General features: G+C 49.2%; 50 protein-coding genes (1 of these 50 running past the window's edge). 3 read left to right on the top strand and 47 right to left on the bottom strand.

What is annotated here, in order from left to right; translation table 11 throughout:
• Positions 1 to 117 precede the first annotated feature (117 nt).
• From LK536_RS42760 to LK536_RS42715, 10 genes are all read right to left on the bottom strand, one after another.
• Positions 118 to 1,209 carry a protein kinase family protein gene (locus LK536_RS42760; protein ID WP_227794391.1) on the bottom strand — a complete coding sequence of 364 codons (1,092 nt, stop codon included), beginning with the start codon at positions 1,207 to 1,209 and terminating at the stop codon, positions 118 to 120.
• A 172-nt stretch (positions 1,210 to 1,381) separates the two neighbouring features.
• On the bottom strand, positions 1,382 to 2,167 hold the full coding sequence (locus LK536_RS42755) for an RraA family protein (RefSeq protein WP_227794393.1): 786 nt from the start codon (positions 2,165 to 2,167) through the stop codon (positions 1,382 to 1,384).
• Between the two features lie 24 nt (positions 2,168 to 2,191).
• The gene (locus LK536_RS42750; RefSeq protein WP_506092146.1) at positions 2,192 to 2,875 is read right to left on the bottom strand and encodes a VOC family protein; all 684 of its coding nucleotides are present in this window, start codon (positions 2,873 to 2,875) and stop codon (positions 2,192 to 2,194) included.
• On the bottom strand, positions 2,875 to 4,047 hold the full coding sequence (locus LK536_RS42745; RefSeq protein WP_506092145.1) for an AGE family epimerase/isomerase: 1,173 nt from the start codon (positions 4,045 to 4,047) through the stop codon (positions 2,875 to 2,877). Before LK536_RS42745 ends, LK536_RS42750 begins: the two co-directional genes overlap by 1 nt.
• Before the next feature lie 79 nt (positions 4,048 to 4,126).
• Positions 4,127 to 5,134: a mannonate dehydratase gene (locus tag LK536_RS42740; RefSeq protein WP_227794399.1), complete on the bottom strand. Its 1,008-nt coding sequence runs from the start codon at positions 5,132 to 5,134 to the stop codon at positions 4,127 to 4,129.
• Position 5,135: 1 nt separating this feature from the next.
• The gene (locus tag LK536_RS42735; RefSeq protein ID WP_227794400.1) at positions 5,136 to 5,996 is read right to left on the bottom strand and encodes an MBL fold metallo-hydrolase; all 861 of its coding nucleotides are present in this window, start codon (positions 5,994 to 5,996) and stop codon (positions 5,136 to 5,138) included.
• 11 nt (positions 5,997 to 6,007) lie between these two features.
• Complete coding sequence (locus LK536_RS42730; protein ID WP_227794402.1) at positions 6,008 to 6,787, bottom strand: SDR family NAD(P)-dependent oxidoreductase; 780 nt, start codon at positions 6,785 to 6,787, stop codon at positions 6,008 to 6,010.
• An 11-nt stretch (positions 6,788 to 6,798) separates the two neighbouring features.
• Positions 6,799 to 7,602, bottom strand: coding sequence for an ABC transporter permease (locus LK536_RS42725; RefSeq protein WP_235712032.1), 804 nt, complete (start codon positions 7,600 to 7,602; stop codon positions 6,799 to 6,801).
• Positions 7,603 to 7,820: 218 nt separating this feature from the next.
• Positions 7,821 to 9,302: a sugar ABC transporter ATP-binding protein gene (locus LK536_RS42720; protein WP_227794404.1), complete on the bottom strand. Its 1,482-nt coding sequence runs from the start codon at positions 9,300 to 9,302 to the stop codon at positions 7,821 to 7,823.
• 17 nt (positions 9,303 to 9,319) lie between these two features.
• A complete protein-coding gene (locus LK536_RS42715; RefSeq protein ID WP_227794406.1) occupies positions 9,320 to 10,222 on the bottom strand; it encodes a substrate-binding domain-containing protein in 903 nt (300 codons plus the stop codon).
• A gap of 595 nt (positions 10,223 to 10,817) precedes the next feature.
• Between LK536_RS42715 and LK536_RS42710 the strand changes: the two genes are divergently transcribed.
• Positions 10,818 to 12,461, top strand: coding sequence for a sensor histidine kinase (locus LK536_RS42710; protein ID WP_227794407.1), 1,644 nt, complete (start codon positions 10,818 to 10,820; stop codon positions 12,459 to 12,461).
• Positions 12,462 to 12,475: 14 nt separating this feature from the next.
• Positions 12,476 to 14,083, top strand: coding sequence for a response regulator transcription factor (locus LK536_RS42705; RefSeq protein WP_227794408.1), 1,608 nt, complete (start codon positions 12,476 to 12,478; stop codon positions 14,081 to 14,083).
• A 6-nt stretch (positions 14,084 to 14,089) separates the two neighbouring features.
• On the opposite strand, the gene LK536_RS42700 is transcribed toward LK536_RS42705, so the two are convergent.
• From LK536_RS42700 to LK536_RS42570, 27 genes are all read right to left on the bottom strand, one after another.
• Positions 14,090 to 14,596, bottom strand: coding sequence for a tRNA (cytidine(34)-2'-O)-methyltransferase (locus LK536_RS42700; RefSeq protein ID WP_474911821.1), 507 nt, complete (start codon positions 14,594 to 14,596; stop codon positions 14,090 to 14,092).
• Positions 14,597 to 14,606: 10 nt separating this feature from the next.
• The gene (locus tag LK536_RS42695; protein WP_008726189.1) at positions 14,607 to 15,779 is read right to left on the bottom strand and encodes an aminotransferase class I/II-fold pyridoxal phosphate-dependent enzyme; all 1,173 of its coding nucleotides are present in this window, start codon (positions 15,777 to 15,779) and stop codon (positions 14,607 to 14,609) included.
• Positions 15,776 to 16,258 carry an Lrp/AsnC family transcriptional regulator gene (locus LK536_RS42690; protein WP_008726188.1) on the bottom strand — a complete coding sequence of 161 codons (483 nt, stop codon included), beginning with the start codon at positions 16,256 to 16,258 and terminating at the stop codon, positions 15,776 to 15,778. The genes LK536_RS42695 and LK536_RS42690 overlap by 4 nt, the downstream gene beginning before the upstream one ends.
• A 24-nt stretch (positions 16,259 to 16,282) precedes the next feature.
• Entirely contained in the window at positions 16,283 to 16,885 is a 603-nt protein-coding gene (locus tag LK536_RS42685; protein ID WP_227794410.1) for an AIR synthase family protein, read from the bottom strand.
• Entirely contained in the window at positions 16,882 to 18,468 is a 1,587-nt protein-coding gene (locus LK536_RS42680; protein WP_227794411.1) for a VanW family protein, read from the bottom strand. The genes LK536_RS42685 and LK536_RS42680 overlap by 4 nt, the downstream gene beginning before the upstream one ends.
• Positions 18,469 to 18,709: 241 nt before the next feature.
• Positions 18,710 to 19,432 (bottom strand): 3'-5' exonuclease, encoded by a 723-nt coding sequence (locus LK536_RS42675; RefSeq protein WP_008726182.1) that lies wholly within the window; start codon positions 19,430 to 19,432, stop codon positions 18,710 to 18,712.
• 16 nt (positions 19,433 to 19,448) lie between these two features.
• On the bottom strand, positions 19,449 to 20,264 hold the full coding sequence (gene nth, locus LK536_RS42670; protein WP_227794759.1) for an endonuclease III: 816 nt from the start codon (positions 20,262 to 20,264) through the stop codon (positions 19,449 to 19,451).
• A gap of 57 nt (positions 20,265 to 20,321) precedes the next feature.
• Positions 20,322 to 22,541 carry a DUF4080 domain-containing protein gene (locus tag LK536_RS42665; RefSeq protein ID WP_227794412.1) on the bottom strand — a complete coding sequence of 740 codons (2,220 nt, stop codon included), beginning with the start codon at positions 22,539 to 22,541 and terminating at the stop codon, positions 20,322 to 20,324.
• A gap of 5 nt (positions 22,542 to 22,546) precedes the next feature.
• Positions 22,547 to 23,041 carry a deoxycytidylate deaminase gene (locus LK536_RS42660; protein ID WP_008726177.1) on the bottom strand — a complete coding sequence of 165 codons (495 nt, stop codon included), beginning with the start codon at positions 23,039 to 23,041 and terminating at the stop codon, positions 22,547 to 22,549.
• Between the two features lie 219 nt (positions 23,042 to 23,260).
• Positions 23,261 to 24,277, bottom strand: a complete 1,017-nt coding sequence (locus LK536_RS42655) for a zinc-binding alcohol dehydrogenase family protein (protein ID WP_227794413.1) — start codon at positions 24,275 to 24,277, stop codon at positions 23,261 to 23,263.
• A gap of 44 nt (positions 24,278 to 24,321) precedes the next feature.
• The gene (yiaK, locus tag LK536_RS42650; RefSeq protein ID WP_227794414.1) at positions 24,322 to 25,323 is read right to left on the bottom strand and encodes a 3-dehydro-L-gulonate 2-dehydrogenase; all 1,002 of its coding nucleotides are present in this window, start codon (positions 25,321 to 25,323) and stop codon (positions 24,322 to 24,324) included.
• A 45-nt stretch (positions 25,324 to 25,368) separates the two neighbouring features.
• Positions 25,369 to 25,851, bottom strand: coding sequence for a threonine/serine exporter family protein (locus LK536_RS42645; RefSeq protein WP_227794415.1), 483 nt, complete (start codon positions 25,849 to 25,851; stop codon positions 25,369 to 25,371).
• A gap of 4 nt (positions 25,852 to 25,855) precedes the next feature.
• Positions 25,856 to 26,614 carry a threonine/serine exporter family protein gene (locus LK536_RS42640; protein ID WP_227794416.1) on the bottom strand — a complete coding sequence of 253 codons (759 nt, stop codon included), beginning with the start codon at positions 26,612 to 26,614 and terminating at the stop codon, positions 25,856 to 25,858.
• Positions 26,614 to 27,513 carry a shikimate dehydrogenase family protein gene (locus LK536_RS42635; protein WP_025483993.1) on the bottom strand — a complete coding sequence of 300 codons (900 nt, stop codon included), beginning with the start codon at positions 27,511 to 27,513 and terminating at the stop codon, positions 26,614 to 26,616. Before LK536_RS42635 ends, LK536_RS42640 begins: the two co-directional genes overlap by 1 nt.
• A gap of 17 nt (positions 27,514 to 27,530) precedes the next feature.
• Positions 27,531 to 28,265 carry an ABC transporter ATP-binding protein gene (locus LK536_RS42630; RefSeq protein WP_227794417.1) on the bottom strand — a complete coding sequence of 245 codons (735 nt, stop codon included), beginning with the start codon at positions 28,263 to 28,265 and terminating at the stop codon, positions 27,531 to 27,533.
• Complete coding sequence (locus LK536_RS42625) at positions 28,265 to 29,032, bottom strand: ABC transporter ATP-binding protein (protein ID WP_025483995.1); 768 nt, start codon at positions 29,030 to 29,032, stop codon at positions 28,265 to 28,267. Before LK536_RS42625 ends, LK536_RS42630 begins: the two co-directional genes overlap by 1 nt.
• A 5-nt stretch (positions 29,033 to 29,037) precedes the next feature.
• A complete protein-coding gene (locus LK536_RS42620) occupies positions 29,038 to 30,000 on the bottom strand; it encodes a branched-chain amino acid ABC transporter permease (RefSeq protein WP_025483996.1) in 963 nt (320 codons plus the stop codon).
• A 12-nt stretch (positions 30,001 to 30,012) separates the two neighbouring features.
• Positions 30,013 to 30,879 (bottom strand): branched-chain amino acid ABC transporter permease, encoded by an 867-nt coding sequence (locus tag LK536_RS42615; RefSeq protein ID WP_227794418.1) that lies wholly within the window; start codon positions 30,877 to 30,879, stop codon positions 30,013 to 30,015.
• Between the two features lie 97 nt (positions 30,880 to 30,976).
• Entirely contained in the window at positions 30,977 to 32,128 is a 1,152-nt protein-coding gene (locus tag LK536_RS42610) for an ABC transporter substrate-binding protein (RefSeq protein WP_227794419.1), read from the bottom strand.
• 481 nt (positions 32,129 to 32,609) lie between these two features.
• Positions 32,610 to 33,896, bottom strand: a complete 1,287-nt coding sequence (locus LK536_RS42605; RefSeq protein ID WP_227794420.1) for an aminotransferase class V-fold PLP-dependent enzyme — start codon at positions 33,894 to 33,896, stop codon at positions 32,610 to 32,612.
• A 38-nt stretch (positions 33,897 to 33,934) separates the two neighbouring features.
• Positions 33,935 to 34,900 carry an aminopeptidase gene (locus LK536_RS42600; RefSeq protein ID WP_120056632.1) on the bottom strand — a complete coding sequence of 322 codons (966 nt, stop codon included), beginning with the start codon at positions 34,898 to 34,900 and terminating at the stop codon, positions 33,935 to 33,937.
• A gap of 160 nt (positions 34,901 to 35,060) precedes the next feature.
• Entirely contained in the window at positions 35,061 to 36,059 is a 999-nt protein-coding gene (locus tag LK536_RS42595) for a LacI family DNA-binding transcriptional regulator (RefSeq protein ID WP_120056631.1), read from the bottom strand.
• 682 nt (positions 36,060 to 36,741) lie between these two features.
• Entirely contained in the window at positions 36,742 to 38,019 is a 1,278-nt protein-coding gene (locus LK536_RS42590; RefSeq protein WP_227794421.1) for an SH3 domain-containing protein, read from the bottom strand.
• 23 nt (positions 38,020 to 38,042) lie between these two features.
• Positions 38,043 to 38,609, bottom strand: coding sequence for a hypothetical protein (locus LK536_RS42585; protein WP_120056629.1), 567 nt, complete (start codon positions 38,607 to 38,609; stop codon positions 38,043 to 38,045).
• A 14-nt stretch (positions 38,610 to 38,623) separates the two neighbouring features.
• The gene (locus LK536_RS42580) at positions 38,624 to 39,541 is read right to left on the bottom strand and encodes a VWA domain-containing protein (protein WP_227794422.1); all 918 of its coding nucleotides are present in this window, start codon (positions 39,539 to 39,541) and stop codon (positions 38,624 to 38,626) included.
• Positions 39,531 to 40,820, bottom strand: coding sequence for a protein kinase domain-containing protein (locus tag LK536_RS42575; RefSeq protein WP_227794423.1), 1,290 nt, complete (start codon positions 40,818 to 40,820; stop codon positions 39,531 to 39,533). The genes LK536_RS42580 and LK536_RS42575 overlap by 11 nt, the downstream gene beginning before the upstream one ends.
• A gap of 3 nt (positions 40,821 to 40,823) precedes the next feature.
• The gene (locus LK536_RS42570) at positions 40,824 to 41,630 is read right to left on the bottom strand and encodes a PP2C family protein-serine/threonine phosphatase (protein WP_040382179.1); all 807 of its coding nucleotides are present in this window, start codon (positions 41,628 to 41,630) and stop codon (positions 40,824 to 40,826) included.
• Between the two features lie 77 nt (positions 41,631 to 41,707).
• Here LK536_RS42570 and LK536_RS42565 point away from each other — a divergent pair, with 77 nt between their 5' ends.
• A complete protein-coding gene (locus LK536_RS42565; RefSeq protein WP_008724681.1) occupies positions 41,708 to 42,484 on the top strand; it encodes a protein kinase domain-containing protein in 777 nt (258 codons plus the stop codon).
• Between the two features lie 6 nt (positions 42,485 to 42,490).
• Here the strand turns inward: LK536_RS42565 and LK536_RS42560 are convergent, their stop codons facing one another.
• The 10 genes from LK536_RS42560 to LK536_RS42515 form a co-directional block, all read right to left on the bottom strand.
• A complete protein-coding gene (locus tag LK536_RS42560; protein WP_227794424.1) occupies positions 42,491 to 43,852 on the bottom strand; it encodes a penicillin-binding transpeptidase domain-containing protein in 1,362 nt (453 codons plus the stop codon).
• Positions 43,842 to 45,155: an FtsW/RodA/SpoVE family cell cycle protein gene (locus LK536_RS42555; protein ID WP_050927364.1), complete on the bottom strand. Its 1,314-nt coding sequence runs from the start codon at positions 45,153 to 45,155 to the stop codon at positions 43,842 to 43,844. Before LK536_RS42555 ends, LK536_RS42560 begins: the two co-directional genes overlap by 11 nt.
• Positions 45,133 to 45,747, bottom strand: coding sequence for an FHA domain-containing protein (locus tag LK536_RS42550; protein WP_040382178.1), 615 nt, complete (start codon positions 45,745 to 45,747; stop codon positions 45,133 to 45,135). Before LK536_RS42550 ends, LK536_RS42555 begins: the two co-directional genes overlap by 23 nt.
• Before the next feature lie 89 nt (positions 45,748 to 45,836).
• On the bottom strand, positions 45,837 to 47,546 hold the full coding sequence (locus LK536_RS42545; protein ID WP_227794425.1) for a hypothetical protein: 1,710 nt from the start codon (positions 47,544 to 47,546) through the stop codon (positions 45,837 to 45,839).
• Between the two features lie 2 nt (positions 47,547 to 47,548).
• Complete coding sequence (locus LK536_RS42540; protein WP_227794426.1) at positions 47,549 to 50,716, bottom strand: hypothetical protein; 3,168 nt, start codon at positions 50,714 to 50,716, stop codon at positions 47,549 to 47,551.
• A gap of 11 nt (positions 50,717 to 50,727) precedes the next feature.
• Entirely contained in the window at positions 50,728 to 52,257 is a 1,530-nt protein-coding gene (locus tag LK536_RS42535) for a hypothetical protein (protein WP_008724672.1), read from the bottom strand.
• A 36-nt stretch (positions 52,258 to 52,293) separates the two neighbouring features.
• Complete coding sequence (locus tag LK536_RS42530) at positions 52,294 to 54,930, bottom strand: vWA domain-containing protein (RefSeq protein WP_227794427.1); 2,637 nt, start codon at positions 54,928 to 54,930, stop codon at positions 52,294 to 52,296.
• A 328-nt stretch (positions 54,931 to 55,258) separates the two neighbouring features.
• On the bottom strand, positions 55,259 to 56,278 hold the full coding sequence (locus LK536_RS42525) for a zinc-binding alcohol dehydrogenase family protein (RefSeq protein ID WP_227794428.1): 1,020 nt from the start codon (positions 56,276 to 56,278) through the stop codon (positions 55,259 to 55,261).
• A gap of 124 nt (positions 56,279 to 56,402) precedes the next feature.
• The gene (locus LK536_RS42520; protein WP_008724665.1) at positions 56,403 to 57,113 is read right to left on the bottom strand and encodes an ABC transporter ATP-binding protein; all 711 of its coding nucleotides are present in this window, start codon (positions 57,111 to 57,113) and stop codon (positions 56,403 to 56,405) included.
• A protein-coding gene (locus LK536_RS42515) for an ABC transporter ATP-binding protein (RefSeq protein WP_025484004.1) crosses the window boundary here: on the bottom strand, positions 57,106 to 57,671 show its 3' portion. It continues 250 nt past the right edge of the window; only the last 566 of its 816 coding nucleotides appear in the window; its start codon lies off the right edge, out of view — the gene reads right to left on this strand; the stop codon is at positions 57,106 to 57,108. The genes LK536_RS42520 and LK536_RS42515 overlap by 8 nt, the downstream gene beginning before the upstream one ends.

Below are 57,671 nucleotides of genomic sequence, written 5' to 3'. Positions count from 1 at the left end.
AAACGCAGCGTCCACTCCTAAACGCAGCAGCCCGCTTCTAAACGCAGCAATCCGCTTCTAAACGCATCAATCCACTCCTAAGCGCAGCAGCCCGCTCCTAAGCGCAGCAATCCGCTCCTAAACGCCACAGTCCGCCCTCAGGCGCCTCAGGAAGCTGTTCCTCAACTGCTGCTGTTCCTCCAGGCCGCGGAGCTTGTCGATATTGCGCTCCGGTATCCAGGCCTTGTTGGCATTAAAATAAAAGTTCAGCTGTTTCCAGTATTTTTCAGGATAAAGGAACAGGTAGTACAGGCAGGTCCGCTCCCTGCGGTCCATGGGAAGGACCCGCTCATAGGAGTCCAGCATGGACAGCCCCAGGTCCATATTCCAACCATGCTTTTCCATGACCTTACGCATGAAACGGTAAAGGTCCGATACCTGGATGCCAAGATGCATCCGGTTATATTCAATAATGGCGGTATAGCCATTGCCCATCAGCACATGGTGCTGATCCAGGTCGCCGTGGCACAGGTAGACGGGCTTTCCGGCGCGGTCATCAGCGCCGCCGGGACCGCGCTGCTGTCTTTTGGCGGCGATTTCCCGTATTTCCGCTGCTTCCAGGGCATCATATTCAAAGGCTGGATCATCTTCCTCCGACCACAGCCCTTTGATTCCCTGCACGGCTTCCTGGGCCTGCTCGTAAAACATATTGTAGTTTCCAATGACACACAGCTCAAAATCGGACTTTTTGCGTTTTCCCCGGATATAGTTGCGGGTACGCTGCATTTCCTTGTTATGGCGCTCTAATTCTTCTTCCAATGGCGCGCAAAGATTGGAGCCCATGCTCCATTCCTCTTTAAACTCAACTGCCCTTAACTGACTGTGAAGCATGGCCAGACGGGACAATGCCTGGCGGATTTCAAAGCCGTCCTTGATATTGCATTCCCGGTCCATGAACCAGTCCTTAAATATGTATCGGGTCCCATCCCCGGTCACGGTCAGAAGACTGCCTTCCCGGTTCCTGATGTACTGGTCCGCCCGCAGGCTTCCTCTTGTATCCAGTATCCTTAAGACCTCGTCCTCGAATTCCAGACGCTTGACCGTTCCACGGTATTCCTTTAAAAGCCTGCATCCGTTCCTGGTCTCACAGATCCATGAACCACGGCCCTTCCTGACTGATAAAATATCCATATCATATTGCTCTAAGGCTTCCACGTACTTCTCGTTCATCTACAACCCCTCCACACTCTGATCCCATCACATTTAGTCGAAACGGGAAGCTGCCGTTTCAGCTACTTCTAGGGTATGTGTAAAATGGGGGGATTATGACAGGTGGACGGAAAGAAAACTGCCTGACGCAAAGGTGCGGCAGGCAGTTTCCAGCTTAAAACCATGGGCTTATTTACAATACGCCAAACTGCGCATATACTTCATCAATAGGCATTCCATCTGCCAGCATCTGTCTCTGGGAATTTTCCTTTTCATATATTTCCTCTACCCGTAAAAGGACTTCATCCACCACCTCTCCAGGAATCACCTGTACACCATCATTGTCCCCAAAAATAAAATCGCCTGGGTATATGGTGACATAATGGGTCAGATGGCCAGGCAGCATGGCCGGAACATCAACCTCTGTTACAATCCATCCTCCAAAAGCATTTGGCGCCGTTCCAAAAGAAAACATAGGAAAGTCTTCCATTTTTAAAACATATTGGGTATCCCGGCAGTTTCCTGCCAGAAGCATTCCCCTGCATCCATGGGAATAAGCCAGCTGACAGCTCATCTCCCCAAAATGCGCAGGCTGCATATCTCCTCCGCAATCAAAACACAGCACGCTCCCCGCCGGGCTGGAAGCCACTTTGCGCATCATGATTTTCTGGGGATGCTCTTTTCCCTGAAGATATTCCTTATAAAATTCCTGAATCCCATCTGGCGGCGTATAGGAGTTATCGATGGCCAGTGTATGTAATTTTACCGGCAATGCCCTACCTACCAGCACCATACCCTGGCGCAGAGGTTTAAACCTTTGGGATAATACAGTATCACATACCCCCAGTTCCCACAGGCTGTCGGAAACATTTCCTCCATACCCGGCCCTCCTGAACCGCTCAATCCGTTCCGAATCCGTTATATCCAGATGCCGTATGGTCTCTCTGGCAATATTATATTGACGTTTTTCCGGAAGCATAGCATTACCTCTCTTTCAATTTTTTTAATATGTGGATTGATTGTATATATAATTGCCTTTTCCATCATGAATGTAACCAATACAATCACATTGAATCCCGGTCTCCCAGGCTTCGCCCTCCACAGTGAATAGTTCCAACATCATTCCGGCACAGTACATCATGGAACAGGTAACCCTTGGGGAGTTTCCTGAAGAAACAGTAACTTCTGGATAAACCACTGAAAAACCTTTGGATTTAAAGTAGGCAGAGGCCTTTTCCATGTCATCCACATATATCCCCAAATGTTCCAGACCGTATATATTAGGTACATTCTTCCAACTGCAATCCAGTCTTTGGCATAACTCCAATGGCACCCCCTGGTTTCCCCGGATATTTATAAAATCAGTACCAGTTCCCCATACATTTGGATTGTGGAACGGCTTCCTGCCATCCGATTCAATTACGAGTTCTTCTGATTCACAATATTGAACCGCTGCCGCTGCATCGCCTACAGCCAGTGCAATGTGACAGAACCCATATCTTCCGGTAATGTTGCGCCTCCCCTTATGAAGCTTCAACCGGCAGTCCCCATTTTCAAGTGTATCCTCCCTGTTCCTGGCCTTTTGGAAAAAAAGATATTTCTGTAACCACGCCGACAACTCATCCGGGGTATCAACATACAGGCCTATACACCAGCCGCTTCCATCTTCGGACATCTGCTTCCCCATCATATTTTGTCCAGTACCCGCTTTCCCCGCTTCATTATTTCAAGACAGGTCCTGGTATTATGATAGGGGCACTTTGCCTTGCTGGCTTTTTCATCCCCTACCATGTTTTTCATTGCTTCCATATCCTTAACCATTTCGCTGTCAAATACCTTATTGCTTCCTAAGGCAAACCATTCTCCTTTTTCATGGTCCGCAACATAAGCCTCCACATAGTCCCATATATCCAGGGCGGCTTTCAGATACTTCTGGTCTTTAGTCAGCTCATAGCAATTGAAGAAAGAGGTGATGCCCTCTGCCTGTGTCCACCATACCTTGGATTTATTTATATGACCTGTCCTTAAATCCATATCAGAATACATACCGCCATTAATGGGATCCAAACCCTCCAGATATACATGATCCATAATATCCAAAGCGGTGTTTCTGGCCTTTTTTATTAAAGATCCATCGCCTAAAAGATCTGCTGCCCATGTAAGAAGATAACAGCATTCTGAATCATGGCCATAGTTGATTTCATCATCAATACGGTTTCCATCCTCATCCATTCCAGCTTTTAAATGGTGGTTATCCCTATCCACCGCCACATCCAGAAGAAACTCCAGAAATTCCTTAAGTACTTCCCTGACATACGGATTCCCGGTGGCCTGATACAGTGTAATGGTTGCCTCAATCATGTGAAGATGGGAGTTTAACAGCTTTGGGGCCCCATCTGCATTCATGACCCAGCGCCATAACCAGAAATCCTTTTTCCATTCCCTGGAAACAGAATCTGCATATCCGCCATTTTCATATCTTGCACAGCTGTTTACAAGCTTGAACGTCCGCATTGCCATATCCAGTGCGTTTTCATCCTTGAAAACACGATAATATTCTGCCATGGAATATACGATAAAGGCCTGTCCATACGTCCTCTTCTCTATTTCCAGAGGAATTCCTTTCTCATTTACCATCCAATAAACACCGCCATATGTATTATCCCAGAAGTAATCCCGCAGATACTCAAATGCCCTTTTAGCCAATTTCTCATAACATTCATCCCCAAATGTGTCAAATGCGCTGGTAAATGCCCATAACATCCTGGTATTGAGGACCACGGCCTTAGGATATCCTTCAACCGGCTTTAAATCCCCATCCACCTTTCCGAAAAAGCCCCCATTTTTTTCATCCATCATATTATTGCACCAAAATGGAAGGATACACTCCCTCAGGTTCTTTTCCATCCTTGACATAAGTGTTTTGATTGAATTAGCTTCATCCATTCCATACACCTTCTTTTTCTTTTATTTTCAATTCCTTTTCGATTGATTCCATCAGGCCAAGCATATAACCGGTTGCAAATAAGTTTCCATTTATCCCATAACCCGGGTTGGAATTATCATCCCCATACATGGTCGGAACATGGTCAGGACGCATGACTCCCTGATATCCAATTTCATAATAGGCCTTCATTGCCTCATACATGTCGGTATCCCCTACATGGTGAAAGGTTTCCACAAATTCTTCCGGCTGACCATGTATGTCCCTGAAATGCGCAAAGAAGAGCTTTCCTTCCCTTCCGAATCTGCGGATACAATCCGGTACATCCTCACCCATGGACGCAAAGGTTCCCTGGCACATGGTTATACCGTTATATTCACTGGGCACAAGCTTAGTAACCTGGTACATTGCATCCGCACTGGTAAGTATACGGTCAACGCCTCCAATACAACTGACTGGCGGATCATCCGGATGCACGGCCAGCTGTACCTTATATTTCTCCGCCACAGGAACCACTTTTTTCAGGAAATACTCCAGGTTAGTCCATAGGGCGTCCGCACTGACAGGACCACAGGCAGGCGGCGGACAGTCTTTTACATCCTCCATTTTAAATCCGGTAACAGACGCTCCTCCTTCTGCAGCCACATTTACCCTGGTCCTGAACCATCCCCATACAGGCATCCAGTTATAGCATACGGTCTTTATCCCCAGTTTCCCCATATTTTCCAACAGAGTACAAAATCTGGCAATGGCTTCATCTTTATCCGGCAGGCCCAGCTTTGCACTATCGATAAAATCCACCCCTTCCAGTACAGACCATTCCATCCCGAAATCTTCCATTTCCTGTTTGAGTTCCCGCAGGGACATATAATGCCAGGGTGGGACCAGGCTGGTATATTTGCCGCCCTGGGGCATTGTAACTGCATACTTTATACCAAGCTGTTTTGCAAAATACTTTAACGGGGTATGGTGTTCCCCATAAAATGAATATGCAATTTTCAAATCAATTCCTCCTCGTCTCTTTATATAGAAGCATTTCCCCAATAACCGGAATCCAATAATCAGGCATTCCTTTTTTGTTATTTACATAATTTACAAACTTCCCAATCTGCTCCGTGTTTAATGTAAACATATCATAGTGACAGGGAATCATAAGGCGGATACCGGCTTCCCTGCATAGTTCTGCTGCTTCGCTATACATCATATTGGATGCAAATCCTTTTTGGCGCCGTTCCTCATCCCATCCGTTTACTGGTACAAATGCCATATGCACATCTGCTTTGGCCAGCAGGCCAGGGAGCTCTTCATAGTATAGGGTATCTCCTGCATGATATAAGGTAAAAGGCCCCATGCGTACGATGTAGCCCAGATACGGGTACCCGGAAGCAGTGCTATAGTCAAATCCGTTATGTTTACCCGGAATAGCCTCGATGCATATATTTCCAGCCATCAGTTTTTTTCCTGCCTGACAGGCCAGGATATCATCCTCACTGATTCCATCCTCCAGCAAGGACGGACGGGCAGAAAATGGAACCACAATCCTGGCACCAGGATTTGCTTTTAAAACCGGTATCACCGTATCCTTGTCATAGTGATCCTTATGGTCATGACTGCATAATATATAATCCACACATGTAATCCATGATGGCTGCACGGGTATGGGCATCATCCTTATATGCTGAATGACAGGACTATTCCTGGTTATATCCTCCAGGGATGTGGACAGATATGGATCAAAAAGTATGCAGCAATCCCGGGACTTCACAAGAAAACCGCTCTGTCCCATCCACCATACTGCCAGTTCCCCATCCCTTGGTTTGTAATGATTCATTTCATCAGCTAAGTTTCTATCATTTTCTATCATACATGGCCTTCCTAACAAACCCTGAGCATCAAGCCTCCGTCAACGAGCACCGTGGCACCGGTCATATAGCGGAACGCATCTGATACCATGCAGGCCACCACATCCCCAATATCCTCTGGAGCCCCAACCTTTTTCAATGGAATCATCTGCTCTGTCTCAGCAAGTTCCTTTGCATCCGCTAAATCCGGGTTCATATTGGTGAGGACTGCACCCGGGGCACATGTATTGACCCTAACCCCATAGGGGGATAAATCTGCGGCCAGACATCTCATCAACCCCTCCAAGGCACACTTCGTGCTGGTATATACGGCCTGGGGAGGCAATGGATTTAACGCATTAACAGAGGTGATGATTACTATATTCCCATCCTTCTGTCTTTTCATGATTTCTCCAGCCCGCTTCAGTCCGAACAGCGCCCCTTTTACATTCGTTGCATACAGTGCATCCATTTCCTCCTGCGTGGTTTCCATAGCCCGTTTCCGTATGGTGAATGCAGCATTGTTCACATATATATCAAGGCGTCCCGTTTCCTTTTCATATATATCAAAAAAATCCTCTACCTGGGACTGGACCGAAACATCTATCTCATATGCCGCCCCCTTGACTCCCAGACCATCAAGTTCATTTTTTACCTCTTCCAGATATTTTTTATTTCTTCCCAGCACGGTCACATCTGCGCCCAGCTTTGCCAGGGACATAGCAATTGCCCTTCCGATTCCCTGGGTGCCTCCTGTAATAATGGCTTTCTTTCCCTCAAGGCTGAATACCTTATTGATATAATCCATCTGCATATATTCTCCTCCTACGCTTGTTTTCTGCCCTGGAGTGTATTCATCACCACTGCAAATATCATCAATGAACCCCTTACCACATATTGGGCATATTCCCCAACGTTTAACAGGGTCATGGCGTTGCTTACCACCCCCAGGAATACAAGGCCCACCAAAGTTCCCTTCATTGTACCGATGCCTCCGTTAAAGCTGGCGCCTCCAATGATAACAGAGGATATGACTGTCATTCCCCAGTCTTTTGCAAAAGTAAAATTTCCAGCCATAACCTGTGAAGACAGGATGATACCACTGATAACCGCAGTTATCTGGACCAGCACCATGCATACTGCCTTTGTCCTGACAACATTAATGCCTGATAACCTGGCTGCTTCTGCATTACCTCCAGATGCATAAACGTCCCGCCCCAGTTTTGTCTTGTGCATTATGATATAGATAAGCAGAAAGACAATCAGCATGAATATGGCCGCATTAGGAATTACCTCCATTGTAAAGCCAGCCCCGATTGTACTGTACCATCCGGGAAAGGTCACTACCGGAAAGCCATTGGATATCATTGCACAGATACCATATAATACATTCATCATTGCTAATGTGACAATCATTGATGGCATCTTGAATTTTGTGACAAAATATGTATTTACAAGTCCTGTTACCGTCCCAACAGCACAGGCTGACAGAATTCCTATAAGAAAAACAAGCCACCCAGGCATTACACCGCTGCTCCCCCATTTCCCCCAGCACAATCCAATCATAACACCTGACATTGCTACCGTGGAGCTGACCGATAAATCAATTTCCCCACATATAATTACCATGGTCATACCAAAAGCAAGAATCCCCTGCATGGATATGTTTCTTAAAATATTAAGGAAATTACCAGGTGTAAGGAAATATGGACTTGCAAACGCCATCACGGCAATCAGGACAAGCAGCAGCAGTTCCAGTAAATATTGATTCAATGATATCCTGATGTTTCTTTGTCCTGGTTTGATATTTGTCCGGGTCATTATCTTTTCCATTGTATCCTCCTTTCTCACATGCACATTGCATATAAATCATCAATCCCCAGATGGCCTATATCCTGTTCAGAAATTTCTCCTACAAGGCGCCCCTCATGCATGATGATGATCCGGTGGCACACTTCCAGTAATTCTTCCAATTCTGTAGATACCATGATGCTGGATATGCCCTTACGTGCCTCATCCCATATAATCTGGAATATCTGCTGTTTTGCGCTGACATCAATTCCTTTTGAGGGTTCATCGAAGAACATTATCTTAGGATTGGTATTCAGCCAGTTTCCCACTACTACCTTCTGGGCGTTTCCGCCTGATAACGAAGTAATTGGATCATCGGGACTGGACACTTTTATTTGCAGATTCTGAATCTGATGCTGGGCAAACTCCTTTTCCAGACTCTTTTTCACAAAAATACCCTTGGAAATCAAGTCAGTACTTGCCATGCATATGTTCTGTTTGATTGTGTGCACCATCACAAGGCCTTCTGTTGTCCTGTTCTCCTGAATCATGGCAAGTCCCCGTTTTTTCATTAGCTGAGGTGTTGCCTTTTTTATCTTTTCGCCAAACATGATGATTTCACCAGAGTCATATCTGTCTGCCCCAAATATCCCCCGCAGGAGTTCTGTACGCCCGGACCCCAGCATACCTGCAATCCCCAGTACCTCACCTTCTTTTAAAGAAAAGCTGATATCAGTAAATTTATCTTTCCTTGAAAGATTATTTACCTGCAGCACCACCTTATTGCCTGGCTTTAAATCTTCCGGACGTTTTTTTATTTCCACACTGCCAAACATCATACGTATCACATCTTTGCGTTCCAGTTTATCCATGTTCTCAGTACCTATGAGTTTTCCATCCCTAAGAACCGTGCAGGTGTCCGCAATCTCCCATAACTCATGCAGTTTATGTGATACATAGATGATAATCACATCCTTTTCTTTTAACCGCCTCAGCATGGCGAACAGTGCCTGTGTTTCATGTTTTGCAAGCGCAGAGGTGGGTTCGTCCAGCTGCAGGACCTTCGGATGGAAGGACATGGCTTTTGCTATCTCCACCATCTGCTTATTTCCCGCGCTTAAGTCTTTTACAAGTATGTCCACCGGTATATCCAGCTGCAATTCATCTAATATATCCTTCGCAATACGCTGCCCCTCTTTCCAGTTAATCATCCCATGTTTCATGGGCATTCTGCCCAACAGGATATTTTCCGCCACATTCAGTCCCGGTACCAGGCTTAAATCCTGATAGACAGTTGCAATTCCCTTTTCAAACGCATTCTTCGGACTGTTAAACCGCATTTCCTTTCCATCCAGGAAAAACTCTCCTGACGTTGGGCTTATTGCTCCTGAAAATACTTTTAATAAAGTGGATTTACCTGACCCGTTTTTTCCCACAAAAGCATGGACTCTTCCGCTGTCAAAACTGACATTGATATGATCTAAAGCCAGTGTCCCGGGATATTGTTTGCTTATGTTTTTGGTCTCCAGCACACTCATGGTCCTGCTCCTTCCCTCTATTTCATTACACCTAAGTCCTTCATCTGTTGTTCATATATCTCAATTGTTTCAGGTTCCCTTTGGTTCAGCACCATGTCCTCACATGCATTCCACTTCTGTACATACTGTTCTGTTGATGTATCTCCCATCAATACCTGAATACACTGTTCTGCGGCCCTGTATCCTCCTTCATAGGAATTCTGTCCTACTGCTACCTGGCATATATTGCTCTCCCTCATCATTTGTGATATCTGTACAGAGACGTCGATTCCGAACACATATATCTGTCCTTCTTTACCCGCATTTTTCACTGCCATCGTAGACCCGACAATAGCCCCTTCATTTGCACAGAATATAATATCCAAATCCGGATTACCCGTAATTACGTCCCCTGCTACCTGAATTGCCTCATCCTGCATCCAGGCATCCTGATCAGTAACAACGCTATAATTCACTCCTTCATTGGTTAATGCATCCAGAAAAGCGTTTACACGGGTACTGGAGGCTTCATTGGCAAGCGCTGCAAATTGAAGGACTGCTATTTTTACCTGCTTGTCCCCATACATCTCTTTGACAATCGGCGCTGATATCTGTCCACATGTTTTGCTCATACTGGCATTATCATTTGCAAATACGCCATATAGATGGCTTAAATCTACATTTGCGTTTGGAGTACCATTGACAATCGTAACCGGAATACCCTTATCTGCAATATTGTTTAATGGGGTCAGTACCACTTCCGAGGAAGGTGCCCAGACAAGACCGTCAACCCCTTGGGTAACATACGTGTTCATCAATTCCAAATCCTTTGCGTTGTCCCCTCCTGTATTGGCTGTCAGAATCTGTACACCATAGTCTTTTGCAGCCTGCTGTGCAGCCTGGGTTATGATTCCCTGATGCTGGTCTTCCTGATAAACCACACATGCAATGGTAATATCCTCCGGTTTCATTGGCGCATCTTTGGGTTTTACAGGAAGCGTCCCCTGTGAATCCTGGCTTTCGGACGCTACTGTCCCGTCTGTCCGTGCCTCCGTCTGGACGTTTTCCTGACTGTTCCCCGGTACTGGCTGTTCTGCCTTACCACCTGCACAGGCGCCCAATACCATGCTGATGCCTATAACTGCTGCTATCCACTTTCCTGCTCTTCGTTTCATGTTACCCCTCCGTTTTTCTTTTTTAATGGTTTTTAGGTTATCTATGATCTAAATCAACTATATCGGATTTATCCACTGTTAACAATTTGAGATTTTTTTGATTTATTGTACTTTTTTTGTTAATATTAAGATATGAATTTTAAAATTATCAATCAAATGGGGTGGGGGCATGAAAAAGAAAGATAATATCACGAAATCCATGGGCAGTTTTCGTTTTAAAATAATATTTGTATTTTTAGTGATTGCACTTATGCCCTGTATCCTTATTACCTGTTATTTTTTTATATCAGCTAAAACCATCATCACCAAACGTACCATGGAATCCATCAACAGTTCCCTGTCCAATACCCAGGACCACATAATGTCCGTGCTGAACATATGTGAGCCTCAGATTGAAAATCTGGAAATAACTATCAATAACCTCTTTTCTGAAGCTCCGGACAAGGACCAGTCAAAAAATGAAAGCGTCATGATTAATGATTACCATGAACTCCTCCGGGTCCTCAAACGTTTAGATACCGTTATACAGACTCAGTTTCCCGCATATACGCAGAATTCATGCATTTATATATATCTTCCAGGAGAACACACATTCATTGATTCATCCACAACTTATTATGAGGATATCGACCCTGAATCCCTGGATTATTACTGCAAATACATAAATTCTGATAAAAGGCACTTTTGGGTTCCTACATCAAAAATAGATATCTACGCCCTTAATCTAATGGATAGATATGCAAAAAAACAAAATTATTTAAGCTATCTCACCAGCTTTTGTAAACCTGATGGTTCTCCTCTGGCCTATATAAGTTTTAATCTTCCTGTCAGTCTGTTCAGCGAAAGTTACCGACGCAACCAGATTGAGGATAAGGGGGATTTACTGGTATTTAATCAAAATGAAATCTTAATATGTACGTCCGGAAATGACGGACAATATTTACCTACCCCCGAACTAACCAATTATCTGGATAAAACCGCTGATTATACAAAGACTCCTTCGTATCTACATATTGGTCAGGATAAATATCTGGCAATTGCGAGACATTCCTCTGAATATGGCGTAACCTTCCTTCATCTTCTCTCAGAAGATGTATATCTAAAGGATATAAAAAATGTGTTCACCCCTCTTTTGATATTTTTAGCACTGCTTATTGTTTTTCTGCTATTAATTGCCATTGGCGGCGCCAGCTATTTTTATCAGCCGGTATCTATTTTAAATCATGCAATGAGCCAGGTAGCTGCCAGGAACCTATCCTTCCGGATTAAGGAACAACGCCAGGATGAATATGGCCTGATTTATGAGGGATTCAATTCCACGGTATCAGAAGTAGAATCATTGATTGCCCACCTTACAAATGAACAGCTGCTTAATAAGGAAGCCACCATCCACCTCCTCCAGGAGCAGATGAACCCGCATTTTATCTATAATACCCTGGAAACCATCTATAGCTTGTCTGAACTTGGGCGGATAGAAGATGTTTCCACTGTTACACGGGCCATGTCGGATTTCTACAGGATTAGCCTGAGCGAAGGCAGGAACGAAATCCCACTGGAGGATGCAATCAAAATAGCCGAGTATTACCTTACTATCCAATGCACGCGTTTTAGGGGAAAGATCCATTATGATATAAAAATCCCCCCGCAATATAATAAAGTCATCGTACCTAAATACTCCATACAGACCATAGTGGAAAATTCCATTTACCATGGCGCGGAACCCCTGTCCAAGCCAACCACGGTAACCATCCAGGCACATGAAGATGGGGATGGATTAATTATCATCATCCAGGATAATGGGATTGGGATTCCTGAACAGAAGCTGAAACTAATACAAAGTCAGATAGAACAACCGGATTTAGAAGGAGAAAACTTTGGAATCCACAATCTGAACCTGCAGATCAGACTGAAATTCGGTGATGATTATGGTGTCAGGATTGAAAGTGTATATGGTGAGGGAACCCTTGTTTATATCCGGGTTCCTATGACCAATCAACAGACTTAAGGGAGGTAACCGATATGTACCGTTTATTAATTGCGGATGACGAACCGCTTGTAAAAGAGCGCCTGACCAAAACAATCCCGTGGAAAGACTTTGGAATTTCCCAGGTATTGACTGCTGCTGACGGAAAAGAAGCCCTGGACCTTGCCTTGGAACATAGTATTGATGTTATTATTACAGATATACGAATGCCGATAATGAATGGTATTGAATTATTGGAAGCCCTTGCAGAGCGGCATTGTAAGGCTAAGGTTATTCTTATAAGTGGTTATGCGGATTTTCAATATGCACAGAAAGCGCTTAGATTGGGGGCCATTGATTATGTTATGAAACCTGTTATTGCAGATGAACTGATAAAAATCGTTTTGCGAATCACTGAAATGATAAAACAGGAGCGGGAGGACCAGCAGAAACTGCATTTTGCCAACCAGCAGATACACGAAAACCTGGATGTACTACGCAAAGAATTTTTCTGGAACACAATTCTCGGAAGAATCAACACAGATGATGAATTTTACCGGCAGGCAACAGATTTACAGTTATCAATAAGGAATCTGCCCTGTCTGTATTTTGAGTTTACTTTCATAAAAAAACGTCCTGCGGAATCAACGGCTTATGTCCTATTATTACGTTCCACCATTGAGGCACTATCGGAACAGATATCAGACAGGGACATAAAATGTTACTGCTTTTCAGTTGAACATGACATAATATCCGGACTCCTTTTTACCTGCAAAGATATAAGTTATCTATCACACCGTATGGACGATGTTTTAATACATATCCGTCATATACTGAACACCATATCCCATTATTCGTTCCAGTTATATATGAGCAGCATATATACATCCCCCACCCATCTCCAACTGGCCAGGGAAGAGGTGTTATGCCTGAAGAGAAAAAACAATAGTTTCAATTATAGGATGGATACACATGTACCTCCTGAAGAATACTCCCTGAATTATTATAGACCAGACAACATTGACTCCCTGACCTACGCCATCATCCATGGAAGTATAGCCGAAACCACACAATGGGTAAATCATACGCTTTTAAACCTTCCCTCCGGATGCGTGCAATATGATTTAAGGATGACAGCTTTTAGTATCATAAACTCTGTTATCGAACATTTAATTGAATACGGGGCCTCTCCTCAGGAAAGTTTTTCCCAGCTCACCATTGTCCTGTTTACAAACCTGGATAAAATACAGGATATCCCCACCTTCCGGAATTTTTTAACTGCGATATTAAATGTCATCATATCTGATGTCCGGATGGACAATCCAGATACCCGCTCCAGTACCATAACAGGCATCCTGGAGTATACCAAAAAGCATTTTAGGGAATCAATCACATCCAAAACAGTAGCAGAGGCATTTTACTTCAATCCGTCTTATTTCAGTAAACTGTTTAAAAATGAAGTAGGAATCCATTTTACAAAATACCTGACCAACCTGCGTTTGGAGGATGCAAAAAAGGCCCTGGAAAATACCAACGATAAAATCGCTAATATTGCCAGGGCAACTGGATACGAAGATATACAATATTTTGTGAAACTATTTAAAAACCACACTGGTCTTACACCGAGTCAATACCGGGAATCCAAACGGCTCAATATTGGGTGAGGTGCCTTACATATCACTCTTCCAATGCAGCTGATGCAGCTGCCCCATAAGCTCCATCTCCTCAAACCCATGCTGCCTAAGCGCCTCATACAGCACAATGGAAACAGAATTGGACAGGTTCAGGGAACGGATATCGCCCCACATGGGGATACGGACGCAGTGGTCCTCGTTCTCTACCAGGATTTCCTCGGGAATCCCAGCGCTTTCCTTACCAAACATCAGGTAGCAGTCTGTTTCGTATTTCATATCGGAGTAAACCTTGTGGGCCTTGGTGGTAGCAAAGTACATGCGCCCCAGGGCATCCGGGTTGCGCTCCAGGAAATCCTGGTAATCACTGTACACGGTCACGTCCAGCTTGTCCCAGTAATCCAGGCCAGCCCGCTTAAGCGCCTTCTCATTCAGCTTGAAACCCAGAGGCTCAATCAGATGGAGCCTGGTCTGGGTAGCCACGCAGGTGCGGCCGATGTTGCCTGTGTTGGACGGCATTTCCGGCTCCAGTAATACTACGTTCATCATAATACAGTCACGCCTTTCCGTCCAGCCTGTTAATAAAGCGCTCAATCCGGCTTAAGGCTTCCTTCAGGTTCTTTAATGAGTAAGCATAGGAAATCCTTACAAATCCCTCACCGCAGTCCCCGAACGCGGTTCCCGGCACAACTGCCACCTTTTCCTCCTGCAGCAGCCTGGTTGCAAACTCCTCTGAAGTCATGCCAAACCGTTTGATGTTGGGAAAGGTATAGAATGCGCCCTTTGGCTCAAAGCACTCGATTCCCATCTCAGCAAATGCATGAAGAAGGAAACGGCGGCGCTGGTTATAGGATTCGCGCATCATGGCCACATCTGGGTCCCCATTCTTAAGGGCAGAGATGGCTGCGTACTGACTGGTGGTGGGGGCGCACATGATGGCGTACTGGTGAATCTTGAGCATCTGCTCCAGTATGGCCGCCGGGGCAGCTGCATAGCCCAGACGCCAGCCAGTCATGGCGTATGCCTTGGAAAATCCGTTAATCAGGACGGTCCGCTCCTTCATGCCCGGGAATGACGCAATGGTCACATGCGGCTCATCCCCATATGTAAGCTCGGAGTATATCTCATCGGATACAACAAACAAATCCTTTTCCAGCACGATTTCAACAATCTTCTCCAGGTCTTCCCGTTCCATGATTGCGCCTGTGGGGTTGTTGGGAAAGGGAAGCACAAGAATCTTGGTCTTGTCCGTTATCTTCTCCAGCAGCTTCTCCGGGGTCAGCCTGAACTGGTCTTTTTCTTCCAGCTGGATTGCCACGGGTACGCCATCCGCAAGAGTGACACAGGGCATGTAGGACACGTAGCTGGGCTGGGGAACCAGGACCTCATCCCCGTCATTGAGCATGGCCCGCATGGCAAGGTCAATGGCCTCGCTGCCGCCCACCGACACCAGGACTTCCCGGTCCGGGTCATAGGTCACGCCACATCTGCGCTTTAAGTATTCGCAGATTTCTACCTTCAGTGGCTTCAAGCCTGCATTGGAGGTATAAAAGGTGCGTCCCTTTTCCAGGGAATAGATGCCTTCCTCCCGGATATGCCAGGGGGTTTCAAAATCCGGTTCGCCCACGCCAAGGGAGATTGCATCCTTCATCTCGCTTACAATATCAAAAAATTTGCGGATGCCTGAGGGCGGTATGTTTACAATTTTTTCTGATAAGGGATTTCTCATGGGGTAATCAACATCCTTTCATCCTGTACCGGCTCACTTATGATGGTGCCGTGGTCTTTGTACTTTTTCAGTACGAAATGGGTTGCAGTGCTGAGGACAGACTCCATCGGCGCCAGTCTGTCAGATACGAACTGTGCCACCTGGCGCATGGTCTTTCCTTCAATGAATACAGTGAAATCATAGGCGCCGCTCATGAGGTAAACCGCCTCCACCTCGCTGTACTGGTATATGCGCTCTGCAATTTTGTCAAATCCCATGCCTCTCTGAGGGGTCACCTTCACCTCGATGAGGGCAACCACCTTCTCATCGCTGGTATTGTCCCAGTTAATCAGGGTATGGTATCCGCAGATGATGTGTTCCTTCTCCATCTGCGCTATCTCATTGGCAACCGCTACTTCACTTTCCCCCAGCAGGACCGCCAGGTCTTTAATATCAATCCTGCTGTTCTTCTCAATGACTGCAAGAATCTTCTCTCTCATGTTCAACATCCTCCATCCTGATTATTATATTGTAGTGACAATTTTAAGCAGTTCATCCGGCTTTGGCCGTTCCAGATAGCCAGCTGTCTCTTCTCCGTGACGTATCTGCCTTGCAATGCCCTCTGTCACACATCCGATGACTGCCGCCGGAATCCCTTGCGCGCTTAATCTTCTGACCAGCTGTCCTCCCCGGTCAGCCGCCATGACAACACAGTTGCCGCACAGCAGTCTGTAAGGATTCAGCTCATATAATTCACAAATCTCCACCGTTATCTGCCGGATAGGAAACAACCTCAGATCCACATCAATCCCGGCATTAAAAATCCCGGATAAATTCCAAAGGGCAGCTAACACGCCGCCCTCTCCTGCATATTCGTAGGACGACACAGGGCAGCTGCCCTGTGCAGTCTCACATTCCATCCATTGTTTTACGGAAATGTCTTCCGTCTGGTCCAGACACCTTAAGAACATAGGGGAAAAATGTGCCTCAAGTTCTTCCCTCTTACATTGGCCAATCCTGCGTGTACCCTCAAAACCAGTGAAGCCAGCCATCACCAGATCCTGGCCTGGTATCATGAAGCCATCCCGCTTCTCAAACCCTTCCGGGCCCTGGCCTGCAGTCCTCATCCCGCTGCCTCCGGTATGGGCGTTACCACCGGGGCTGCCGGGGCCGGATCAGCTGGCGCCGCCGGTGCTGGCGCTGAATCCGCCGGGGCTGCCGGGGCCGGATCCGCTGGGGCTGCCGGAGCCGGACTCTCCGGGGCCGGCTGTGTGACTCCAGGTCCGCCGTCAACGCCGGTTGCTGGCGCTGTCTCCGCCGGGGCCGTCTCCACAGGCGCTGTCATATTGGGATCCGGGGGTACAACAGCCGGAAGGGCTGGCCCTACCCGGTAGATTGCCTTGGATGCATTATAGGTATCCTTATTGAGAAGGGTCCTTTCCTGCTCCACGCCGTCCACGGTCACCACTTTCCAAAGCCTGGACTTAAGTCCTGTATGGGAAGACTGTACCTTGACCTGGGCGCCTGGAGCCAGGGAATTGTCCACAATCAGCTGGGGTTCTCCCGGGCTGGTGCTTCCAATTGTCTCCGAAACAAACTCCACCTTGCGGTTAGCCGGCCTGGTTTCCTTACCATAAATGGTAAATGTCAGTTTTTTGCCTTCGGTATACCCCTCCACATAAATGGGGGTGCCGTAATTGTTCTTAATCTTAAGATCCTTGTATGTGCCTGCAATGGCAGCATCCCTGGACGGTTTGACATAGGTTACTATCATGGAGTGGTTCTGTCTCTGGACAATCTCCACTTCTGCTTCCAGCGATGCATTATACAGTGTGGTGGAAATCTGGCACACACCTCCGCCAATGCTGTCAACTACCTGGCCATTCTCATAAGCCGCCGCTGTGCGGTAGCCGTTGGCGGTTGTAAATGGCTGCAGGCATTCATAGCCGGAAAGTACATCCCCGGGCATGAGCAGATGGCCGTTAATCTTGGCCGCGCCTACTGCCAGGTTGGTGGAGCGCGATGCGCCGCTGCTGCTGAAATCGGTTGTATAGGTACCCAGCACATCCTGAATGGTTGCCAGGTCCTCGCTTGTAATGGCAGGCTGCTGTTCCGTTACCTGGGCCGTTACCTTAACTGGTTCTTCTAATCCGCCTTCCAAGGCTTCGTTGAGCGCTGCTTCTGTTGCCGCCGCGTCAACCACCTTGCCTGCCACGGAGTCCGTGATGACAAACTGGCCGTTCTCCCTTGTAATGGACGCATCCTGGGGCTGTGCCGTCACAGCCTGGCACTGGGTGTCCACAAAGGCCTTTACCTTATCGGAATCCACCGCCGTGTCCAGTTCCAGGTCCACGGGCGCCGCCGCCAGGTCCTTCTGAACCATATACTGTTTAATCAGGCTGCCTCCCGCATACTGGCTGGCCGCCTCGTCTACTGCCTGTTCATTGCTCCAGTGAAAGCCCAGTTCCCTTGCCGTGGTTTCCACATCCTGTCCGTCCACGCTCAGAATCACCTTCTGACCCGCCAATCCGTCCACATACTGTTCCACCGCTGCCTTTGCCTCTTCGGCCGTCATCCCCGCCAGACTCTGGCTGCCTGCGCTGATACCCTCAGGCAGTACGGGAGCGGCCCAGGCCATCACTGGAAATGCCGCAAGCAGCCCCATACTGATGACTGCCGCCAATCCGGCATTTCCTATTGCTTTTCTCATAATTTCTCCTCTTCCCGATTTTAATTCAATGCTGCGGATCCAGAATCCCAGCACCAGTACTACTTAGTACATCAAAGCACTGAGCGCCATGGGCACGATCATTGCCAGCACTAAAACCACTACAATGACAGTGGAAATGATTTTCTTAAATTTAGGATCACTCATATTCATCATGTACATTCACCTCTTTATAATAATATGCCTCAGAATCTCTTACTTAGTCTGCTGCAGACCACTCTTTTTAAGAGATTTGTCTTGGTATTCTTCCATACTGGGAGATAATGGTGTCAATCATCCGCGATGCCTGACTGCGGCTCATGTCTTCTATCTGCACAGTTATGTCTATTCTATGACATTTTAATAAATCCTGCAAGTATTCTTTTTGCCTTTTTGTAGCCGCCTGGTCCCTTTTTGCTTTATAAATCAATGGTTTGGGGTCAAACATGGATGGCTGGTCCTGGCCGTGGCGTGACATCAGCTCCTGATAGAGCAGATGGGCGGCCTCCGCATCCGCCTGGGCCCGGTGGGCCGTGGACTGTGGAACATGGAAATAGGAACAGGCGCAGGACAGGTTCTTCCTGGTCTCTCCTGTCATAAATGCACGGCACAGTGTCAGGGTGTCTATGCCTTCACGTTCAAACTCCAGACGCCGGTTGACCGCCGCATGTTTTAAAAAGCTGTAATCAAACCGGATATTATGGCCAAGAAGGGGAAGGTCACCGCAGAACTTCACCACATCTTCTATGAGTTCCTCAATGGGAGGCGCGTCCGCCAGCATCCCGTCCGTGATTCCTGTGAGCTGGGTAATATATGCTCCAAGGCTCCGGCCTGGATTTACAAATGTGACGTATCTTTGGGAAATGACGCCATCCACTACTTTTAAGGCGGCTATCTCCGTTATTTTCTCCTGCTTTGGCTCCAGTCCCGTTGTTTCCAGGTCCAGGGCTATGTATGAATTTGTCATTGTTTTACATTTTCTCCTATTCTTCGCGGCTCGGGCAATCTTCCCTTAGAAAGCACTGGCCGCACCCCGGCCTGCGGGCAATACAGATGGTCCTTCCCAGGGTTATGATATGGATATTCCAGAGAATCCAGTGGTCCTTCGGCAGTACCTTCATCAAATCATATTCAATTTTCTCCGGGTCCTCTTCCTTGGTAAGCCCCAGCTTCCTGGAAATCCGTTTCACGTGGGTGTCTACCACGATACTTGGCTCATTGTAAACATTGCCGCGGATTACGTTGGCAGTCTTGCGTCCAACGCCGGCCAGGGAGGTCAGATCTTCTATCGTATCCGGCACCTGGCCCCCGAACTTCTCCACCAGGTCTTTGCAGCAGGCAATGATGTTCTTTGCCTTCATATGATAAAAGCCAGTGGAATGGATGTCTTTCTCCAGCTCCTTAAGGTCGGCGGCCGCGAATTTCTCCAGGGTGTCGTACTTTTTAAACAGGTCCGCGGTCACGATATTAACCCTGGCATCCGTGCACTGGGCGCTCATGATGACGGCAATCAGTAATTGCCATGGGGTTTCGTGGTTCAGGTAGCACCGGTATTCAATTCCGTACTCCTTGTCCAGCGCGTTGAGGATGCGCTCAATCCGGGCGGCCTGCTCCTTTTTTGTCTCACGTTTTTTGGACGGTTTTCCAGATGAGGGCTTGGAGGCGGATGGGCGGGCGGGGGATGGCGGGATTGTTGTCGGGGATTTTGTTGTCGGGACTTTTGTTGTTGGGGCTTTTGCTGCCGGGGCTTTTGTTGTTGGGGCTTTTGCTGCCGGGGCTTTTGTTGTTGGGGCTTTCATTGCTGATTCCTTTACTGTTTGGGCTTTTACTGCTGTTTTTTTCATTATTTACTTCCTTTATCCATTATCAGTCTTATCTATCACACACGCCCTGGCATTATAGGTCAAAGGATTCCGGTTCCTGTAATCAAACAGGACAAGGGTTCCATCAGCCATGGCTTCCACATGGGCCATTTTACTCATCTGCCTGGAATCATAACCTTTGTAGTCTGTAAGATACCGCGGGGCCTTTTCCTCTTTTATGAAGAAATCCTTTATTTGGGCTTTGAACGCTGACTGGTCACGGGCAAATCCAGGACGGCTTTTGACATTTTCCCGAAGGTAAAGGTCAGTCATAAGAAGGTCACGGTATGTTTCCAGCTCACGTTGGGGCGTATCATCCAGATGGACCGGTTCCGCCAGCTTGGCCTGCTGTTTCGGACAGTGTGGTCTGGACATATCATCTGCATACACGGCCGCATTATCTGCATGCCCTATTACATCATAGGTCTGCCCACCAAACAAAATGAGGCGCTCCTTTATAATATCAAACAGGATTTCATACCTGGCAATCCGGTTGTGGCTGATTCCCGCCAGTCCGCGGTTCCTGTAATACTCTCCCATGAAGTAAAACATATCGTATGGGGATGCGAACTCCTTTTCAAAGGCTTTCAGCGTACAGGTAAACTGTCTGCTGTTGTAGTAGACCTCCACCATATCCTCCACTTCCTTTAATTCGAGAATGCCGTCATAGGACAGCCATCTGGTGGAGAGGACTTCATAGGGAGGAAGGGATGAGTAGGTAAGTCCGTAAGCCGAAGCCATCTCTTCCATATAAGAACCCTTCAGAACCTTCAGGAACCCCAGCTGAAGCTGTTCCGGTTCCATGGCATACACATCGTTAAAGGAACGCCGGAAGCTGTCCATGCCTTCATAGGGCAGTCCTGCAATTAAATCCAGATGCTGGTGTACATTCCTGCCCTGGTCAATCCTGGCGGTAATGCGCTGTATTTCCTGCAGGTCGGTTTTGCGCCGTATGGCCTCCAATGTCTGTGTATTGGTGGTCTGAACGCCGATTTCCAGCTGCACCAGACCGGGGCGCATCTTTGCGAGAAGTTCCATCTCCTCTTCACCCAACAGGTCGGCCGCTATCTCAAAATGGAAGTTGGTGACACCGTTGTCATGCTCCTGTATGAATTTCCAGATGGCCATGGCATGGCTCTTTTTGCAATTAAACGTCCTGTCCACGAATTTCACCTGCGGGACCCTGGCATCCAGGAAATAGCAAAGTTCCTCCTTAACCAGTTCCAAATCCCGGAACCGCACCTGCTTGTCTATGGATGAAAGACAGTAACTACAGGAAAATGGACAGCCTCTGCTGCTTTCATAATAGATAATCCTGTGCTCCAAATCCTCCAATTCCACGGTATGATAGGAAAATGGAATCCTGCTCAGGTCCATCACCGGACGGATTCCTGTATCTGTGATTGTACCATCAGGATTGCGGTAAGTCAGACCGGGGATTTCTGACAAGCCAGGGCGGGGACTAGATCGTGTTTGAAAATTGCTTTCCGTCAGCTGTGCGTCACACTTTGTGGGAGATTTGGTCCCGATGAGGGAGGCGCAGCGGGCTACGTTGACCGAATTGGGACCAAATATGCCGCAAAGTGGGGCGTGCAGATGGCGGGAATGAATTTTCAAACACGCTCTAGCGGAACCTGGTATATTGCAGCAGGTAAGGCCACTGGCGTCTGACATACCGCAAGCAGAAGGGCCGCTGGCGCCTGACATATCACAGACAGAAGGGCCGCCGGCGTCTGACTGGCCACATGTATCCCCTTTCCCGTCCTGGCCTGCTCCTCCACAATATCCTTCATTTTCCCTCAGGTTATCCACATAATACTGGGCCAGCTGTGCAAATGTCTCCTCACCTTCACCCTTCATGATTCCTGTGACAGAAGGATTTTCCCTCAAAACCTTCTCAGAGTCAAAGGATACCTCGGGTCCGCCGAACCAGATGGGAATGCCGGGCAGTACCTTTTTAAGGTCGGCTGCCAGGGCGCGGATGGCTCCGATATTCCAGATATAACAGGAAAACCCGATTACATCGGGTCTTCTCCTGTAGATGTCCTGCAGACAGGCATCCATCTGATGGTTGATGGTATATTCTGCAAGTTCGATTGTGGCCTGCCGCGGCCGGAAGCTGTCCAGCTGCTGCCCAGCATATGCCTTCAGGCTGTAAATACCAAGGTTGGAATGGATATACTTGGCGTTGACAGCCACCAGTAATATTTTCATGGGATTTATACCTCTATTTCAATCTTCCTGCCCGTGGGCTGGTACTGGTAATAACGCACACCAGCTGCGTTCAGCATGCGTTTGGACGCCCTGACGGCAGGAGTCTCTGCATACTTGTCCTCCCCATAGATAATGGTCTTGATTCCGGCCTGGATAATGGCTTTGGCACACTCGTTGCATGGGAACAGGGTCACGTACAGCTTGCTTCCCTCCAGGCTTCCTCCCCTGTAGTTAAGGATAGCATTTAACTCGCTGTGTGTGGAGTAGAAATATTTGGAATTATAGGGGTCTTCCTCCTGCTTTTCCTTACCCCATGGAAATTCGTCATCTGAGCATCCCTTTGGGAACCCATTGTAGCCCATGGACAGGATCTTGTTGTCCTGGCTCACGATACACGCACCTACCTGGGTGCTGGGATCCTTGGACCGTCTGCCTGACAGCAGGGCAACCCCCATAAAATATTCATCCCATGTTATATAATCCGCACGCTTTCCAGTCACTGCTGCATTCCTCCTTCTTAAGTCTTCAATTAATGGAATATTTCTTGGAGCGTATTATATCACATAATCCGGCATTTTCCTATTGTTTTCGGACTTTATGCAGGGTATCCCAAAGATGGGTATCCGTCCCTGGGGCCTTCTCCTCCATGGGCCGGGTGATTTCTTAATTGAAAAGCAAAAAATGGTTTCCAGCCCACAACCGCAGGCTGGAAACCATTTTTACATCACAACATTCACCTTCATGTAATCCCCGGGATTCTTCTCGATATCAATGATTGTCTCAGGCGCTTCTTCTATGGAAATGACCTTGGTGAGTATCTTCCGGGCATCCACCTTTCCTGAATAGATCAGGTCAATGGCCTCCTCAAACTCATTGGCACTGGTGCGGGCGCCGCGGATGTCCACCTCTTTCTTGGTAATCACATCCGTGGGAAGGGGCGTCTCCTTCTTTGGCCAGCCTGTTAGGGTAATACGCCCTGCGTTGGACACAAGGTCCAGGGTAGAGCGCACGGCCGGGTTTGCTCCGGAACATTCCATCACCAGTTCAGCCATCCGTCCATTGGTATACTCTGAAACCCTGGCCGCTGTATCCTCCCTGCCGGAGTTGATGGTATACTGTACACCCAGTTTCCTTGCCTCCTCCAGCCGTTCATCCACCAGGTCTATCATGATGGGATGGGCGCCGTACGAAATGGCTGCCATGGCCGCCAGGATGCCGATGGGACCTGCTCCTATGATTGCCACATGCTCCCCTGCCTTTAAACCTCCCCTGTGGATTCCGTGGAGTGCAATGGTAAGGGGTTCGGCAATGGGTGCCAGCTCCCAAGGCATATCCTTTGGCAGCTTCCACAGCATATCTGCCGGATGGACAAAATATTCAGCCATCCCGCCCTCTACATGGACGCCCAGCACGTTTAAGTCCGTACAGCAATTGGTGCGGCCGATGGAACAGGGATAACAGGAGCCGCAGTAGAGATAGGGGTCGACAATTACATGGTCTCCTGCTTTCAGGCCCTTTTTATTATTCTCCGGTATGGACAGGATTTCCCCTGCCACCTCATGACCGATGATACGCGGATATGTAACCAGTCCGTTGGTGCCGCGGAACGCACCAATGTCGCTTCCGCAGATTCCTGCCGACCTGACCTTAATCAGGGCTTCATTTTCTCCTGCTTCCGGTCTGTCAACCTCAACGCACCTGACCTTCCACGGCTCGTCATATTTGATTGCATACATAATCTTTCCTACCTCTCTTCTTTCATAGCTTTGTGCATGGATATCTACATGGCCAGTACTTCATTCCATTTCTCCTCCACCACAGGAATCCCGTTTTCACGGTTCTCCCGGATGGCATTTAACTCAGGCTCGCCTGGGTACAGGACCTGGCCGCCTTCCTTTTCGGGAACAGAGGATTTAACATCGTTGACAATGTCCGTCACTATCCGGTCCGTCAGTTCCGGTGTGTTGGCCTTCGACGGGTCAATTGCAATCATGACCTGGGTAAGGCCGACCTCGTCCCCAAAGGTTCCTATGGTATGTACGGAGTTCCCATTGGAAAGCACGGTTGCAATCAGGTCCAGGGCAATGGAAATGCCGCTTCCCTTCCAGTATCCCATGGGCAGCACGCGCCAGGTTTTCTCAATCTCCGCAGGGTCCGTGGTCAGATTGCCCTTGGTGTCATATCCGCCTGGTACTGGCAGTTTAATGCCCTTCAGCTTGCAGTCCTCCATCTTGCCATAGGAGAACTGGGATACGGCGCAGTCAATTACAACATGCTCCCCATTACTTCTTGGGATTGCCATGATAAACGGGTTGTTTCCAATCTTCTTGTCAATACCGCCCCATGCAGGCATGTTGGGCTGTGTGTTGGACCAGCAGATTCCGATGCATCCCTGGTCGGCTGCCTGCCATCCATAGCTTCCGCCGCGCATCCAGTGGTTGTTGTTGCCCAGCGCCACAACACCGATGCCATACTGTTTGGCCAGTTCCACGGCGCGGTCCATGGCCTTCTTGGCATTCAGGGGGCCGAATCCCCTGTGTCCGTCCCAACGCTCAAACGCGCCCATGGCCATCTCACAGTCAGCCGTGACCTGCGGGTCAATCTCCCCTTTTTTCAGGTAATCAATTACCCTGGGAAAACGGTTCAGACCATGGGAATATACGCCCGCCAGGGAATTCTGGGCAAATATCCCTGCAGCATCCTCTGCATTTTCTTCCGTAAATCCGTATTTTACCAGAACACGTTTAAATTCGTTTACCATATCCTCATATTTTACTCTCATCTTCTTCTCCTCTCATCCTCCCCTTTTCAGGGGCTGCGCTGCGGTTCACCGGCCCGGCATCTGACGGTGTACCAGAACCGAAGCCAGTATCACTCCTGCCGCAATACCGATGGCCGCCTCTGCCGTATTGGACAGATAGATGCGGAACTGCTGCATTTCCTTTAACACGGCATAACTCATGGTGTAGTACAGGCCGCCTCCCGGTACCAGGGGTATCAGGCACGGGAGCAGGAACACCACCACCGGGGCCTTTCGCTTCCTGGCCATTGCTTCCGAATATAGGGTTGCAAATACCGAGGCTGCCACGTTGCTTATGAAAATGCTTTCCCATCTGCAAAATATCACGCTGTATAAAAACCAGCCAATGCCGCCTCCGGCCGCCACCACAGGAAGGCGCTCATTCCTTACCTTGTAGACAATGCCAAAGGCCAGGGAGCCAAGGGCAGCGGTAAGGGTCTGGAAGCCTAATTCCTGAAAGCATGATTCCTGAAGCCAGGAGCCGGCTGCCGCTATTCCTGAAACCATCATTTCCCTATAATCCTCCCAGCAGTATCAGCGGAACCCCGAAGCCCGCGGCAATGGCTCCTGCTGTCAGGACTGCGTCTATACAGCTGAACAGTCCGTTGATGGCATTGTTGTTAAGCATATCCCTGACAGAGTTCATCAGGGCCATTCCCGGTATGAGCAGCATGATTGTGCCTATCATGATTTTGTCCGGCAAAAGCCCCAATCCCGTCCATCCCCAGCCCATCCCAAGAAAGCCGAGGATGACGGAGCAGAACGCAATGTATACAAACCGCTGCAGTCTTCTGCCCGCCATATGGCGGTCCATCTCAAACAGAAGGAAGCCTAATACCGCAGCGGCAGCCCCGTCCCTTAAACGCCCTCCGAAGAAGCAGGCAAAGGACGAGGCTGCCAGCATGTATCCAAACATGGTCTCCTGCCAGGGAACCGGATTTTTTTCCATGGACTCCTTAAATCTCCTGCTGATTTCCATGGCCGTCGGCCGTTCCCGGCAGATATAGCGGGACAGGGCGTTAAGCTCCTCCAGCCTGGCCATATTGGTGCCTATGCCATATATCCTTCTGGAGTCCGTGTATAGCCTTCCCGTGTCCTCCCTGATTGTCACAAGGATCAGGGAACGGATTGCGAATATATCCGCCCTTCCCAGGCCATAGGCGCCGCACAGGCGGTATATGGTGTCCTCCACCCGGTGTATCTCGGCTCCTGCTTCAAGCATTGCCTGCCCTATGTCCACAAACAGGTCCAGATAACGGTTAACTTCCATCATCAGTCAACGGTAACGCCCAGGAACCGGCATAATTCCTGGATACAGGCATCTTTATTCTCCTGGGTAAGCTCCACACCGAACATGAAACGGAAAATGACTTCCATCTGTCCGGCCAGCATCTTAAGCCCGGGTACGGTCTTAAGGCCCCTTGCCTTGGCGGCTGCGATTACCGGAGTGTCCGCCGGGTTGATGATGACGTCAAATACCACGCAGTCCTGCGGAAGATAGTCCATGAATCCCAGGTATTCATGGGTCTTACCGTATCCCGCCATTCCCAGGGGCGTCACCTGGAGGAACAGCTTTGCTGTCCCGGCCGCCTTGTCAAGGTTCTCCGGCGTGGATGCCAGGGCCTTTGTCTCCATGGACGTATGGGTGTTCAGTATGTCGGCGATTTCCTGTGCCTTTTCAACGGTCCTGTTTAATATGGTAAGCTTCCTGATTCCGTGCTTTGACAGCTCCAGCCCGATTACGCCGCTGATGCTGCCGCTTCCCAACATCACCGCCTCTTTCCCCTCAAGCTGGGCGCCGCTGCTAAGGATGGCGTTCAGGGCGCCCTTACCGTCCATGCCCACGCCGTGGCTGGTGCCGTCCCCGTCAATGCGGATTGCATTGACGGACTGGAATATCCTGGAACTTTCATCCACATCATCCAACAGGGGGATGATATCCTTTTTGTGGGGCATGGTAGGGGAAATGTAGCGGATGCCCAGCATTTTACATGCCTCCATGAACTGGGGCAGCTTTCCCTTTTCCACTTCCACCGGAAGCATGATTGCGTTCATGTCCAGTTCCCCAAACAGTTTGTTGTACGCCCTGGGCGCATTGGTCTTACCCATGGGGTCGCCTATATTTAACACAAGCTTTGTGTCCGTATTGAATTTAACATTTTCCAGATTCATGATACCCATTTCCCCCTTTATTTCCCGCTCTTGCCCAGATACACTTCCAGCAGCGCATCCTGGCTGGCGCCGTCGGAGGCATCCAGCTCTCCGGCTATCTTTCCGGTATTCAGCATGTAGGAGCGGTCGCTGACCTTTATTGCCATCCTGGCGTTCTGCTCCACCAGGAGGATTGTGATCCCTGTCTGTTTCAGCTTTTCAATGATGTTGAATACCTGCTCCACCACCAGCGGCGCAAGGCCCATGGATGGTTCATCTAACAAAAGGAGCTTGGGGTCCGACATCATGGCCCTTCCGATGGCCAGCATCTGCTGCTCGCCCCCGGACAGCGTCCCGCCCATCTGGCCTTTCCTCTCCGCAAGGCGCGGGAAAAACTCAAATACCTGGTCTAATATCCTCTGGTCCAGCGCTTTGTCTGCAGCCCTTGTGTAGGAGCCGATGGCAAGGTTTTCCATAACCGTGGCATCGGCGAATATCTTACGCCCCTCCGGTACGATGGAGATTCCCATGGGGATGATTTCATGGGATTTCTTTCCCACAAGCTCCCCGCCCTGGTACTTGATGGAGCCGCTTTCAATATGTACCGTGCCGATGATGGATTTTAAAAGGGTTGACTTGCCTGCGCCGTTGGCTCCCAGCAGAGAAACCAGCTCTCCCCTGTCCACATGGATGTTTATGTCCTTGATGGCTTTAATCATCCCATAGCTGGAATGTAAGCCGGATATGTCTAAAACCGTTTCCCTCTGGCCCATTAAGAATCACTCCTTCCCAGGTACGCCTCGATTACTTCCTCATTGTTCTGAATCTCTTCCGGAACCCCGTGGGCAATCCTCGCGCCATAGTTTAACACCGTGATATCATCTGAAATGTTCATGATCAGGTCCATGTCATGTTCCACTATCAGGACGGATATACCAAAGTCATTGCGGATGCCCCGGATGGTCCTTATGAGCTCCTCCTTTTCCTGGGCATTCATACCTGCTGCCGGTTCATCCAACAGGAGGATCTTGGGCTGGGTGGCCATGGCCCTGGCGATTTCCAGCAGCCGCTGGTGGCCGTAAGGCAGGCTGGAGGCCAGCTCATCCTTTAAATCCGCAATCTTTAAATACTCCAGAAGCTCCTCGCTCTTTTTACGGATATCCCTGTCCTCTTCCAGCATTTTCCTGCGGTTGTAGATGATGTTGAACAGTCCGGCCCGGCTCCGGCAGTGGAAGCCTGTCATGACATTTTCCACTGCCGTCATTTTCTTGAACAGACGGATGTTCTGGTAGGTCCTGGCGATTCCCATGTCCACTATCTTATATGGGGCGCAGCCACAGATGGAGCTGCCCTCAAAGAAGATATCGCCTTTGGTCACCTGGTATACGCCGGTAATGATATTGAATACCGTTGTCTTTCCTGCGCCGTTGGGACCAATCAGGGAACAGATCTGGTTTTTCTCTATCTTAAGGTCAACTTCAGAAACAGCTGTCAGGCCGCCGAATTGTTTTGTAACTCCCTTTAATTCCAATACTGCCACAATCCTCACCTGTCCTTTCCGTCGAATTTAGCCTGTGCATAGCCAATGAGTTTTTTCGCATAGGGCGTGATGCCGCCCGGATAGCGGATAATGACCGTCAGAAGGATGACCCCGTACACAACCATGCGCCAGTCTCCCAGGAAACGCAGGGCTTCCGGAAGGATATTCATGATAATGGCGCCAATCACAGGCCCGATGGTGGTTCCCATGCCTCCCATGATGGCTGTCCACAGGAACATGTTGGAATCGTTGCTGGTAAAGCTGTCAGGGCTTACATAGTGGATCATCATGGCGTACAGCACGCCTGCCACCGCGGAGTAGACCGCAGACAGCACGAATGCCCTGATTTTGAAGGTAGTGATATTGATTCCCGTAAGCTCGGCAACCTTGTCATCATCACGGATTGCCATGAACGCCCTTCCTGTCCTGGACTTCATCAGCCATTTCTGGTACATGATTCCGATGAACACGAAAAATGCAATCAGATAGTAATATTTGAACAGTGTATCAAATTTGAACCCAAACAGGTCCGGCGCCTTGATTCCCACCACCCCGGCCGGGCCATTGGTAAGGTCAATCCAGTTCACCAGCACCATCCTGACAATCTCGCCAAAGCCAATGGTCAGAAGGGCCAGATAGCTGCCCCGCACCTTAAGGGCCGGAATGGCAAGAACCACGCCGAACACGGCCGTCACCAGGATGGACGCGGGAAGCACCACGAAAAACGGGCAGCCCAGCTTTGTGTTCAGCAATGCCGTGGTATATGCGCCAATCCCATAAAAAGCCGCCTGCCCAAGGGACAGCTGTCCCGTGTACCCGGTCAGGATGTTCACCCCTGTACCAACAATGGCATAGATGCCTATCATATTGACAATCTGGATAATATATGCATTGGGAAGGAGGAAGGGCAGGATCAGGATTGCCGCCGTAACCACTGCAATTAAGGTAATTTTCTTTGTCTGCTTCATCACAATACCTCCCTACAGCTTCTGCTCGATGCGCTTGCCCAGGATCCCATTTGGCTTAAAATACAGGAACAGGAACAGCAGCACAAACGAGATGATATCCTTATAAGCAGCCGTGGCATACGTAGCCCCCAGCGCTTCCACAATCCCCAGTATGATTCCGCCAAGCATGGCCCCCACGATATTGCCGAACCCGCCCAGGATAGCAGCGGAAAATGCCTTCAGCCCAACCAGCGTACCCATGTCCACGCTTACATAGAAAATCGGTGAAAGAAGGATTCCGGCAATGGCTGCAAAGGCGGCGCTGATGCCGAATGTAACCAGCCTGCACTTATTCACATTGATGCCCATCATGGACGCGCCCTCGGAATCAGTGGCAGCCGCCCTCATCTGCTTACCGGTCTTGGTCTTATAAAAAAACAGCTGAAGCACCACCACAAGACATGCAGCCACACAGATAATCCCAATGTTCTGCGGCAGAAGCAGCAGCTGGCCCAGATTAATGGAATCCGTGCTGAACAGCGCCGGGAACACCTGAGGCTCAGCCCCCCAGATGACAATGGCCAGATTCTTCATGATGTAGGACACGCCCACCGTTGCAATCAGAAGATTGGTAAAAGAGCTGAACTCCAGCTTCCTGTAGATAAACCGCTCCAAGCAGCACCCGATGAACGCCGCCGCGATAATGGTCAGCACAATGGCCAGGGGGATGGGAATCCCCACCGTAATCAGGGTCAGGCAGATAAAAGCAGAAATCATAATCGTATCACCATGTGCAAAGTTCAGCATACCCAGTGATTTATATATCATGGTCACGCCAATGGCCAGCAAAGCATAGATGCTGCCATTGGTAAGACCGTTTAAAATCTGTTGAAAGACCATAGTATCCTCCTTACATTATGAGCACCCAGCATTATCCTTAACGCTTACGTGCAGTACAGTCATCCCCGCGGCTCTGTCTGTCATTAACACGCCGTCCTCAATCTATGGGCACGATGGTATGCTTGCCATCCACAATCTGCACAACCATCAAATCCTTAATCATCTCGCCATTGGAAGCAAAGTTATAGACACCTGCGGCTCCCTCAAAATCCTTGGTTGCCAAGAGCGCATCCCTGACAGCCTGCCCATCCAGCGAACCGGCCCTCTTAACTGCATCCGCCAGAAGATAAACCGAGTCATAAGCCTGAGGCGCATTCTGGTCATAGCTCTGCTGGTAAATCTCTTTATACTTCTTATCAAATGCCTGGACCTTCTCATCCGGGTTAGCCTCTGTAAAAGCAGTTGTAAAAATAAGCCCATTCACAGCATCCCCGCCCAGTTCAACCAGCTTAGGTGAATTAAATCCCGTACCGATAAGAGGCGCATCAATCCCATTCTGTTTCGCCTGCTTACAGATCAGCGCCGCCTCCGTATAATACCCCCAGAGGATAATGGCATCCGGCTCAGCCTGTTTCATCTTAGTCAGGTGCACGGAAAAATCCTTCTCACCCGAATTATACATTTCATTGGCCACCACATCGATCCCATACTCCGGCGCCAGCTCCTGGATAATGCCAAAGGCGCCGGTACCGAAATCAGACGACTCATAAAGCACGGCCACTTTCTGTCCATTTAATTTTTCCTTAAAATACTTAAACAACGTCTTTATATGGGTTGTATCCGTAGCAGTCGTACGGAAAATAAACTCATTCCCCTGCTCCACAATACTCTGTGCGCTGGAGCACGGTGTAATCTGCGGTATCTTAGAAGCCGCCGTAATCTCCATATCAGCAATGGTACAGGAACTGTTCAGCGCGCCGATCAGCGCCGTTATCTTATTCTGGTTCACCAGCTTCTGCGTAACCGTAACAGACTTTGCCGGAACCCCCTCATCATCTTCCTTCACAAGTTCAATCATATACTTCCCGTCAATACCGCCGGCCTCATTAATCTCATTCACAGCCATCTCAACCGCATTGGCCTGCACCAGACCGCTGGCCGCCGCATTCCCCGTAAGAGGTCCCACGCACCCCAGCACGACCGTCTCTTTTCCATCCTTCCCCTTCGTACCCCCCTGGCACCCCGACATCGTCCCCATAACCATGGCCGCCACCGTCAAAACCGCTGCTATCTTCCAATATCTTCTCATAAAATAAACCCCTTCCCTATCTATACTCTTAACTAACAGCTCCAAAAAACCTCACATCCACCAAAAGCAGGCCCCCTACCCACTTCCCAGCAAAAACCACAAAGCTCCACATCCCAGGCTTTCTAGCAACTCATATTCACCAAGCCGTGGCATGGCCAATCAATCTAAACCATTAAACTACGATATAGCCTGCCAACCAATCTTAACCACTAAGCCATGGCACGGCCTGCCAATCAATCTCAACCATTAAGCTACGGTACGGCTGCCACTCCTTCCCACCCAGTAAGCTGTGGTCCGGCCTGCCAATACCGTAGCTGTGTCCCGGGCATCCTTCCTGAGAAGACCATCTTTACCCGCCGGCACTTAGACGCGGTCCTTCACGCGTCTTAGTACCGCTGCGCGTAAACCAAGCGCGAGCGGGTCTGAACAGGGAGGATGCCCGGGGCGCAGCGGACCCTACTCCAATCCGCCGCCCCACACCTTACAACGCCGCAATCTCCGCCGCCGCCTTCAAAAACGTATCAATATCCTCCACCCCATGACAATGAAGCGGTGACACGCGCACAATCCCTGCCAGGTCAAAGGGATGCAGCGAGCGGACGGAATAATAATTGGAATCGCTTCTGTCATAGACAATGACATCCCTCTTCACAAACTCCGTAACCGCATCCGGGCAGCTGATGTTATCAAAGGTCAATGGCATGATGAAATCCCTGTTTTCCAGTGACTCCCTGTCAAATTCAACCCTGGCATGAGGAATGTGGCGGATTCCCGGAACTTCCTCCGTTCCCTCCAGGGCCCTGTAAAGCAGCGCCCTCTCATGCATCTCAATGCGCTCCATACCTTCCACGTACAGCTCCCGTCTGTCCGTGCTGTCAATATAGTGGCTGCCAATCCAGCATACATGGTCCACGATAGCGCTCACGCTGGCATACATGGCTGGCGCAGGGCCGCCGATTTCCCACGGGTCACCCAGGTTGCCGAAGATTCCGGGATGGTCCAGGGCTGCCAGACGGTCGGATACATAGCCTGCGCCGAATCCCCTGCATCCGAAAATCTTGTATGCTGCGAAGTTGATTCCATCCAGCTGTAAATCCTGCACGTCCACCAGTCCGTGAGGCATGTGCTGTACCGCATCGGAAATTATGTATAAGTCCGGCTTGATGGCGCGGGCGCGGGTTACGATTTCCTTCATGTCCATCACTGCGCCTGTGTGGTTGGATGCATAGATGCACACCAGAAGGGCCGTGTCCTTATCCACCAGACGCTCAATCTCTTCCACGTCAATTCCGCCCGTCACCTTGTTGGGCTTTGCAATGCGCACCTCCATGCCTGCCTTTCTTCCATAGTACATAACAGAATCATATGCGGACGGATGGTCCAGGTCAGTTACAACCACATTGGTGCCTTTTATGTTCTCAAGGACGGTGCGTACCATCTCAAACATTACCTTTGAGGAAGATTTCTCAGCAATTATCTGGCCATACCTGGGGGCATTGAACATGATCCTCAAATCCCTGAAACCATTTAAGGTCAGCTGCCTTAATGCCTTTGCCCTTGGATGCTTCCTGGAATCACAGTCCGGGAAGGTATCCGCTTCCCCGTAAGCCTTGTTGACGGCCTTCAGTCTCAGGGAACCGCCTGCATTTTCAAAAAACAGCCTCTTACCTGCCTCCGGGTCTGAATCTACATTCCAGAATCTGTCCTTTATCTCTGCCTGAAGCTTCTCATCAAATAATAAACCGTGTGGGTAATCCTTAATATTCATCTCTGTGCTCCTCCTGGTTTGAGCTATATTTTATCTTCTTAATCAAACACTACCTTACCTTCATCGAAAATCACCTTGCCGTCCACTTCAATGGTCGGGTCCTTGAACATCATGTCGATGTGGAGCAGGCAGTCCTGGTTATCCGTCTCATTGTTGCCCAGCGCCACATGTACATAGCCCATGCAGCCCTCATCCTCCAGCATCCTTCCGCAGAGGCTTGCATCCGGGTTCAGTCCCACGCCGATTTCACCGATGCGGTAAATCCTGGGGTCGTAAATCTCCTTAAGGACCTTCTCAAACTTCCGGGCTTCCTCGCCGCCCTCGATTTTTGTTACAAAGCTGTTCTCAATATATAAGGTAATGGGTTCCTTCAAAAGCCCCATGGCCGGATGGGTGATGCTTCCGTCAATCACCACCTTGCCGTGGGCAGTGCCAGGGATGGCGCCGGTGGCACACTCGATATCCGGCGGTGAACAGGTCTGGCCTTTCTCATGGCTCATCCCGTACTGCGGGAATATCTTGTGTCCCTTGATGCTGCAGTAGTAGTCCGTTCCCAGGGCAGAAGTGATGTGTACCTGGTCTCCTCCTGCAAAACCTTTGGCAATCTGGTCCACGTATTTTTTGTTGGCCTCGAAGTCCGTGTAGAGGCCGCCTTTTTCCAACATTCCGAAGTCATAGTCACAACAGTTTAAATCGCGTGCACCTGCCTCGCACGCCCTCCTTCTTGCATAGCTGTGGGATAAGGAAAAGGTGGTTGCACGAAAGATGACGTCGGCTTTCAGCATAGCTGCAGCTACCAGATCCGTTGGCTCCTCTCCGTGCATTTTCCTGGGATTCATCAGAACCAGGGTGCGGTTGGGAAACCGTTCGGCGGCATCCCAGAGCGCCATTCCCATGTCCATGCTTTCCTCATCCGTCACAATCAGGATATTCTCATCCTCTTTGCAGTGGGAACACACGGTCAGCAGACGTTCGCATGCTTCATAGATTTTCTTTTCTTTCATTTTCTCTCCCTCTCTTAGAAAAAGTTTTTGCTCTTTTTGGTGTTTATTATATTTAACCCTTATCCGGGATTAAGTATCAAAATATTTATTCGAATAAATATTGGGTAAAATGAAAAGGAATACCTGGATTCCTCTTCATTTTTCATCTGCCCGGGTGTTCTCAGGCGCTCTCCCTTATAATAAGCTTTACGCCCATATATTCATCTTCCACCTGCTGTCCCTCCACCAATGCAAGCATCTTATCCACATATGTCTTAGCCAGTCTCTCCTTTGACACATCCACCGTGGTAAGGGCTGGTGTGGTAAGGGGCGCTATCTGTGTATTATCGCATCCAATCACGGACAGGTCATCCGGCACGGAAATATCCAGTTTCTTCAGGTACTGCATGATCTGGGCCGCAAGATAGTCGTTCCCCACCACCAGGGCCGTGGGCTTCCCATCCTTCTCAGAGGACACCAGCATACGGAATACCTCCTCGCATATATCATCCACGGTCTGGGTCCTGGTACACACAAGCTCGGGCCTGACCGGAATGTTGCTGCGCCTTAAGGCCTCCACGTATGCCCTGACACGGAAGTCATCTCCCTCCACGCCCTTTGTCAGATACTTGACCGGGGGCACCATGCCGATGCAGGTATGGCCCTTCAGGATCAGATAATCCACCGACTTCCTGACCGCGTCATAGTAATCCGGTACAACGGTCACAATCCTGGGGTCCAGCGCCTCGTAATGCTTTGTCCTGTAAAGGATGATGGGTATGCCGTTCATGGCAATGGTGTTCAGCTGCTGGGCGTCAAACATATTGGTAGCCATGAAGATTCCTTCCGGCTGCCTGCTGATCAGCATATCCAGGAACTCCTTGGTGTTCCTGCTGTAATTAAGGGATATATAGTATCCATGCTCAAAAAGCCTGGTTTCCACTGCCTCAAAAAGTTCCGCCTGAATATTGTCGCAGACAAATATGAACTGGGCGGAGCGGCTGGTCCTGAGCCCCCTTGCCAGCTGGTTCGGTATATAATTCAGCTCCCTGACAGCCTCTAATACCTTCTCCCTCTTTTCCTGGCTGACATAGTTGGAATTGTTCAGCACATACGATACAATGGTAGGAGAAACATTCGCAAGCCTGGCAACGTCTTCGCGGGTAACTGTTTTGCTCATGTTTTCTTCCTTTCTTTTATGTTTTATAAATACGTATAAATATCTTATGGTTTATATATATCACTTTTCAACGATGATGTCAATATGTTTTAAATATTTTTCAACATTATTGATATATTCGTATTGGTTTATCCTTATTTATTATGTAAATTATCCATATTTATTGTATTTATATATTGCATCTCTTTTCCGCATCCCGTCAGCACCCCCGGTCCCGGCAGGCCCATCAGGCGCCGTGACCTTCTGCCACGGATGGTCTGTTTCTTCATCCCCGCCTTTTAAGACCGTTGACACTGCCGAAATGATTAATCTGGTACTTTCTTCCAATATCGGATAGCCAGTATTGCAATGGTATAAATAACACAGCCCATAAAAAACTTCCAGGAGAATACAGGGACTCGGCGCTTAACCGCAAAAGATCCCGCAAAACCTGTGTCTATACAAAGAGGGGACCGTATCAAAGCCCATAATCCTGTTTTCTACCACCACAGGTGAATCTTGTCAGCATCACCGGCCAATCAGGTTAATAAACGTCAGAAGCGCCAGAATAAACATTCCGAAAGCCATCAGGTCCTTAAAATCAAACTTCATTCCCAATACCTCCCATATTATGTAAAATGGAATAGATGACGATGAAAAGGAGTCTAATCCGGCGCCGGATGGAGCACTAGCGAAAATCCGGTCACTTTGGAAGGGAGTAAAATATATACCCCTCAATTGTCTCTTCACTTCCACTTTCCGTATAGCGGATTTTCAGCCAGTCCCCTTTTTTCCCCATAGCCTCAACCCTGTCTCCTGACAGGACCCTCCCTATTTTTTCCGCTTCTATCGATGGTTGATTCCTGATATTCATATCTTTCGTTATAACGATTGATTTTGTCTGGCTGAAATTTACTTCCTCTTCACTGTCGGCCTCCTGCATCATGGCGTTCGAGCTGGTCGCCCCATTTGAATCAACGGTCCTGTCAGCGGTTTTGTCCTCATTTGCTGTTCCACCCAGTATTTTGCCCATTCCGGACTGTGTCTGCAGTCTTCCCGCCGGTACCGCCGATGTCTCCCCTGCCATTCCTATCTCCTTTTCCGCTCCAGTCTCCTCTTCCAATCCGGTCTGCTCTTCCCCTCCGGCTATCCCCGACGCCACGGCAGCAGCCGGATCCTCCAGATACTGTTTTCGCCGCTCACCGGCCCTGCCCATATATAAACCGGATGATATGCCCAAGAAGCCCAGGGACAGGACAAGTGCAACAAAGCCAAACCTTACTGCACTCCTGTTTTTTTTTATCTGCCTGTCCTGCTCTTTTATATATGTATCCCCTATACACTCCACAACGGCCGCCAGCGCCCTCTTCTTATAGGGCATGTCTACATCCGTGAATCTTATGTATTCCGATACCCAGTCTTTGAGAATGGAGAGTCTTTCCTGCTGAGTCATACTGCGCCCCTGAATACCTGCCCCGCACGCAGAAATCACCTGTTCCAGAAAGGTATCCACTATCAGTTTCCTGTCATACCCACTGTATTCGCTATACCGGCCCGTCATATCATAGAAAACAGCCATCGGATTCAGGATATCATTCCATTTCATACTGTATGCGGCCAGGATCCACCGCTTCAGGATTTCCTCTTTTTCTTCCTGTCCGCACTTCCTAACCTCTTTCAGTATACGTTCAGTTGTATCCTGTATCCGTTTTCCATCCTCCCCATTATCCTTGAACAGGACATACATTTCCCAGTATACCATGTAACTGAGTTTCCATGATTCATTTTCAACTGCCAGTGACCGTTCCCATAAGCCCCGCCATTCCTCCGGCAAAAACTTTTTGTATATGCGTCCCCCCAGCTCTATACTGCTAAGGTCCATATTCTTCATACAACACTCAAACTTTTTTTCAAATTCTTTCCCGGGTATTCCCCCAGCGCCAAACATGACCGCAACATCATCTAAATAAGCTGATTTCACCTGATCTGCTCCTTCCCAAACCTCTACAGACAGAATCGTCCCATTTCCTGTTCCAGATATATCCTGCCGCCCCTGCTCTCCACAAAATATTCTATCCAGCCGCAGTCATCCCGTTCCCCCTTAATCAAAACCGGGGTCATATCCAGGTCCAGATACCGCAAAGCGGCTGTCATATACTCCTGGCTGGTTCGTCCAATACCTGAATCAGCCAATATGACAAGAAAGTTCTTACCCTCCACATCATTCTGTCCATCGCGTTTTTCCTGCTGTCCCAATAGCTGCAGAGCCATACAGAGCGCCTGCCTGAATTCATATGGGTCTATATCATAACCCGCATAATAAATCTGCTCCAGGTCCGTCTCATCGAAATCCCTGGCTGAAATCAGATGATTCCCGAAAACAAAGGCTTTCCGTATCATGGTAATCTCTTCATCTTCATTTTTTCTGCGCAGCAGGTACTCCTGTGCCAACGCCAGATTCTCATTGAGCAGATTGTCTCTCCCCGGGTTCTGCTTCTGGAGAATGCAAAAGACCACATTCCATACCTTCACCCTGTCCGCAAACGACTTCGTATAGTCTTTAAGTGCCATTTCCATTCCCCCTGTTAACAGTCAATGGAGGATTGCCGCAGAATCTCATCCACTACCGTCTCAATCAGTCTGTCCCCGTCCTTTAAAATCCGCTTAATATCATATAGATGGGTTCCGTTCTTTTGGTTATTCTCAGGCAGTCCCGCCCCATCCACATTCCTGAACAGAGGCACATAATACTGCGGCTCCTTCATAAACAGCGTTTCAAACCTCAGTCCATGGTTGGGACAGCCAGGAATATTCTGGAATGAAAATTCCCCTGTCTCCTCAGGCCTGGAATCCGTGAACATCAAAAGCCCCCGGTTCGCCCGTTTTGGACTGTTATTTTCCAGGGACCGGACCGCATTCTCAATTGCGTCGTTAATATTCTCATATCCGGAATCAGAACCGCCTGTAAATTCTATCTTCCGGATCCCGTTCAGGAACTCGTCCGGATTCTCCGTGAACTCCTCTTCCCTGAATGTTATCTGCGATATTGTGTCACCAATCACCATTCCTCCAAAGAAGAAGTGTACCCCCTCATATTTCCTGATTTCCCTTTTCAGGTGCTCTGTAAAATGCTCCAAGGTACGGTACACAGCGGCAAATAAGGTGGAAAATGAATATGTCCCGTCAATAACAATCTGTATGTAAACGTATTTGTGGATGTCCGGCTGCCGTGAATCCTGTCTGATATAGCCGTACCTCTCCTGGGTGGCCGCTGTCTCCATCTGCGTTAAATCCTGATTTTCGGTTTCCGGCGTCCCCATATACCAGTCTTCTGCGTCCTCTGCCCCCAAGTCCAGGATTTCCTCTTCCCCCTCCGCCCCCAAGTCCAGGATTTCTTCTTCCTCATCCTTTCTTGGAGATATCCTGCGGCTGCTTCTTTCCATTTTCATACGGTACAGTTCGTCTTCATCCATCCCCATGTAACGTTCCTGTCTATTCCTCATAGGATTTCCCTCCCCTTTTCTTCATGTATAGTCTAAGGCTCAATTTTCCGTATCTGCATTCAAATTCCGCCCCTGACCGGATTTTCATATCCTCCCCTGCGCCCGAGATACATTTAAGGCTTTCTTCCAGGGGTATGTAGTATAGTTCCTGCTTTATGTTACAAAGGCTCATCACCATATGTTTTCCTATACTGACATCGTTCATCTGATATCTGCCAATCTCCAGTGATGTATATCTGTCACTCTCATTGTCATACAGGCTGACAACAATTGGTTCCCTTGTCCTGCCTCTCATAGTCTCCGGTACCTGCAAAAGCTCCGGAAATGTAAAATACAGGTCATACTCCTCCTGGCTGCCACAGTATCCAATCAGGAATCCTTTGAAATCAGACAGAATCTTGCGGACTCCATCATAGCGTTTTTCAAAGACATCCATCATCTTCTGGATGATATTGCGCAGTCCCCTGTATCTTTCCTGCCTGTACTGTTCCTTCAGCCGCCAAACCTGAAGCCGGTAGGCTAAATCCCGTCCTTCCGGTTCCATGTATGAATATATCTCATCATCCCGGATATAGTCCCTGCCTGACAGCAGGAACAGGAAAACCATTGCCAGGGAATAGATATCCGCCTGTATATCAGATACATATTGATGTTCCGCCCTCGGATCCATATATCCCGGTGTCCCGCCTGTTTTTTGCGACGAGAATGACAGGCGCCCGGTAATCCTGTCCCTCCGGTCCGTGTGCGCCCAGTCAAAATCCACTATCTTGATGCGCCTGCCGTCCCGGCTGACCATGATATTCTCCGGCTTTAAGTCCCGGTGCACCAGCGGATCCGACCTGTTATAGCTGCTGTAATTATCAGCCGCATACAGAAGCTGGAGCATATAGGAAAAATACTGCCGTTCCTGAACCGGGGTATCTTCCCCCTGTCCGCCCTCCCGGCAGATGAACTCCCTAAGGTCCACGCCATCTTCATACTCTGCAATCAGGAATGCCGCTTCCCTCCCCAACGGCCCGGATGTTTCAAAATAATCATATACACGTTCAATATACGGATACCTGATTCTGAATTTGGATTCCCGCTTAAGAGGAAGGTACGCAGCCACGTTATCTTTCAAAGTATATTTCATGAAACGCCTGGCATCGCCCGGTACATTCATTTCGGCTGCCAATACATGCCAGTTAAGCTTGTCTTGATTCATGACAGGATCTTCCAAAAGCCTGTATTCCCTGGTTCCGCTGCATACCACATCACCTTTGCACAACGTCTTCTCCATATGTCAGCCCTCACATATCATATATAAAACAGCTGTCTGGTCGTCCTCCTTATCCTTTCCCGCCTCAAAAAACAGCCGGCCCAGGAATACATCCCCCTGTTCCTCCTCAAGCAGTTCCAGGATATCCTCTGCCTTCAGACGTCCAAAGGCGCCGTCCGAACCAATGAGGAACATGTCACCATGCCTCACGTCCTCCAGTACATTGATACTGACGCTGCCCTGCGGCAGCTTTGTGTACGACCCGAGGCTGTTCATGATGATATGGGACTGTTCATAATATTCCTGGGAAAACCGTTCATACCTGCCCGCACAAGCCTCCATCTCCGCCTTGGTCTGTATCTCCGATACAAGTACCAGTTCTTTTTCCGCTGCCGGGTAATAATAGATGGGGGAATCCCCCACATTGGCAGCCACCGCGCAGTCACCCATGTGTAAAAGAAGGCTTAATGTAGTTCCTGTCTCCACCCCGGGTTCCGCTGTGGCGCATACAGCCTCATTGGCGTCTTCCAATGCTGTCCTGGCAGCGGCCTCCAGCCATTCAATGTGATGGGTCATGGAAAAGTTCTTCCCTCTGGAATCCTGATACCTGCGAAGCAGTTCCCTGTGCACGCTTTCCAGTGCACCCGCAACCGCCGACCTTGAGGCGGTCTCCCCATTGCTCAGTCCTCCCATTCCGTCTGCAACCGCCAGAACATTGATTTTGGCATCATTCATCATATAATACTGTACATGCATATAACAGTCCTCATTTACACGGTGGTGTGTATCGGCAGACTTTACCGAGCGGTAAAAAACCTTATAATTCGACATTTTCCAACTCCTATTCTTGAAAGGGCAATATCCCTGTGTTATACTTCATGATAAGCAAGTGCGAGGGGGGTGATTGCATGTATTACCGCAACTATTACTATGAACAGATATATCCTGTGTCTGACTGCCAGCCGGACTGCCTTTTTTACCAGGTGACCAAGGATTGGAAGGAGTGGTTTTTTGTAAAAGCCTGCCCCTCCTCATCTCCTAAAATAAAGGCATACCACACAAGATTCCAGCATGAACTGGAGGTAATGAAAACCCTGAGATGCGGATGCATCCCGAAGTACTATCACGCTAACAGCCTGAATCACACTTACATATTGATGGAGTATGTAAAAGGAATGTCCCTGTCCAGGTATCTCAGCCAGTACTGCAGTACTTCCACCCCATGTCAGATATTGAGCAGGAAAGACATGCGCGTCATCTGCAGGCAGGTTTATGATACACTGCTTTATCTCAATGAAAACGGGATTCTTTATCTGGATCTGACACCTGAAAATATAATACTGACAGATAACCGGTTCCATCTGAAGCTGGTGGATTTCACCTCCTGCTTTTTTAAACACAGGCCATTAAACAGCTTTGTGAAGGCCAGCAGTATCCACCTTGAGCTGAATCTCCCCACAGATTATCTGCTGACCCAGCTCTTTGCACTTTTCTGCGCCCGGCTTTTCTACAGGGACAGAACGGACTTTAACAACCACTATAGCTACTTGAATTTTGTACAGAGCAGCGCCAGCAGCAGCTATGGTATGCTCTTTAAATACGGATTACATCCGGAGCGCGGTGATTCCAACCACTCTTCATTCCACAACTGGTATCAGTGGCTGGATAGTCTTCTGGCACAGTGAAACCGCCTACTGCAAAAGATAACCATACAGTTCCAACACCGGCTTCTTCAGGGAAATGCCGTAATTTTTTGTGCCGCAGTGATTCATCGCTATCACATACCGGGGATTATCTGCGGGGGCAAAACTGACCATCCATGCCTCGTAACGGTTATCCGCATCGCCAATCTGCGCGGTCCCCGTCTTTGCGGCAATACGATATGTATCATCCATCTTGTAGGACCTGGCTGCCTCCTCCATGGCCCCGCCTATCATCCTGGCTGTCCTTTTGCTGACAGCCTTGCTCAGCACCTGTTCCTCTCCCTTTTTCAGACATTTTCCGTTCTGGTCTATGATGGCCCCTACCATGTACGGTTTCATCATCGTTCCGTCATTGGCAATGGCCTGGGCCATCATGGCGCCATATATAGTTGAAAACAATATCTTTCCCTGTCCATAGGCGCTCTGGGCTGTCTCCAGGGCATTGCCGGAATCCAGATCCCAATTGCTCACAACCGTTCCAAAGTCCAGTTCAAGTTCTTTTCCAACCATGAACCGTCCGGCCATTTCCGTCAGCCTGTCCCCTCCTATTGCCAATGCCGCTGATGCCATATAGACATTGGATGAACGGACCAGCGCCTCTTTATAACCGATTTCCTTTCCATCCGGCTTATACGAATTGGTAATGCGTACCCCATCCACATCAAATTCCTTGTCCGCTGTCCGGAAATCCTCAAATCCGTTCTCCAGGACAGCCGCCACTGTAACCAGTTTAAAGATGCTTCCGGGCGGCACCCCCTTTTTATGGGTGACAGGGTACCATATTTCTTTGCTGCTGTTCATTTCCTTTAAGCTGGAATCCAAATCATTGGCATTAAATGCAGGAAGAGAGACAAAGGCCTTCAGTTCTCCCGTCCTTGCATCCATCACAACCACCGACCCTTCGCCGTCCTCGCCGATTTCGTCTTTTAAAACCTGGAGCGCCTTCATCTGGATTCCCTGATCCAGGGTCAGATAAATGTCCGCGCCCTTTCTTCCCTCTGCCCCTGCCGGTAAAAACAGTTCCTCCTTATAATATGCCATCAGACGGTAATATTGGTTGGTGACGGGAAGCGCATATCCGATGATCTGGGAATAGGCCTCATCATCCGCATAAATCCCTTTCTCCCCGGGACCTCCGGCGCTGAATAGCCGGTTTTTCCTGCAGTCATATATATCACCGGATGCAATGGTCCTGGCATTGCAGCGGCTCATAGCCGTATCCCGGTCATGCTCCGCCTGTCTGCTCAGACCCGGGATGACGGCACTCCGGACGAGCAGTCCGGCTGCCTCAGCCACAAGGACGGCAAAGAGCACCAGGTAAATCACGGTCAGGTTTTTCCTAAAGTTCATGCACCCATCTCCCTTCCATCCTGCCGCCTGATATAACCATAAGTATACCTGACAGCACCAGGTTCACAGTCAGATTCACGCCTCCGTGCGATATAAAGGGAAGAGGTATTCCCGTAATAGGGATAAAACATATGTTGCACCCTATATGGACAATTCCCTGGATGGCAATCAGAAGTATGATTCCTGCTGCTATCATGCGGTAATATGAATCCGGGCCATTGAGTGTAATCCCGAATCCCTCCCTCAGCATCAGCAGATAGGACGTAATCACAAACAACCCCATCAGCATACCGCAGGTCTGCACCAGCTTTGCAAACACCAGGTCCGTGTTCTCCTCGCTGATATGGAACAGATACCTTGTGGACTCAGGCCCAAGCATTCCCCCCACCGCCAAGGCCCTCCTTATTTGTATATACTGAAGGCCAAGGCCGGAGGCGTCCTTTTCAGGATAGAGGAAATAATACAGCCGGTTATATATCTTAAGGAAAATCCCCGATGGAGCCTTCCAGACCAAAAGTGCCAGGATGACCATTGCCAGGACCGATACCACGGCGGCGGCCACCGCCCTTTTCCTGGTGATATGGAGCCTTCCCCCGGCCAGGAACATTCCGCCTCCAAGGGCCGCTATCAAAAGCGCTGTCCCCAGTTCCCCCAGCAGGGCCAGGAAACCTATGTTCAACACCGTAAATATAAATGCCGCCCACGGACGCTTAAGCCCCATTACCTGTTTATCTTTTAACTGTTCTTTTCCAAGCAGCCCCGCCATGACGAAAATATACAGCACCTTTAAAAGTTCCAGCACCTGGAAGGAACGGGTTCCCACCTTCAGGTTGACCACCGCCCCATCCCCCACATCGCTTCCAAACAGGAACATGATCCCAAAAATCATCAGGCTCAGGCATGCCATGCCTGCAACCGCATGCTCCTTCTTATACCAGGACATTTTGTAAAATGCAGTTACTCCCGCTGCGGAGAGAACAAAGGCAGCCGCAAATTTCCTGCACAGGCGGAACCCGTCTGCTGCATCCTCCCCCATCAGCATTACCTGCATCACGCCGCCCACGGTCAGCAGTATTAAAACCCAGGCCACCAGGTTCTGGCTCCCATGGCACAGCCTGGCCAACAGGCAGCCTGTCCACATCGTAAACAGGAGGATCCAGAAAACAGGGAGATAATGGCTGCCTTTATCCTTCAGGCACATGAACATTAAAAGCATGATGTGCACCAGGGTCATGGCAAGAGGAAGCTTTAATTCCAGTATCCAATAACGGATTTTTATCTTATACCGTGCTGTGCTTCTCATAAATCCTGGTCCTCCCCCGTTCTGCCCCGTGTCCCCGGTCCTCCGGCATGATGCCGTCTGCGTCTTCCATCTCCGGTTCTGGCCCATGTCCCATGGATTCCATGTCAATCACCGCCTTGTGTTCCCCTATGTAGAATTTCTGTCTGCCCTCTTTCAGGGGGACGCACTCTTTGTACCTCAGGAATTCATAGCACTGTCTCTCAGGGTTGTATATCTCCACAGGATTGTGGATTGAAAGGTTCTGCAGGTAGTAAACAAGCTTCCCATCTGCCATATCCCTGAATATGCGGCAGTGTTTTGCCGAAATAGTCGCATCGCCCAGAACGCAGTCCGCTTTGGTCCAGCTCCCCAGAAGCCAGTTAGGGCGGTTAATGGAAAACTCCCTCATCTGTTTTTTCCCTGTAAAGAGATACAGTCTGGGCCCTCCGATGAGTACTGTCTCACGCCGTTCTTTTTTATACTTCTTTTTATCCTCCTCCCTGCTGCCTTTGGGCCGTGAAAATGCCCCCGGCATCATGGACTCCTTAAACAGGAGTACCGCCATTCCCAACAATACCAGCATTACCAATAAGATACCCAGCTTTGACAACATATGTGCTTCCCCCTTTTTGAAATTTAGACATGCCATCTTGTTATGTTACCAGTTTAGCATACCTGATCCAAAAAAAATTCCACACAACTTTACTGGAAAGACTCCGGGCAGTAATCCGGATTTCCCGCCATGATTGCCAATGCCTCCATCAGAGCGCCTGTTATCCCCTCATCGTCGAACCGGGGTCCTACCGGCTTTCCCGACGGCAGCTTGATACGGTATCCTTCCCCTGCCCTGACCAGGGGCTTCTTATCCAGATATGCCTCCCATAAAGCTTTCAGGAAATAATACAGATCGAAGCATCCGGCTTTCATCTTCCTGCTTTCTTCCGGTTCCGGCTCACAATACCTTCCGTTCCAAAGCCTGCCCGTAAAAATAGAATAGAGGACTGCCGCGCATGTATACTGGGCCTCTGCTTCTTTAAACTCAGCCGGTGTCAGGAACACGCCTTTTTCCTCTGGCATACGGTAATACGGCGCCGACTCCTCAAGGCAGTCCTGTGCCCGCTTTTTATATGTGCTTTTAAGACGTCCCAGCCCCGTGAATATCTCCTGTTCATCCAGCATGTATACCCTCTCGGAGGCCTCGTCCAGGAGCCGTCCAGCTATCCACCGTTCCCTTCCTCCATCGTCTTCATCTTCCCCATCATATGCCCTGCACTCCTCCCAAAAGGCATTCAGGAAGGAAACCATCTCCCCATTCTGGATGATGCGTTCCAGGTAAAAATCAGCCGGGTATTGGTATTCCTGGTTCCGTTCAAGGATATGCAGGCAGGATACCGCGGCTGCCAGCACCTTCATATGGAACGGAAGCCCGTATATATCCGCATACCTGCGCAAAAAAACAGTATCTTCCTCCGGCATGAGTCCATGCCTCACCCTTGTCTTTGCCTCCTGTTCCAGGGCCGCAAACCACATCTTGCTTCCCACGCCCATTTCCCCGTAGGGCTGTATGAGACTTTCGGTATGTTCCTTCTCATCGCTGAGAGGTTCCATCCTCGCATCCTTCAGGACTTCATTTATCTCTTCCCGGCCCATTCTCATCCGTATGCAGAACTCCAGAAGCCACCCCCTGGATATGGCCACATCCTCCATGAAAAGGTGGCTGAAACTGTTCTTAAACCGCGGCGCATAAAGGCAGACCGCCTCTTTAAAACCAAATTCCCTGTTCAGTCCATGAATTTCCCCATAGCGCTTCTTCATCCGTTCCCCTACCACGCGGCCGCCCAGGAAATAATCCTTATGTTCCATGATGATTGCTTCCATTTCCTCATATGTTGCGGCATGCATAATCCTGGGCTCAATAATAACCGTCATGAACTTTACACTGTTATCCCGTTTCTGCCCCAGTGAGAGTTTGCTGCCCCTTAATCTTTCATTTAATTCCTTTCTTTTATCAATCACATCCCGAAGGGAATATAAGCCTCTGATGGCTCCCACCAGAAGGACATGGTTCAGATTCCTTACATACAGTTCCTTCCCATGAAATTCCAGCATACGTTTTCTCACATGGTCATACCGGGCCTGCCGTTCCTCCTGTGAAATGCAGGGCGCCGCATCGATGGTGCCGCAGTACTCCACCAAAGCCAGGGCCAGGAATGTCTCAATGTTCTTACACTGGTTCTGGCCGCACTCCCACAGATGCACCATTCGCCCTAAAAACGGCCGGCATACCTCTTCCCCAACCGTCCTGTCCCTGACATAGTGGCACAGGCTGGCGCCGAACTCATCCAGGTCCATGCCGCACCTTTTGCGTATGGAACAGATCCACGCACGGTATTCCTCCCTTGACTTTTTCATCACTATTTTCCTCCTTGTATATTGGTACCCGATGGTGGAGGCCAATCATATTGAGGCTTTTTATAATCCGGCTCTTTATAATCCGCCTCCTTACCAGGCGGTGTCTTGCCCACCGGTACGATTCTTGTCCCATTTAATTCCGCATCGGATGAAAACCGCGGCAGGCCTGGTATATCAGGTTGGGTCCGGGCCGCTGCCGGTTCTTGGGCACAGGACCGCCTCACTGATTCCGTGTCTTGGGCACAGCACTGTTTCTGCCCAGTCTTTTGTCTCTGCTCATAGGACCTGTTCTGTGCGGTACCCGTGTCCTGACCCCAGGACTGACCCTGCGAAAATCCCTGGTTCTGGCCATAGGATTGGGGGGGACCATAGGATTGATTCTGGCCATAGGATTGACTCCGGCCATAGGACTGGGCCTGCCCACAGGTCTGCGTCCGCGCAGTTATCCGCCCCTTTTCAGTCTCAGACATCACCCTGCTTTTGTTCGTGCCATAGAAATCATTGCAGAGCTCATTATACTGTGAACACTCATCATAAATCCGTTTTTTCTGATATTCCAGCTGTTTTTCAATCTTCTTGCCGAAACCGCCGCTGTCCGCACCGCCTCCGGCCCCTGATTCCTTATAAATCCTGATTGCCTCCCTCAGCATGTCTAATGTCCAGGAATCTTGTGTTTGGAATGTCTCAACTTGATGAAACATGGTCAGAATACTGTTTATCCTCTTTTTTTCATCTTCCGTACAGCCATCGGCCCGTTTCAAAGTATCAACCAGAATATGGTATACCATTGTGTTTTTTGATATGGCATCATATATATCCCAGGCACTTTTTCCGTTGGCTTCAGCACAGGTCATGCGTACCGCCATATAATTGATACAGTCCTGTATGCTTGTTTTACCGCTATGCATCAGGTGAATTTCCATAAGTGCAATCAGACCTGAGTTTTCCTGCGATTTATCTGATGTCCCGAGGACGATATTCCTGACATAGGCTTCATCGATGGACCGTGAATCACAAAATTGCTCATAGATATGAAACAGCTTATCCATATAAGTGTCATCGCCCAGGATATAGTTACGGCAATGGGCATCCTTTATCTTTGTATAAATACATGGAAATGCTTCCTTCAGTTTAAAAATGCTCCAGAACCGCCCTGCCCCCGTCTGGCTCAAAAAGCAATGCCACGCATACAATTCCACATCCGATTCCGCCGCCCGTTCCAGCCTGCAGGCCAGCGTCTTCATTGTTTGTTCCTTTCCGTTATTGGTAAGTCCATTATAACGCCGCTCAATCTGCTTCAGTGTCTCCAGTTCAACCGGAATGCGTTTTTCCAGAATCCGGCACGCTTTATTTTCCCAGGCCTCAAGGCAATTACCTCTGAGCACCGAGTTCTTAAAACCCATAAGTCCGTCCAGATCATCTGAGGACAGATTGTTAATCTGCCTCGTAATCAACGGTTCCTGTATCTCCCATACCAGGCTCCTGTATTCCTCCCTCTGCCCATCTGTAATCTGTCCATCCGCACGCTCTGCCAGACTGCGCTCCAATTCTGATAATAGTTCCATATCCACATCTGCAGATTCACGCAGGGATGCAAGCATCTGTCCATAGCAGTAACGGACATATCTGGAATCCACACGGCCAGCCTGTCCGAAAAGCCATTGTATATAGTCATTTCCCTGGCATATGTAATAATCATGAATCTCCTTATCCCAGTTTTCCTCATCATAACGGACCATCAGGCCTGTAATCTTTTCCCTGCCGCCAGCATCCAGGTTTTCGGATTTATATAGTTCCACGCCATGATTGAGCATACTCCATTTGAAATCGCCGATGCTCCACAAAGGTGAATACCTGTCTGCAATGACAGCCAGATTTCCAATCTTATCCGGGACATTGGCATCCCTTTCTTCCCGGATTTTTTTTTCAAGCCTTCTGTACAGTTCATCCAAGATAAACGGTCCGGAACGCTGCGGTATCTGACAGCAGTATTTTTTCAGGCGGTCAGGATTCTTCCTGCCCACACATTCCAGAATACGTGCGGTAACTGTCTCAATCTCAGGTTCCCGCTCCCTGTCCAGCCAGTCAATCATTTCATCCCAATATCCGTCAAGGTGTACGCTTTGTTCCAGATCCAGCTGCTTCAGAAAGTCAATACAGAAGGATTTATACCATGGAATACGTTCTGACTTTCTTATAAGGCTTCCCAGCTTTTCATACAGTTCCTCCTCCGGGATCGGATTGCCTTCGTCCATCCTCTTTCTTTTATAGGCCAGCAATATCTCATCCAGGCTGCCTGCCTTCCCATCAAAAACCTCTGACAGCTGTTTCAGATATTGCTGGAGAGAATCCGCCGAATCCTGCGCTTTTTCTGCCAATGTGCAAAAAAATCCGCCTTCAAAGTCATTTTCCTCCCCATACATCTCCAGGTGCTCCAGACTGTAACCGCCATTATCCCCGCTGTTAAAAAGGATACCGATTCCTCCTGTCCTGCCTTCCGCATTAATACTGAAGGTCAGGCTCCTCCTGTAACGGCGCATCTGTTCCTCCGTGGCGGATGGGACCCACAAATGCAGCAGATACACCAGGCTTTTGGCAGCTTTTGCATATTCCATCCCATCCAGCCCATCATGCCTCATATAAAACAGCAGCGGCGGCGCATCCGACAATATCCGTTGGTACAGAAGCCGCAAAAGAACCTCCAGCCTTTTCTTATGTATACCGACTCCATCACTTCCCAATGCAAAACGGTCCAGTATATCCCGGTAATTGAAGTTCCCCTTATTTATGGTGACGGCAGAAAGCCTGTCCCCGGGTCTGGGGACAGAATCAAATTGAAAATCCAGCAGATAATCAGCCGGATCTGGCGGCACCCAGTGGCTCTGAGGCACAAAGAGGTGGCACAGGATATTTTTTCTTCCAACCTCATCCCCCTCAGGCCGGGGACTGACCCCGACACTTACAAAGCAGTTCCAATCTGCAGAGTATACCAGATATTCACTGGTCGTCCCGCCCTGTCCCTGATCTAACCCTGAGGCCAGTTTCTTGCATTCACGGGAAAATTTGTCATCTTCCAGGCTTGCCTTATGAATCTCCCATCCTGTGACCGGACAGGAAGGGGACGCTGTCTCCCAAGTATAATACGCCTGATGATACCGGTAACTCACCATACATCCACCTCCTATTCCTCATCATCCCACTTATTCTTCTTAATCTTTGCCTTAATGCATTCAATCAACGGCTCCTCCACACGGATAGGATCGTAATCCCCCTCCAGCTTTCCCTCGCCTGCGCAGCCCGTGGCACTGACACAGTGCCAGGATACCGTCCCAAAGAGCGCTGCGAGCCGGTCCATCATGGCGCGGTCCATGACACACTTATCAAATACCTTCCGGACCACGTCCACCCTCATAAGATTCCTATCCTCATCCCATAATTCCCAGCACTCCGGACGTTCAAACAGGAGGTCATGGTGCGGCAGTTCATGTATCTCCGGCGCCGCCTCCAACAGATCACTTTTGATAACGGAAAACGCCATATGCTGTCTTGTGCGGATTTCCCCTATTTCACCTGATTCGTCCAGAAGGTCCACAACCTTAAAGAACAGGGAAAATGGGTCTGTATTCCGCTTTTTTGTCTGAGTATGTTTTTTCGTCCTGACCAGGCTGGACGCAGCAACCGTCTTACCTCTGCTATTCCTTTGCAATTCCCCCTGCGCCTCAATGTCCAGGACCTTGCAGTCCCTTATTTCTTCCCCATTACTTTTTGTGTCTTCCAGCGTAATCTTCATATCCTTGGGATCAATCAGATAGATATGGGCGGACATGTGCTTAAGGTGGCTGACCAGGCTGTTCATGGAATCTGCATCCATCATGGTCTCACCGGATACATCATATAATCCAATCACCATGCGGTGCCCTTTATAGTCCATATTTACAAATATAGGATGGACGTAGACCGGTTCCGTGCCGATTGGATATACTTTTTCCCTTATCATCCGCTCGGCATCCCTACATTTTTCTCTGTAAAATACATCCGTACTCTTTTTCTGTGCTGGGGAAAATACGATTCCATCTCCCGGCGTTCTCAAACGTTCAAAGTTATTTCCGATAATAGACAGGGACATGGTGGATTTTCCTCCGTGCACCAGCGCCAGCATGGATATGCCGCAGAAATCCTCTGCCCTGAACCATTCAAGAGGAAGCATCGTATTACAGCGCGGGCAGCATGGATATGCTTTCATCACCTCGATTCCGTCAACTGCTATCGAATACGTTTTACTCCCAGCCGGTTTCTCTGTTATCTCCATATCCAGTAATTCTTTATCTTCGTTCCCTGTACTGTGTGAAATCTGTTTCCCATCCACATCCCCCGGCATATCCGGATTATTTAACAGACGCTGCCTGGACCTCTCATATCTGGCCAGATACGCAGTTCTTTCCTTCTCCACTGTTTCCAGCAGAACTTCCATCTGGTTCCTCTGGCCTGCTCCGCCTGCCTTTAACAGATATCTGCTGTTCCCCTCCGCTGTTTTATTCCCCCGCAATTTATCCGCCTGCCGGTCATCGGTTTCCTTTTTCAGAAATTCCTTATAGCAATCCTTTATAATGGTCTTTTCCAGATATTCAACCTTATACTCTGACAGGAACTGTATCTCATAGGACAGATTGTTTTCATCAAACGTTTCAAACTTAAATGGACATATATTCATATCAGGTCCCCCTTTTCGATTTTGTATTTTCCGTTCTCAGGATATGCTGACTATAACCTCGCCCAGCTTACGGATATAAAGGCGGTAAACCTTGCCCTTCAGCAGATTGGCACTATCCGTATAGTTGAAATCCTCCTGTCCCTCATCCCGGATCTTGAACTTATCATTGCCCTCAAACCGCAATCCGTCCCTGCCGTCCTCACCCAGGGGATAGACAATGATACCTGTGGTGCCTCCAGCCAGGGCTTCTCCCAATGTGTCTATCTGCTTCATACCGCTGACCCTCACATCGTCCAGACAGTAGAATCCCTTCAGTCCCCTGGCTCCCTTTGCCCCAATCAGCTCTTCCCCGCATTCAAGGGTCAGGGAGCATTTAAATGTCTGTTCCAGGGTTTTCCGTATATAATCAATCTTTTCATCCATCTCCGCCTGTAATGCTTCCAGGCTGTCCGGCAGTTTTTTCATCTCCTCCAGATATTTCCTGATATCCGATTTCAGGTCAAGAAGCGCCTTCCGGGTCTCCATTGCCTTCCCATATGTCTCATTCAGCTGCTTCCGGCTCAGCCCGTCCGTCTTACCGTCCCATGTGTCAGTGCTGCCTGCCTTTGAAAAGCATGTATCCAGTGCCTGGACCAGATTTTCCGCTGTGTTGGCAGGCTGTATCCCATCCTGTGTTATGTACTGTTTTATCCCCCAGCGTTCAATCTGAACATCCGCCAGTCTTTCAGACAGCCTGCAAAGCAGGACCTGGTCCAGATTGATTCCGTCCAAATCAATCTGAGGCATCAGCTCATCATATGTATGGCGCATCTCCTGGATTTCCTTTCTCAGCTGCCTTATGGACTCTGCCGAGTTTTTGATGAATTTCCGCTTCCTCGTGTCACTCTTTTTAGAAGATGTAATCATCGCTGCTACTGCTGCCAGGACAACCGCAAACACCACCAGCACGGTAATCATCCGGGCCTTATTCACCACATATCCTTTTACATTGATGACGGCTGTCATGCCGGATTCATCCACCAGCTGAAGCCCTATCTCCAAAGCCCCTGTTTTCTTAGCGGTAAATACCACAACCCCATCCTTCTGTACCGCATACACAGGATTCCCGGCATCAGACTGCACCACTTTTTCAATCTTCACGGATTCCCCGTCCGGATCCGTAAACAGATCCTCCTCCAGCACCATGAAGCTCTGCTGCTTCTTATCATCCTGTATCACGGTATGGCTGAAGAATACAGGCGGAATTTTGGCTGCCCGCGGCCCGCGGCCCCTGATTTCTCCTCCCGGCACCCAGAACTCCAGATTGACAAACCCCTCATACCTAGCATCCACCTTAAAATCATATGTGCCATAGTCAGGTACCAGGAATTGCCCACTGCCGCATCCCATACCCGTCTTGGTCAATACCATCTTCTCCTTTTTTCCGGATGCAAATTCCAGATAGCAGGTCACGTCTGCAGCCGGGTCTATATCCACTGCGCCGCCGGCCCCGTCGCAAAAATCCGCTTTTACCGTCACCAGGCTGTTCTTATAGATGCCGCTTCCGTCCACGGATGCAAGACGGCACACAGCTTTTAAATGTGCGTAAAAAGCCAGCGTCCCCTTTACCTCAGAAGGATCCTTCGCCTCCGCCTTTACCGTCCATTTTCCCACAGACGGATTTTGAATGGTTATGTATCCCGTCTCCCCGTCCATCCATGTATCAATCTGGCCGTTCCCGGATGATTTCCCCTGCTCATTCCCTTCTCCCGCAGCTTCCTTTCCGGCGGTATCTTCTCCAGCCGGTATCTCCGGCTCCGCAGAAAGCGACTCAATCCCCTTCAGGGATATCTGTACCTTGTCCACTCCCATGGAAGGCACATAGAAGCTGTATATGCCATCCTTATCCATGGTTATATTCTCATACTTCATATTGTTCTGCATTGCATAAAATACATCGGAAAACTTATCTGCAAGCCTGTCAATCTCATTCTCCGCAACAGGGAAAAAACGCTCCTGGTCGTACTGCCCATCCTCTTTAAAATAATTAACCAGGTTCCTCAGATAGGCTTCGTCTGCCCGGTCCTTTTCCAGGAACACACAGTACAGCGCAATCTGCGCCTCATTGATTTCCCCCGCTGCCTGGCTGGTCATATTATTGGCCCTGGCTGTGTAGCTGCCGGTTCCCTCATAATCCTCATTTATCCCGTCACTGAACAGGACGATTATCCTCTTTCTGGATATATCCTGATTTTCAAAAAGCTTCAGCGCCTCAGAAAGGGCTGACCCAATATTGGTGTCACGGTTTCCGTCATCCTTATCCGTAAAATTCAGGAAGGACATAACCTTCTTTGTATCCTCCTCCCCTGTGAGGGATGTGAGGGAGCATCTCTGGTAAACGTGGTCCGCAAAATACACACCGCCAATCCTGATATCCGAACCCACTGCCAGATTGGCCAGGACCCTCACAGCCTGGTCCCTGATATCCTGCTGCTTCCACATACTCCTGCTGTTGTCAATACAGAACACAACATCATAGCCCGTATCCGACACATTGACAGCCTCCACCGCATCCATGGCCGCCACTGAACTGTTTTCCTCCCCCCGTGCCGCCATGATCGTCCCAAACATCATTCCTGCCGCAAGCATGACTGCCAGCCCCGTCTTTAATGTACGTCTCCACACAACCTTCATCGCTCCCCCTCCTTAGTATCCTTTATTTACCTGCTGTATGATGAAATTATACCGCTTTCCGCCAGAAGTTTCTCAACTTCACTTTGGACACAAAATTGTGTATAACCGCATAGGTTAATTTTAACTCCCCCTCCCTACAATATCAACACTTATGTACATTTCGACGTTTTTTTGTTATTTGTGACCATGTTTTTACATCATTTTTTAGCCATTTGTCCCAGCAGGAATATACATAAAAAGCCCGGTCCGCGTCTGTCAAACTTCGACAGGCCGCGGCCGGGCATTTCCTTATTCAGTTACGGTTTCTTCTTTCCCATGGAACACTAAATCAATCCAGCACCACATTCACCTTCATATAATTCCCGGGATTCTTTTCAATATCAATAATCGTCTCCGGCGTCTCATCCATGGAGACAACCTTGGTGAGGATCCTTCTTACATCCACCTTTCCCGTATAAATCAGGTCGACGGCTTCCTCGAATTCGCCTGCGCTGGTGCGGGCGCCGCGGATGTCAACCTCCTTGCGGGTAATGGCGTCGGTGGGAAGAGGGGTTTCCTTCTTTGGCCAGCCGGTCAGGGTGATACGCCCTGCGTTGGCCACGATATCCAGTGTGGATCGGACCGCGGCATTGGCGCCGGAGCACTCCATGACCAGTTCCGCCATTCGGCCGTCCGTGTACCCGGCCACCTTGGCCACCATGTCCTCTTTCGCGGAGTTGATGGTACAGTTCACTCCCAGTTCCCTGGCATATTCCAGGCGCTCATCCACCACATCAATCACGATGGGTTCTGCACCGTAGGCCAGGGCAGCCATGGCTGCCAGCAGACCGATGGGGCCTGCGCCGATAATCGCCACATGCTCGCCGGCCTTCAGCCCGCCCCTGTGGATTCCATGAAGCGCAATGGTCAGCGGCTCTGCCATGGGAGCGATGTCCCAGGGCATATCCTCAGGCAGCTTCCACAGCATGTCGGCGGGATGCGCCATATATTCCGCCATTCCGCCTTCCACATGCACGCCAAGTACCTTAAGGTCCGTACAGCAGTTGGTGCGTCCAATCGAACAGGGATAGCATTTGCCGCAGTACAGGTATGGGTCAACAATTACACGGTCCCCCACCTTAATCCCCCGCTCATTGTCCTCCGGGATGGACAGTACTTCCCCCACAATCTCATGGCCGATGACCCTTGGAAATGAAACCAGCGGGTTGGTCCCCCTGAACGCCCCGATATCGCTGCCGCAGATACCGGCCGCCTTTACTTTGATAAGTGCCTCGCCCTCTGCCGGCTGGGGCATTTCCATATTAATACACTGAACCTTCCAGGGCTCTTCAAATTTAATCGCTTTCACGGCTTAATTCCTCCTAACTTTCCGTCTCATGATATTCCGCTGCTGTACTGCGCCTGAACCTGTCTGAAAATCAATATCCGCGGGCCGGTTCCTACCGACGTATTTACTCTGGGAAGCACTTTCATCAGCCCCCCAGATACGCCTTCTTAATATCATCCGAATCCATCAGTATCTTGCTGTCCCCGCTGGCAACCAGGTTGCCAACCTCCAGGACATAGGTCCTGTTGGAAATGGACATGGCCATGAATGCGTTCTGCTCCACGATTGCAATGGGTATGTTCCTTACTTTATTGACACGCACGATGACGTCGAACATATCGTCCACGATAACGGGCGCCAGTCCCAGGCTTGGCTCATCCAGCATAAGCAGTTCAGGGTCTGACATCAGTCCCCTTGCAATGGCTAACATCTGCTGTTCGCCCCCTGACATGGAACCTGCTTTCTGCTTTGCACGTTCTTTCAGCCTTGGGAAGATTTCGTACTGCTCTTCCAAGTGGCGGTCCATGTCGGCCTTGGACATTTTCACGGAGTAAGCGCCCATCTCCAGGTTCTCCTGCACGGTCATGTTGGGGAATATCTCGCGCCCCTCAGGCACGTACACGATCTTATGTCCCACCACCTTGTGGGAGGGCAGGCCGCTGATGACCTGTCCGTTGTACTCAATGGTTCCCTTCCTGGGCTTGTTGATGCCCATGATGGACTTCATGAGGGTTGTCTTGCCTGCTCCGTTGGCTCCGATGATGGAGACAATCTCGTTGTCCCCCACTTCGATGGATACGTCGAACAAAGCCTGGACCTTGCCATAATATACGTCAATTCCATTTACCTTAAGCATGTGCAGCCCCCCTTGCCATGTTCTGCTTATAACGGTCGCCCAGGTAAGCCTTGATGACCACCGGATCCTGCTGGATTTCCTCCGGCGTTCCCTCGGCAATCTTGGCGCCGAAGCTGATGACCGTGATATAGTCGCTGATGTTCATGATGACATCCATGTTGTGTTCAATAAGGAAAATGTCAATGCCGGAATCAAATACCTTCAGCATGATATTGACGAATTCCACACGCTCTGACGGGTTCAGTCCTGCCGCCGGCTCGTCCAGGAACAGAAGCTTTGGGTCTGACATCAGGGATCGGGCCAGTTCGGTCAGCTTCTGCTTTCCGTAAGGCATGTTGGCCGGGTATTCATTGGCCAGGTCCTTAAGTCCGATGAATTCCAGGATGGAATCAGCCTTTTCATGAATCAGCTTTTCCTCCCTTGCAGCCGCCCCGAAGTTGAACATGAACGGGAAGAAGCCCTGCTTCATATCCATCATGCTGCCCATCATCAGGTTCTCCTTCACGGTCATGGAACGGTACAGCTTCAGGTTCTGGAAGGTACGGCTGCAGCGGGTCT

It is taken from the genome of Clostridium pacaense (assembly GCF_020709765.2).
Taxonomy (GTDB): Bacteria; Bacillota; Clostridia; order Lachnospirales; family Lachnospiraceae; genus Enterocloster; species Enterocloster hominis.
This window is presented reverse-complemented; position numbering and strand designations above follow the sequence as displayed.

What these genes read in the sequence shown, in the direction of transcription:
- LK536_RS42760 (WP_227794391.1), bottom strand. Translation starts at nt 1,209, where the DNA reads ATGAACGAGAAGTACGTGGAAGCCTTAGAGCAATATGATATGGATATT.
- LK536_RS42755 (WP_227794393.1), bottom strand. Translation starts at nt 2,167, where the DNA reads ATGCTTCCGGAAAAACGTCAATATAATATTGCCAGAGAGACCATACGG.
- LK536_RS42750 (WP_506092146.1), bottom strand. Translation starts at nt 2,875, where the DNA reads ATGGGGAAGCAGATGTCCGAAGATGGAAGCGGCTGGTGTATAGGCCTG.
- LK536_RS42745 (WP_506092145.1), bottom strand. Translation starts at nt 4,047, where the DNA reads ATGATGGATGAAAAAAATGGGGGCTTTTTCGGAAAGGTGGATGGGGAT.
- LK536_RS42735 (WP_227794400.1), bottom strand. Translation starts at nt 5,996, where the DNA reads ATGATAGAAAATGATAGAAACTTAGCTGATGAAATGAATCATTACAAA.
- LK536_RS42730 (WP_227794402.1), bottom strand. Translation starts at nt 6,787, where the DNA reads ATGCAGATGGATTATATCAATAAGGTATTCAGCCTTGAGGGAAAGAAA.
- LK536_RS42725 (WP_235712032.1), bottom strand. Translation starts at nt 7,602, where the DNA reads ATGGTAATTATATGTGGGGAAATTGATTTATCGGTCAGCTCCACGGTA.
- LK536_RS42720 (WP_227794404.1), bottom strand. Translation starts at nt 9,302, where the DNA reads ATGAGTGTGCTGGAGACCAAAAACATAAGCAAACAATATCCCGGGACA.
- LK536_RS42710 (WP_227794407.1), top strand. Translation starts at nt 10,818, where the DNA reads ATGTCCGTGCTGAACATATGTGAGCCTCAGATTGAAAATCTGGAAATA.
- LK536_RS42705 (WP_227794408.1), top strand. Translation starts at nt 12,476, where the DNA reads ATGTACCGTTTATTAATTGCGGATGACGAACCGCTTGTAAAAGAGCGC.
- LK536_RS42700 (WP_474911821.1), bottom strand. Translation starts at nt 14,596, where the DNA reads ATGAACGTAGTATTACTGGAGCCGGAAATGCCGTCCAACACAGGCAAC.
- LK536_RS42695 (WP_008726189.1), bottom strand. Translation starts at nt 15,779, where the DNA reads ATGAGAAATCCCTTATCAGAAAAAATTGTAAACATACCGCCCTCAGGC.
- LK536_RS42690 (WP_008726188.1), bottom strand. Translation starts at nt 16,258, where the DNA reads ATGAGAGAGAAGATTCTTGCAGTCATTGAGAAGAACAGCAGGATTGAT.
- LK536_RS42685 (WP_227794410.1), bottom strand. Translation starts at nt 16,885, where the DNA reads ATGAGGACTGCAGGCCAGGGCCCGGAAGGGTTTGAGAAGCGGGATGGC.
- LK536_RS42680 (WP_227794411.1), bottom strand. Translation starts at nt 18,468, where the DNA reads ATGAGAAAAGCAATAGGAAATGCCGGATTGGCGGCAGTCATCAGTATG.
- LK536_RS42675 (WP_008726182.1), bottom strand. Translation starts at nt 19,432, where the DNA reads ATGACAAATTCATACATAGCCCTGGACCTGGAAACAACGGGACTGGAG.
- nth (WP_227794759.1), bottom strand. Translation starts at nt 20,264, where the DNA reads ATGAAAGCCCCAACAACAAAAGCCCCGGCAGCAAAAGCCCCAACAACA.
- LK536_RS42665 (WP_227794412.1), bottom strand. Translation starts at nt 22,541, where the DNA reads ATGAAAATATTACTGGTGGCTGTCAACGCCAAGTATATCCATTCCAAC.
- LK536_RS42655 (WP_227794413.1), bottom strand. Translation starts at nt 24,277, where the DNA reads ATGTATGCAATCAAATATGACGAGCCGTGGAAGGTCAGGTGCGTTGAG.
- yiaK (WP_227794414.1), bottom strand. Translation starts at nt 25,323, where the DNA reads ATGAGAGTAAAATATGAGGATATGGTAAACGAATTTAAACGTGTTCTG.
- LK536_RS42645 (WP_227794415.1), bottom strand. Translation starts at nt 25,851, where the DNA reads ATGATGGTTTCAGGAATAGCGGCAGCCGGCTCCTGGCTTCAGGAATCA.
- LK536_RS42640 (WP_227794416.1), bottom strand. Translation starts at nt 26,614, where the DNA reads ATGATGGAAGTTAACCGTTATCTGGACCTGTTTGTGGACATAGGGCAG.
- LK536_RS42635 (WP_025483993.1), bottom strand. Translation starts at nt 27,513, where the DNA reads ATGAATCTGGAAAATGTTAAATTCAATACGGACACAAAGCTTGTGTTA.
- LK536_RS42630 (WP_227794417.1), bottom strand. Translation starts at nt 28,265, where the DNA reads ATGGGCCAGAGGGAAACGGTTTTAGACATATCCGGCTTACATTCCAGC.
- LK536_RS42620 (WP_025483996.1), bottom strand. Translation starts at nt 30,000, where the DNA reads ATGAAGCAGACAAAGAAAATTACCTTAATTGCAGTGGTTACGGCGGCA.
- LK536_RS42615 (WP_227794418.1), bottom strand. Translation starts at nt 30,879, where the DNA reads ATGGTCTTTCAACAGATTTTAAACGGTCTTACCAATGGCAGCATCTAT.
- LK536_RS42610 (WP_227794419.1), bottom strand. Translation starts at nt 32,128, where the DNA reads ATGAGAAGATATTGGAAGATAGCAGCGGTTTTGACGGTGGCGGCCATG.
- LK536_RS42605 (WP_227794420.1), bottom strand. Translation starts at nt 33,896, where the DNA reads ATGAATATTAAGGATTACCCACACGGTTTATTATTTGATGAGAAGCTT.
- LK536_RS42600 (WP_120056632.1), bottom strand. Translation starts at nt 34,900, where the DNA reads ATGAAAGAAAAGAAAATCTATGAAGCATGCGAACGTCTGCTGACCGTG.
- LK536_RS42595 (WP_120056631.1), bottom strand. Translation starts at nt 36,059, where the DNA reads ATGAGCAAAACAGTTACCCGCGAAGACGTTGCCAGGCTTGCGAATGTT.
- LK536_RS42585 (WP_120056629.1), bottom strand. Translation starts at nt 38,609, where the DNA reads ATGGCACTTAAAGACTATACGAAGTCGTTTGCGGACAGGGTGAAGGTA.
- LK536_RS42580 (WP_227794422.1), bottom strand. Translation starts at nt 39,541, where the DNA reads ATGAGGAATAGACAGGAACGTTACATGGGGATGGATGAAGACGAACTG.
- LK536_RS42575 (WP_227794423.1), bottom strand. Translation starts at nt 40,820, where the DNA reads ATGGAGAAGACGTTGTGCAAAGGTGATGTGGTATGCAGCGGAACCAGG.
- LK536_RS42570 (WP_040382179.1), bottom strand. Translation starts at nt 41,630, where the DNA reads ATGTCGAATTATAAGGTTTTTTACCGCTCGGTAAAGTCTGCCGATACA.
- LK536_RS42565 (WP_008724681.1), top strand. Translation starts at nt 41,708, where the DNA reads ATGTATTACCGCAACTATTACTATGAACAGATATATCCTGTGTCTGAC.
- LK536_RS42560 (WP_227794424.1), bottom strand. Translation starts at nt 43,852, where the DNA reads ATGAACTTTAGGAAAAACCTGACCGTGATTTACCTGGTGCTCTTTGCC.
- LK536_RS42555 (WP_050927364.1), bottom strand. Translation starts at nt 45,155, where the DNA reads ATGAGAAGCACAGCACGGTATAAGATAAAAATCCGTTATTGGATACTG.
- LK536_RS42550 (WP_040382178.1), bottom strand. Translation starts at nt 45,747, where the DNA reads ATGTTGTCAAAGCTGGGTATCTTATTGGTAATGCTGGTATTGTTGGGA.
- LK536_RS42545 (WP_227794425.1), bottom strand. Translation starts at nt 47,546, where the DNA reads ATGAAAAAGTCAAGGGAGGAATACCGTGCGTGGATCTGTTCCATACGC.
- LK536_RS42540 (WP_227794426.1), bottom strand. Translation starts at nt 50,716, where the DNA reads ATGGTGAGTTACCGGTATCATCAGGCGTATTATACTTGGGAGACAGCG.
- LK536_RS42535 (WP_008724672.1), bottom strand. Translation starts at nt 52,257, where the DNA reads ATGAATATATGTCCATTTAAGTTTGAAACGTTTGATGAAAACAATCTG.
- LK536_RS42530 (WP_227794427.1), bottom strand. Translation starts at nt 54,930, where the DNA reads ATGAAGGTTGTGTGGAGACGTACATTAAAGACGGGGCTGGCAGTCATG.
- LK536_RS42520 (WP_008724665.1), bottom strand. Translation starts at nt 57,113, where the DNA reads ATGCTTAAGGTAAATGGAATTGACGTATATTATGGCAAGGTCCAGGCT.